Source organism: Aliiroseovarius conchicola (genome assembly GCF_041403445.1).
Taxonomy (GTDB): domain Bacteria; phylum Pseudomonadota; class Alphaproteobacteria; order Rhodobacterales; family Rhodobacteraceae; genus Aliiroseovarius; species Aliiroseovarius conchicola.
The window spans coordinates 170,084-227,004 of sequence record NZ_JBGEHL010000004.1 but is presented as its reverse complement, the minus strand read 5'-3'; the positions used below and the strand labels follow the sequence as shown (position 1 = coordinate 227,004).

54 protein-coding genes (2 of these 54 running past the window's edge) are annotated in these 56,921 nt (G+C 56.5%); 15 read left to right on the top strand and 39 right to left on the bottom strand.

Annotated elements, in window-relative coordinates:
• Together V6N04_RS09225 and V6N04_RS09220 are read right to left on the bottom strand one after the other, a co-directional pair.
• Positions 1–2,393 carry the 5' portion of a ligase-associated DNA damage response DEXH box helicase gene (locus tag V6N04_RS09225; protein WP_371170000.1) on the bottom strand. It extends 22 nt beyond the left edge of the window, so 2,393 of the gene's 2,415 nt are visible here — the first part of the coding sequence; it begins with the start codon at positions 2,391–2,393; the stop codon falls past the left edge of the window.
• Positions 2,394–2,508: 115 nt separating this feature from the next.
• Positions 2,509–3,801: an ATPase gene (locus tag V6N04_RS09220; RefSeq protein WP_371169999.1), complete on the bottom strand. Its 1,293-nt coding sequence runs from the start codon at positions 3,799–3,801 to the stop codon at positions 2,509–2,511.
• 143 nt (positions 3,802–3,944) lie between these two features.
• Here V6N04_RS09220 and V6N04_RS09215 point away from each other — a divergent pair, with 143 nt between their 5' ends.
• Positions 3,945–5,648, top strand: coding sequence for a hypothetical protein (locus V6N04_RS09215; protein ID WP_371169851.1), 1,704 nt, complete (start codon positions 3,945–3,947; stop codon positions 5,646–5,648).
• A 64-nt stretch (positions 5,649–5,712) separates the two neighbouring features.
• Here the strand turns inward: V6N04_RS09215 and V6N04_RS09210 are convergent, their stop codons facing one another.
• The 11 genes from V6N04_RS09210 to V6N04_RS09160 form a co-directional block, all read right to left on the bottom strand.
• On the bottom strand, positions 5,713–6,213 hold the full coding sequence (locus V6N04_RS09210) for a prepilin peptidase (RefSeq protein ID WP_371169850.1): 501 nt from the start codon (positions 6,211–6,213) through the stop codon (positions 5,713–5,715).
• Positions 6,214–6,220: 7 nt separating this feature from the next.
• Positions 6,221–7,087 carry a tetratricopeptide repeat protein gene (locus V6N04_RS09205; RefSeq protein ID WP_371169849.1) on the bottom strand — a complete coding sequence of 289 codons (867 nt, stop codon included), beginning with the start codon at positions 7,085–7,087 and terminating at the stop codon, positions 6,221–6,223.
• A gap of 31 nt (positions 7,088–7,118) precedes the next feature.
• Positions 7,119–7,706 carry a tetratricopeptide repeat protein gene (locus V6N04_RS09200; protein ID WP_371169998.1) on the bottom strand — a complete coding sequence of 196 codons (588 nt, stop codon included), beginning with the start codon at positions 7,704–7,706 and terminating at the stop codon, positions 7,119–7,121.
• 73 nt (positions 7,707–7,779) lie between these two features.
• The gene (locus V6N04_RS09195) at positions 7,780–8,754 is read right to left on the bottom strand and encodes a type II secretion system F family protein (protein WP_371169848.1); all 975 of its coding nucleotides are present in this window, start codon (positions 8,752–8,754) and stop codon (positions 7,780–7,782) included.
• Positions 8,755–8,764: 10 nt separating this feature from the next.
• Positions 8,765–9,733, bottom strand: a complete 969-nt coding sequence (locus tag V6N04_RS09190; RefSeq protein ID WP_371169847.1) for a type II secretion system F family protein — start codon at positions 9,731–9,733, stop codon at positions 8,765–8,767.
• A gap of 2 nt (positions 9,734–9,735) precedes the next feature.
• Positions 9,736–11,205, bottom strand: coding sequence for a TadA family conjugal transfer-associated ATPase (locus V6N04_RS09185; protein ID WP_371169846.1), 1,470 nt, complete (start codon positions 11,203–11,205; stop codon positions 9,736–9,738).
• 13 nt (positions 11,206–11,218) lie between these two features.
• Complete coding sequence (locus V6N04_RS09180; protein WP_371169845.1) at positions 11,219–12,487, bottom strand: CpaE/TadZ family protein; 1,269 nt, start codon at positions 12,485–12,487, stop codon at positions 11,219–11,221.
• Between the two features lie 415 nt (positions 12,488–12,902).
• Positions 12,903–13,577: an OmpA family protein gene (locus V6N04_RS09175; protein WP_371169844.1), complete on the bottom strand. Its 675-nt coding sequence runs from the start codon at positions 13,575–13,577 to the stop codon at positions 12,903–12,905.
• 1 nt (position 13,578) lies between these two features.
• Positions 13,579–14,991: a type II and III secretion system protein family protein gene (locus tag V6N04_RS09170; protein ID WP_371169843.1), complete on the bottom strand. Its 1,413-nt coding sequence runs from the start codon at positions 14,989–14,991 to the stop codon at positions 13,579–13,581.
• Between the two features lie 216 nt (positions 14,992–15,207).
• Positions 15,208–16,044 (bottom strand): Flp pilus assembly protein CpaB, encoded by an 837-nt coding sequence (gene cpaB / locus V6N04_RS09165; protein WP_371169842.1) that lies wholly within the window; start codon positions 16,042–16,044, stop codon positions 15,208–15,210.
• Between the two features lie 225 nt (positions 16,045–16,269).
• Positions 16,270–16,500: a Flp family type IVb pilin gene (locus tag V6N04_RS09160; protein ID WP_371169841.1), complete on the bottom strand. Its 231-nt coding sequence runs from the start codon at positions 16,498–16,500 to the stop codon at positions 16,270–16,272.
• 331 nt (positions 16,501–16,831) lie between these two features.
• On the opposite strand from V6N04_RS09160, the gene V6N04_RS09155 reads away from it, so the two are divergent.
• Complete coding sequence (locus tag V6N04_RS09155) at positions 16,832–17,662, top strand: lytic transglycosylase domain-containing protein (RefSeq protein WP_371169997.1); 831 nt, start codon at positions 16,832–16,834, stop codon at positions 17,660–17,662.
• Positions 17,663–17,666: 4 nt separating this feature from the next.
• Positions 17,667–19,112, top strand: a complete 1,446-nt coding sequence (locus V6N04_RS09150; protein ID WP_371169840.1) for a UbiA family prenyltransferase — start codon at positions 17,667–17,669, stop codon at positions 19,110–19,112.
• Between the two features lie 131 nt (positions 19,113–19,243).
• Here the strand turns inward: V6N04_RS09150 and V6N04_RS09145 are convergent, their stop codons facing one another.
• The 5 genes from V6N04_RS09145 to thrS form a co-directional block, all read right to left on the bottom strand.
• Positions 19,244–19,792, bottom strand: a complete 549-nt coding sequence (locus tag V6N04_RS09145) for a DoxX family protein (protein WP_371169839.1) — start codon at positions 19,790–19,792, stop codon at positions 19,244–19,246.
• A 20-nt stretch (positions 19,793–19,812) separates the two neighbouring features.
• Positions 19,813–20,598, bottom strand: coding sequence for an HvfC/BufC N-terminal domain-containing protein (locus V6N04_RS09140; protein WP_371169838.1), 786 nt, complete (start codon positions 20,596–20,598; stop codon positions 19,813–19,815).
• Positions 20,595–21,464, bottom strand: coding sequence for an MNIO family bufferin maturase (bufB, locus tag V6N04_RS09135; protein WP_371169837.1), 870 nt, complete (start codon positions 21,462–21,464; stop codon positions 20,595–20,597). Before bufB ends, V6N04_RS09140 begins: the two co-directional genes overlap by 4 nt.
• A gap of 119 nt (positions 21,465–21,583) precedes the next feature.
• A complete protein-coding gene (locus V6N04_RS09130; RefSeq protein ID WP_371169836.1) occupies positions 21,584–21,889 on the bottom strand; it encodes a BufA1 family periplasmic bufferin-type metallophore in 306 nt (101 codons plus the stop codon).
• A gap of 418 nt (positions 21,890–22,307) precedes the next feature.
• Positions 22,308–24,263, bottom strand: coding sequence for a threonine--tRNA ligase (thrS, locus tag V6N04_RS09125; RefSeq protein ID WP_371169835.1), 1,956 nt, complete (start codon positions 24,261–24,263; stop codon positions 22,308–22,310).
• Between the two features lie 153 nt (positions 24,264–24,416).
• On the opposite strand from thrS, the gene V6N04_RS09120 reads away from it, so the two are divergent.
• The 4 genes from V6N04_RS09120 to V6N04_RS09105 all read left to right on the top strand — a co-directional run bounded on the left by V6N04_RS09120 (position 24,417) and on the right by V6N04_RS09105 (position 28,210).
• A complete protein-coding gene (locus V6N04_RS09120; RefSeq protein WP_371169834.1) occupies positions 24,417–25,664 on the top strand; it encodes an MFS transporter in 1,248 nt (415 codons plus the stop codon).
• Between the two features lie 51 nt (positions 25,665–25,715).
• Positions 25,716–26,471, top strand: a complete 756-nt coding sequence (locus V6N04_RS09115; RefSeq protein WP_371169833.1) for an alpha/beta fold hydrolase — start codon at positions 25,716–25,718, stop codon at positions 26,469–26,471.
• Entirely contained in the window at positions 26,468–27,436 is a 969-nt protein-coding gene (locus V6N04_RS09110; protein ID WP_371169832.1) for an alpha/beta hydrolase, read from the top strand. The genes V6N04_RS09115 and V6N04_RS09110 overlap by 4 nt, the downstream gene beginning before the upstream one ends.
• Before the next feature lie 63 nt (positions 27,437–27,499).
• Positions 27,500–28,210 (top strand): alpha/beta fold hydrolase, encoded by a 711-nt coding sequence (locus V6N04_RS09105; protein ID WP_371169831.1) that lies wholly within the window; start codon positions 27,500–27,502, stop codon positions 28,208–28,210.
• 66 nt (positions 28,211–28,276) lie between these two features.
• Here the strand turns inward: V6N04_RS09105 and phaZ are convergent, their stop codons facing one another.
• Complete coding sequence (gene phaZ, locus V6N04_RS09100; RefSeq protein ID WP_371169830.1) at positions 28,277–29,584, bottom strand: polyhydroxyalkanoate depolymerase; 1,308 nt, start codon at positions 29,582–29,584, stop codon at positions 28,277–28,279.
• 103 nt (positions 29,585–29,687) lie between these two features.
• Between phaZ and V6N04_RS09095 the strand changes: the two genes are divergently transcribed.
• From V6N04_RS09095 to phaR, 3 genes are all read left to right on the top strand, one after another.
• Entirely contained in the window at positions 29,688–31,481 is a 1,794-nt protein-coding gene (locus V6N04_RS09095) for a PHA/PHB synthase family protein (protein WP_371169829.1), read from the top strand.
• 136 nt (positions 31,482–31,617) lie between these two features.
• Positions 31,618–32,061, top strand: coding sequence for a phasin, PhaP (locus V6N04_RS09090; RefSeq protein WP_371169828.1), 444 nt, complete (start codon positions 31,618–31,620; stop codon positions 32,059–32,061).
• 186 nt (positions 32,062–32,247) lie between these two features.
• Positions 32,248–32,808 (top strand): polyhydroxyalkanoate synthesis repressor PhaR, encoded by a 561-nt coding sequence (gene phaR, locus V6N04_RS09085; RefSeq protein ID WP_371169827.1) that lies wholly within the window; start codon positions 32,248–32,250, stop codon positions 32,806–32,808.
• Between the two features lie 209 nt (positions 32,809–33,017).
• Here phaR and lexA read toward each other — a convergent pair whose 3' ends face one another.
• The 6 genes from lexA to V6N04_RS09055 all read right to left on the bottom strand — a co-directional run bounded on the left by lexA (position 33,018) and on the right by V6N04_RS09055 (position 37,979).
• Positions 33,018–33,716 (bottom strand): transcriptional repressor LexA, encoded by a 699-nt coding sequence (gene lexA, locus V6N04_RS09080; RefSeq protein ID WP_371169826.1) that lies wholly within the window; start codon positions 33,714–33,716, stop codon positions 33,018–33,020.
• A 156-nt stretch (positions 33,717–33,872) separates the two neighbouring features.
• Positions 33,873–35,045 carry a molybdopterin molybdotransferase MoeA gene (locus tag V6N04_RS09075; RefSeq protein WP_371169825.1) on the bottom strand — a complete coding sequence of 391 codons (1,173 nt, stop codon included), beginning with the start codon at positions 35,043–35,045 and terminating at the stop codon, positions 33,873–33,875.
• Positions 35,045–35,530 (bottom strand): cyclic pyranopterin monophosphate synthase MoaC, encoded by a 486-nt coding sequence (gene moaC, locus V6N04_RS09070; RefSeq protein WP_371169824.1) that lies wholly within the window; start codon positions 35,528–35,530, stop codon positions 35,045–35,047. The genes V6N04_RS09075 and moaC overlap by 1 nt, the downstream gene beginning before the upstream one ends.
• The gene (gene trpC, locus V6N04_RS09065) at positions 35,527–36,327 is read right to left on the bottom strand and encodes an indole-3-glycerol phosphate synthase TrpC (RefSeq protein WP_371169823.1); all 801 of its coding nucleotides are present in this window, start codon (positions 36,325–36,327) and stop codon (positions 35,527–35,529) included. Before trpC ends, moaC begins: the two co-directional genes overlap by 4 nt.
• 57 nt (positions 36,328–36,384) lie before the next feature.
• Positions 36,385–37,401, bottom strand: a complete 1,017-nt coding sequence (gene trpD, locus V6N04_RS09060) for an anthranilate phosphoribosyltransferase (protein WP_371169822.1) — start codon at positions 37,399–37,401, stop codon at positions 36,385–36,387.
• Positions 37,398–37,979, bottom strand: coding sequence for an anthranilate synthase component II (locus V6N04_RS09055; protein WP_371169821.1), 582 nt, complete (start codon positions 37,977–37,979; stop codon positions 37,398–37,400). The genes trpD and V6N04_RS09055 overlap by 4 nt, the downstream gene beginning before the upstream one ends.
• Before the next feature lie 131 nt (positions 37,980–38,110).
• Between V6N04_RS09055 and V6N04_RS09050 the strand changes: the two genes are divergently transcribed.
• Entirely contained in the window at positions 38,111–39,463 is a 1,353-nt protein-coding gene (locus tag V6N04_RS09050; RefSeq protein WP_371169820.1) for a divergent polysaccharide deacetylase family protein, read from the top strand.
• Positions 39,464–39,477: 14 nt separating this feature from the next.
• Here the strand turns inward: V6N04_RS09050 and V6N04_RS09045 are convergent, their stop codons facing one another.
• The 5 genes from V6N04_RS09045 to V6N04_RS09025 all read right to left on the bottom strand — a co-directional run bounded on the left by V6N04_RS09045 (position 39,478) and on the right by V6N04_RS09025 (position 43,684).
• Positions 39,478–40,263 carry a hypothetical protein gene (locus V6N04_RS09045; protein ID WP_371169819.1) on the bottom strand — a complete coding sequence of 262 codons (786 nt, stop codon included), beginning with the start codon at positions 40,261–40,263 and terminating at the stop codon, positions 39,478–39,480.
• 99 nt (positions 40,264–40,362) lie between these two features.
• The gene (locus tag V6N04_RS09040; RefSeq protein ID WP_371169818.1) at positions 40,363–40,881 is read right to left on the bottom strand and encodes a GNAT family N-acetyltransferase; all 519 of its coding nucleotides are present in this window, start codon (positions 40,879–40,881) and stop codon (positions 40,363–40,365) included.
• 39 nt (positions 40,882–40,920) lie between these two features.
• The gene (gene eno / locus V6N04_RS09035) at positions 40,921–42,195 is read right to left on the bottom strand and encodes a phosphopyruvate hydratase (protein ID WP_371169817.1); all 1,275 of its coding nucleotides are present in this window, start codon (positions 42,193–42,195) and stop codon (positions 40,921–40,923) included.
• Between the two features lie 83 nt (positions 42,196–42,278).
• Positions 42,279–43,151 carry a DMT family transporter gene (locus V6N04_RS09030; protein ID WP_371169816.1) on the bottom strand — a complete coding sequence of 291 codons (873 nt, stop codon included), beginning with the start codon at positions 43,149–43,151 and terminating at the stop codon, positions 42,279–42,281.
• 113 nt (positions 43,152–43,264) lie between these two features.
• Positions 43,265–43,684, bottom strand: coding sequence for a Fur family transcriptional regulator (locus V6N04_RS09025; RefSeq protein WP_371169815.1), 420 nt, complete (start codon positions 43,682–43,684; stop codon positions 43,265–43,267).
• Positions 43,685–43,955: 271 nt separating this feature from the next.
• Here V6N04_RS09025 and V6N04_RS09020 point away from each other — a divergent pair, with 271 nt between their 5' ends.
• Positions 43,956–44,603, top strand: a complete 648-nt coding sequence (locus V6N04_RS09020) for a TetR/AcrR family transcriptional regulator (RefSeq protein ID WP_371169814.1) — start codon at positions 43,956–43,958, stop codon at positions 44,601–44,603.
• Between the two features lie 12 nt (positions 44,604–44,615).
• Here V6N04_RS09020 and V6N04_RS09015 read toward each other — a convergent pair whose 3' ends face one another.
• The 9 genes from V6N04_RS09015 to V6N04_RS08975 form a co-directional block, all read right to left on the bottom strand.
• Positions 44,616–45,449 (bottom strand): PhzF family phenazine biosynthesis protein, encoded by an 834-nt coding sequence (locus V6N04_RS09015; protein ID WP_371169813.1) that lies wholly within the window; start codon positions 45,447–45,449, stop codon positions 44,616–44,618.
• Positions 45,449–46,705 carry a cation:proton antiporter gene (locus V6N04_RS09010; RefSeq protein ID WP_371169812.1) on the bottom strand — a complete coding sequence of 419 codons (1,257 nt, stop codon included), beginning with the start codon at positions 46,703–46,705 and terminating at the stop codon, positions 45,449–45,451. The genes V6N04_RS09015 and V6N04_RS09010 overlap by 1 nt, the downstream gene beginning before the upstream one ends.
• Before the next feature lie 99 nt (positions 46,706–46,804).
• The gene (locus V6N04_RS09005) at positions 46,805–47,488 is read right to left on the bottom strand and encodes an endonuclease/exonuclease/phosphatase family protein (protein WP_371169811.1); all 684 of its coding nucleotides are present in this window, start codon (positions 47,486–47,488) and stop codon (positions 46,805–46,807) included.
• Positions 47,489–47,538: 50 nt separating this feature from the next.
• Positions 47,539–48,966, bottom strand: coding sequence for a protein adenylyltransferase SelO (locus tag V6N04_RS09000; protein ID WP_476774977.1), 1,428 nt, complete (start codon positions 48,964–48,966; stop codon positions 47,539–47,541).
• A 24-nt stretch (positions 48,967–48,990) separates the two neighbouring features.
• Positions 48,991–49,437, bottom strand: coding sequence for a GNAT family N-acetyltransferase (locus tag V6N04_RS08995; RefSeq protein ID WP_371169809.1), 447 nt, complete (start codon positions 49,435–49,437; stop codon positions 48,991–48,993).
• Positions 49,434–50,372, bottom strand: a complete 939-nt coding sequence (locus V6N04_RS08990) for a nucleoside hydrolase (RefSeq protein ID WP_371169808.1) — start codon at positions 50,370–50,372, stop codon at positions 49,434–49,436. The genes V6N04_RS08995 and V6N04_RS08990 overlap by 4 nt, the downstream gene beginning before the upstream one ends.
• 9 nt (positions 50,373–50,381) lie before the next feature.
• The gene (xth, locus tag V6N04_RS08985) at positions 50,382–51,161 is read right to left on the bottom strand and encodes an exodeoxyribonuclease III (RefSeq protein ID WP_371169807.1); all 780 of its coding nucleotides are present in this window, start codon (positions 51,159–51,161) and stop codon (positions 50,382–50,384) included.
• Between the two features lie 61 nt (positions 51,162–51,222).
• On the bottom strand, positions 51,223–52,416 hold the full coding sequence (locus V6N04_RS08980; RefSeq protein ID WP_371169806.1) for a BaiN/RdsA family NAD(P)/FAD-dependent oxidoreductase: 1,194 nt from the start codon (positions 52,414–52,416) through the stop codon (positions 51,223–51,225).
• 38 nt (positions 52,417–52,454) lie between these two features.
• Complete coding sequence (locus V6N04_RS08975) at positions 52,455–52,778, bottom strand: HesB/IscA family protein (RefSeq protein ID WP_371169996.1); 324 nt, start codon at positions 52,776–52,778, stop codon at positions 52,455–52,457.
• A 145-nt stretch (positions 52,779–52,923) separates the two neighbouring features.
• Here V6N04_RS08975 and V6N04_RS08970 point away from each other — a divergent pair, with 145 nt between their 5' ends.
• The 3 genes from V6N04_RS08970 to V6N04_RS08960 form a co-directional block, all read left to right on the top strand.
• Entirely contained in the window at positions 52,924–54,066 is a 1,143-nt protein-coding gene (locus V6N04_RS08970) for a deoxyguanosinetriphosphate triphosphohydrolase (protein WP_371169805.1), read from the top strand.
• Between the two features lie 147 nt (positions 54,067–54,213).
• The gene (gene argS / locus V6N04_RS08965) at positions 54,214–55,935 is read left to right on the top strand and encodes an arginine--tRNA ligase (protein ID WP_371169804.1); all 1,722 of its coding nucleotides are present in this window, start codon (positions 54,214–54,216) and stop codon (positions 55,933–55,935) included.
• Between the two features lie 104 nt (positions 55,936–56,039).
• Positions 56,040–56,921: the 5' portion of an SPOR domain-containing protein gene (locus tag V6N04_RS08960; RefSeq protein ID WP_371169803.1), read on the top strand. It continues 303 nt past the right edge of the window; only the first 882 of its 1,185 coding nucleotides appear in the window; its start codon is at positions 56,040–56,042; its stop codon lies off the right edge, out of view.

The following is a 56,921-nucleotide window of genomic DNA, read 5'->3' as shown; positions in this document are numbered from 1 at the left end:
ATCAGGCGATCCGCTTCGGCGCGCACTAGCGCCTCTTGTCCGGCACCATCGACGGGTACTTTTCCGACCTCTAGGAACAGCGGGGCAGCGAAGGGCGTCACGCGGCCGGGATGTACATGATCGATTTGCCCACCGGTTCGCTTGAGCATTTCTTCAATGCGCCCAAACCCAATCAGCCCTCGCATTGCTTCTTCCCGAGTGATGGATAAAAGCAGATGATCCGGATCGTATTTACGAAGCGTGTCATAAAGGATGTCAGCCGAGAACGTCGCCTGCCGCCCGGACGACCGTTTGCCCGGCAGATTGCGCGTGATCAGACCGGCGATGGTGGCCGCGCCCTTGAAGCTGCGTTTCATCAACGCGTTTTCGACCAACCAGCCGTCCAGCCCTTCGCGCAGACCAGAGGCATCCAGCGCCTGTGCCGGGTTGTCCAGATGTGAGACCGACCAGATCAAAGTGGCATAATCAGTGGCGACGAAGCCCAACGGGCCAAGCCCCATTTCCTCCATCCTCCGGGTGACCATCAGCCCCAGTGTCTGCTGGGCGTTCTTGCCAGCGAAGCCGTAGATGCAGGTATGGGGGCGATCTTCGTGATCGAAACTTTCGACCAGAATGCGACCCGCGCGCGGAAGCTGGCTGACCTCGCGTTGAAGTTCGATCCAGTCCAGCGTGTGGCGTGGAAGTTCGGGCAGGGGGGATCGGTGCAGCAGATCGAGGATACGCTCTGATAGTTGCGTTGAAGTCGAGAACTTGGTGCCGGAGAACACCGCAAGTTTGGGCTTTCTGCCACGGTCGCGACTGACCTGCACCTCCATCTCGCGCAAGGATTCAAAGCGGACGATCTTGCCGCCCATCAGGAACGTGTCGCCGGGCACCAGCGAGGCGGCGAAGCTTTCCTCAACCTCGCCCAGTGGCTTGCCGCCAGATGCGCCGGACCGCCCCTTCATCCGCACCTTCAGCGTGTCCTTGTCTATGATCGTGCCCACATTCATCCGTACTTGCTGTGTCAAACGCGGATCGCGGAGCTGCCATAATCCGTCAGCACGTTGCATTAGCCGCTGCCACCGATCGTAGGCGCGCAGGGCATAGCCCCCCGTGGCGACAAAATCGAGGCAATCGTCAAATTCCGCGCGGGTCAGGGCCGCATATGGCCCGGCGCTCGTTACTTCTGTGTAAAGTGTGTCCGCCTCAAATGGGGCAGAGCAGGCGGTGATCAGGATGTGTTGGCAAAGCACGTCGCGTGGACCGGGACCGCGCGGATCGCCGTCCAGATCGTGGGCCAATACGGCCTCGATCGCGGCGTGGCATTCGATCACCTCCCAGCGGTTTGCGGGCAGGATTAATGCTTTCGAGGGCGCGTTGTAGCGGTGGTTGGCCCGCCCGATACGCTGCACCAACCGTTTCACGTTTTTGGGTGCGCCGACCTGTATGACCAGATCGACATCGCCCCAATCCAGCCCAAGGTCCAGCGACCCAGTGCAGACTACAGCGCGCAGACTGCCCGCGACCATTGCGGCCTCGACCTTCTTGCGCTGCTCAAGTGACAGCGATCCATGGTGGATGCCAATGGGCAGGGACGTGTCATTGGCCAGCCAAAGATGGTGGAAGAAGATTTCGGCCTGTGCGCGAGTGTTGTGGAAGATCAGAGTGGTCTTATGTTTGGCAACTTCTTCCAGAACTTCGCGGATCGCATAACGTCCACCCCCGCCTGACCAAGGCGGCGGCGTTTCGGTCGTCAGCATGCCGATTTCAGGATCAGGGCCGGGGTCTGCGGTGATGATCTGGCAATCCGTCGGATGTGGGGCCAGAAAGCTCGCAAGCGCGGGCGGGTCTTCGACGGTCGCGGACAGTCCCACACGTTTCAAACCGGGGCAAAGCGCCGCGAGGCGTGACAGGCACAGCATCAATTGATCGCCACGCTTGCTTTCGGCCAGCGCATGCAGTTCGTCCACGACGACACGCTTTAACCCCGCGAACATGCGCGGGGCGTCTTCGTAGCTTAGCAAAAGCGCAAGGCTTTCTGGCGTGGTTAGCAGGATATGCGGAGGGTCGGCGCGTTGCGCTTTCTTGCGGGTCTGGGTGGTGTCGCCCGAACGATCCTCGACCCGGATGGCCAACCCCATATCCTCAATCGGGGCGGTCAGGTTGCGCCGCATATCTGCCGCCAAAGCCTTGAGTGGCGAGATATAGAGCGTGTGCAGACCCGGTACGGGTGTGTTTCCCAATTCGACAAGGCTCGGCAGGAACCCGGCCAAAGTTTTGCCGCCTCCAGTGGGCGCGATCAGCATGGTGGCAGCCTCGTTTGACCGATCAAGCATCGTCTGTTGATGCGGGTGCGGGGTCCAGCCGCGTTGGTCAAACCAGCTTTCAAAAAGGGGGGGCAAGGTGGCCATGGGGGCAGGATAGGAAATGCGGCGCGGCGTGAACATGCCCTATCTGCATCGGATAAGAAAAAGGGCGAACCGATTGGTGTCGGATCGCCCTAAATTGACTGTCGCAAGGCGCGTGCTAGTGTACGATTTCTTCTTCCTTCACGAACATATTTTCCCATGCACGGTCGATCAGTTCTGGGGTCATCTGCGGGGGAATGCCCTCAAAATCGCAGATCGACAGCATCTGGTCGATCAGGAAAACTGGCTGATAGTTCGCATAGATGTTGTCAATCGTTGGGTATTTCTTCTTCAGCAAATGCACCAACGCGTCCTGATCAAGCGGCATCCCCTTTTTCTTCGCGACCATCGCAAAGATTTTCAGGAAGCCTTCCTGATCCGGGCCATCAATCTTGATCTTATAGAAGATCCGGCGCAACGCCGCCTTATCGAAGATCTTGTTCGGGTGGAAGTTGGTCGAGAAGATGACCAGCGTGTCAAACGGCACCTCGAACTTTTCACCCGATTGCAGGGCCAAGATGTCTTTGTTTTCCTCCAAAGGAACAATCCAACGGTTGATCAGCGCCTGGGGCGGATCGGCCTGACGGCCAAGGTCGTCGACGATGAACACACCGCCAGAGGATTTAAGCTGCAACGACGCCGTATAGGTCCGCGCCGTCGGGTTATAGACCAGATCGAGCATACCCAGCGTCAATTCACCACCGGTGATCACCGTGGGGCGTTCACACAAGACATAGCGACGGTCATATTTTTTCACAGCACGGCGCAGCGCACCTGAGTTTTCATCGCCAGTTTCGGCCTTGGTGTGAACAATTGGGTCATAGACCGTGATCACCTGACCCGAGTATTCGATCGCGTGGGGAACATAGATATTGTCGCCCAAAGCGTCACGAATCCCGTTCGAGATCGACGATTTTCCGTTGCCCGGAGGGCCATACATCAGGATCGAGCGGCCCGAACCAACGGCTGGCCCAAGCTGGTCAAGAAGATCAGGCGGCAGGATCAGGTGACCCATCGCGCCTGTTAGCTGGCCGCGCGTCATGGTGATGTTGCGGATTGATTGGCGTTTGACCTGCTGTGCGTACATCTCCATCGGGACTGGCATTGCACCGAAATATTCAGATTGCGACAACGCATCCAACGCCCGCGCCTTGCCCGTGTCCGACAGGCGATACCCCATTTCCGAGGATTGCGAGCCTGCGTGAAGTGTGCCCATCGCCTCGACCAAACCGCCATCGCGGCACATATCGATCAGCTCCTGCACCGCGCGGGCGGGCAAGCAAATCACACGCTCAAGATCGCTGATCTGCTCCAGATTGGTACGGAACATGGTTTTTAGCAGGATGTCCCGCATCATCACCATGGTCAGCCCGGTTTCAGACAAGTTCATTGCCGGGGTAGGGGCGATCATGTCCGCGTTATGTACATTCATTGTCATGCCCGATCTGTTGTTGCGGTTTCAAACAGCTGAGTCAATAAAATGACCAACTGATTACAAAGCTTTGCGTGGCGCCGTATTGACGCTATTTTGGCTACAAAAGAATGAGGGCAGGTATGAGCACAAATAAAGGCAAGTTTTTGGCAGCCTTCATGGCCAGCCTATGGATTTTGTATGCAATCCTGTTCTTTACGAAGGGCGGATTGTTCATCAGCAAGCACGAAGGCGACACGCTTCACTTGCTGCAAATGCTGATCAGGATGGGTGAGGGTGAGTGGCCGCACCTTGATTTTGTTACGCCAATCGGTGTTTTGGCGTTTGCGCCGATCTCGGTTTTTCTTGAGGCTGGAATGGGTGTCGGGCATGCTATTTTGGCTGGCCAACTGCTTGTAGCAGCGGTGTTTTTCCTGCCAACATGGTGGGTGGCACGGACGCGATTTGACGGGATTTGGTCCTATGTGTTTGCAGCAACGATCATAATCTTCTCTGTCGCGCTACTGTATGGCGAGGGCAACGACAGCACGACCATCTCGATGCATTATAATCGCTGGGCTTGGGCGGCGGCCTTCTTGGCTATCACCACGATAGTTTTGCCCGCAAAAAACTCAGCGAATCCAAGCATTGACGGTATGGTAATCGGCCTTGCCATGGCCGTCATGGCGATGATCAAGGTGACTTACTTTGCGGCCTTCCTTCCGGCCGTTTTAGTTGGCCTTGTGGCCCGCCGCGCGGGCCGTGTGTTTTTATGGGCTGTTATCTCGGGATTGGTGGCAGCGGGTTTGGTTACGCTTTGGGTCGGCACACCGGTCATCTGGTTGGCCTATCTGCGTGACTTGCTGAATGTCGCAGGATCAGATGTGCGCCCCCAACCGGGTTACAACTTCTCTTATGTGGTCAGTGCACCGGCCTATCTGGGCGGGTCGTTGGTGGCGATCTTGTCTGTTGTGTTCCTTAGACAGTCCGGGCGCATGACCGAAGGGTTGATCATGCTGCTTTTGCTGCCAGGTTTTTTCTATGTGACTTATCAAAACTTTGGCAACGATCCGCAGTGGTTGTGGCTTCTGGGTCTGCTCTTGGTGGCGCTGCGCCCCGAGGGCCCGGTGTTCAACGGGTTCGGGTGGGATTTGCAAAGGGCGCTAACCTATACTGCGGTTGCTGCTTTGGCCTTTTCCTTTCCGAGTTTTCTAAACCTGACGGCCAGCCCATTCCGGCACTATGCGACCGCTACCGGGAAATATCTGCCGCTCATGCCCAACAGTGGTCTGAACGAAGATTTACAGACGTTCGGACCGCGGGCAGGCCGGGTTGATGTGCGCCGCGCCTATGACGGTGCAGACAGCCTGTTTGCCAGTTTGGTCGAAGAGGGTCAGCGCGATGATACAGATGTGACCTTCAAGGGGCGGGCGCTTGAGTACTGCTCGTTAGAACTTGGTATGGTCGCGTGGTTTCAGGCCGTGGCCAATGATATCGCGAGCTGGCCGGACGCCAAAGGGAAGGCATTGTTCACCGCCGACCTTTTGTCGAGCTACTGGCTCTATGCAGATCTTGCACCTTTGAAAGGTGGGGCGCCGTGGTACTATGGGGCTCTGAGTGGGATTGCAAACGCGGACTATCTTCTGGTGCCCAACTGTCCACTTTCTGCGGATACGCGTAAGAAAATTCTGGACGAGGTGTCGGGCCAGGAATGGAGCGATCGGGTGAAAGAAGTTCGCCGAACACCCTATTATACGCTTTATAGCTTGCCCGGTGAGCATCCAACAAAAGTGGAATCTTCTCGTGTAATAGATGATGGCGGTCAGAACGCCGTATCTAGCGAGTAATTCCAATAAAAACGCCGCAATTCAAACGATTGCGGCGTTTTCCTCTTGTCGGAATAATGTCAGATTACGGTCCGGTTAGCGCCGCGAGCACGAGATATACGATCAGCGTGGCGCCAAGGCTTAACCCCATCGGATAGTCACGCCGCGTCCAGCTTTCCCAGTTTGGGGTCGCGGCGCGCAGCCAGTCGATATTCTTGGCCAAGCGGTGCAAAATAAATCCCGCGACAATCATGACCGCAAGGATCATCATGACCAAAGTGGCATCAGACAGCGCCACAAACGGGGCCATGGCGGCAGCAAATTTGGCATCTCCGGCCCCCAACATCCGCATCACGTTCATGACGAACCCGATCACCAAGACGACGACCAGATGGAGCCAACGCCAAAGATAATCTTCCAGTGGAAGAGCGAACAACCCGACGACGGCGAAAACCGCCGTCAATGCCACAACGGACTTGTTCGGGATCTTCATCCGCGACAGATCGGACCACACGACCCACAGCGCAATTGGTACGACGAAGGGCAGAAACACCAAGGCCGCCCAGCTTGACATAGCCGTGCTCATCCCTGCTTTACCCGTTCGAGACGTTGTTTTCCAACGCCTCCAAGGCGCGTGTTGCTGCCTCGAAATGTTGGGGATGAGTGTCGATGGCTTCGCGCAAAAGGCCTTTTCCGATGGACACATCGCCCTGCTTGATCGCCGAAAGAGCCAGCGTATGCAAAAGCTGCGCGCGCTCGATCTGTGTCATCTGGATAACGGGTAGGTCGTATTTACGTTGCGCACCGCGCGCCAAGACCAGGTTGTTTTTCGCGGTAAACAGTTTGTTGTCGTAAGACAGCGCCTGCGAAAAGAGCTTCTCGGCGCCTTTGTAGTCGGCGCGGGTCAGCTTGGAATACCCCCAGTTGTTCATGACAGAACCCGGGTTCGTGGTCAGTCCGACGGCAGTCTCGTAGAAACTATCGGCCTTTTTCCATTGCTTGTTGCTGTCCGCGATCATCGCCTCTAACCGATAGCGGCGGTAGGTTTCGTGGGTCGGTGGGACTTTGTTCAGAACAGCTTCGGCCTGTTTCCAGTCACCTGCCCGGATAAGGGCGTCGGCCAGATTGACCCGATCGACATTCGTGGCCCCTGCGCTTGCGGTGATGGATTTCCAGACAGGCACCGCTTCTGCCGGGCGTTTGGCGCGGATCAGGGATTGTGCCAGCCCTCGTTTAAGGTCGATCCGATTGGGCTGGGCTTCCGACGCGCGCTTGAAATAAACAACGGCCTCGTTCGGGTCACCAACTGTCAGCATGATGTCGTTGAGATTACTTTCGTCGATGACATTCAGGTCTCCGAGAGCCCGTTCGACGTCTTCTTCGCCCGACTTCGGCTTGTTGCAAGCGGAAAGGGCGAGGGCACTGCCAAGGCAGAGAGTTAACAAAATCGATTGGCGCATTTTTGCGTCCTTTTACTGCTCGTGTCTTCGCTTATATCTGCGACAGAAGCAGGTAATCCCCTGTTCCTCGTCGCACCAGTGCGAATGTATCATTGTGGCCCTGATCATAGTCAGGGTTTTCCATTTTGGCGAGCGCGAGGCGCAAATTCTCGCGAATGCGGGCAGATTGGCCACGATCCAGCCCGAAAGCGATCTCGAAAACCCGTGCGGCCTCGCCGGTTTGACCCGTTTCCATTAAGACAACGCCCAAATTGTTCCAAGCGGGCGCGAAGGTGTCATCCTTTTTGGTAGCTTGCCGCAAGATGCGCTCAGCTTGGCCCAGGCGCCCCAGCTGCAAGTTGGCGGATCCAATAGCAGAGAGCACGTCAACCGTCACACCCTGTTCACCGGCCGCTCGCAGATATGCCTTCAGTGCAAGCTCATGTTCGCCGGCCGCAGTTAGCCGGTGGCCGACCGTCAGCCCGTCTATGGAATCTTCACCGCGTTTCAACGCGGTCGGTGCATAGGGGCCGTTGTCCTTTGCAAAGGGGCTGGTTCCGGGTGCACAGGCTGTCAATGCTACGACGAACAGTCCAGTCGCGGCGCCTTTTGAGGCGCTGCGACACGCCCAAGATTTCAAGATGGTTATTGGTGTTTGTTGGATTGGGCTGCGCGTGCTCAAGTGGTTTCTCCGTCGCGCGGCCCGTTGCTTTTCAGAAGCGGACCGACTTGAGGGTCTCGTAAATTCCGTACACAGATGGTCCAATCAGAATGATCAAAAGCGGCGGCACGGTCAGCATCATTGTGGCAAGTGTCATCTTGGTCGGCAAGGTGTTTGCCTTCTCTTCCGCCCTCATTACGCGTTTGTCCCGCATTTCACTTGCGTAGACACGAAGAGCATCCGCAATTGAGGTACCGAAAGTGGCAGACTGGATCATCACTGTCACGAAGCTCGCGACATCCGGGACGCCGGACCGCTCCGCAAGATCGCGCAGCACCTGGATACGATCCTTACCAGCCTTCATTTCGTTCGACACAATTGAAAACTCATCTGCCAGCGCAGGGTAGGAGGCCCGGATTTCTTTGGCAACGCGCAGGATCGATTGATCAAGCGACTGGCCGGCTTCCACGCAGGTCAACATCATGTCCAACGCGTCTGGAAACCCATTTGTGATTTCCTCTTTGCGTGTTTCAACTCGGCGGGTGACCCAGTACTTCGGAAGCATATAGCCGCACACGCCGGGAATTAAGATCCAAAGCATACGCGCCTGTGTCGACATTTCTTGGCCATTGGCAGTTTTGAGGATGGTCAACAAGATGCCCACGATCAGGAAGCCGATCCCCAAGGCAAACTGGGCAAAGTGGAATGTACGGACGGCGTTTTTACCAGGGTAACCTGCCTGAAGAAGCTTCAGTTGAACGGCCGAATACTCTTCGGCGTCTTGCGGTTCCAGAAAGGCCGAGTACTTTTCCAGCTTGTCAGAGCCAGATGCAACGCGAAGGTCAACTTTCTGTCCAGAATGAGTGCCGTTTTCACGCGTCTTGCGCAACTTTTCCAGCGGGTCGACATTCCGCCTTAGCAGGAACGGAATCGTCACAACAATCAGAACAATCCCCAGTGCTCCGACGGCAAGAAGGGGACCGGCCGGCCCCAATAGGTCAGTTAGAAGCGTGTTTAGCTGTTCCATATCCAGACCCCTACACTTTGATGTTAACCAACATCCGCATGACAAAGACGTTAGCGATTAGGAAGCCAGCAACGATCAGGCAGGCCGGGATGAAGTACGGCGTCTCGCGTACGTCGTCATAATAATTTGGTTGGATCAGGTTGATCATCACCAAAGCCAAAACGGGAAAGCCTGACAGGAAGTTACCGGACCATTTCGCCTCGGCAGTGATTGCACGAACCCGACGAAACAGCTTGAAACGCGACCGGATCACCTTGGCAAGCCCGTCCAGAATCTCGGCCAGATTACCACCTGAAGTTTGCTGAATAATGACCGCGACCGACAAAAACCGCATGTCTTGGTTGTCCAGTCGCTCAGCCATTGCTGCTAGCGCTTCGCCGACTTCACGGCCGTATGACGATTCATCCGCGATCAAGCCCATCTCGGTACCCAGCGGATCAGGGATTTCCTTGGCGACGATCTGGATGGCGGATGAAAACGGATGACCAACGCGCAGACTGCGCACCATAAGTTCGACAGCATCAGGCAATTGTTCCTCGATCATCGCGGTCCGCTTTTTCGCTTTATTGTTAACCCAAATGTAGACGCCACCGAACCCCATAACAACCGCGAGGCCGGCTCGAATTGGCAGGGAAGCCGCAGTGGCGACGCCCAAGCCTACAAAGGCAAACACAGACAATAGCACCATGATCAGGAGCAACTGCGCTGGTGTGAAAGCGATGGCGGCTTTTTGTGCCTTTGTGGCCAGAAGCGAATAGAACGGGATGCCCTGCGCTTTGACGTGTTGGCCCATCTCCTTTCGGAGTTTCTCCAGCACTTCTTCGCGCGCCGCACCTTTTTCGAGCATATCCAGACGGCGGTTGATCCGGTTATTCAGGCTGATAGATTTGCCGAAAACCGTCAGATAGATACCTTCCACCAGCAGCAGAACTGCGAGGAAGATTAGGCCGTAAAGGATAGGTTCAATCGAGATGGTCATGATCAGTCGCTCCAAGGCTCATAGATCGAGGCTGGCAGGTCATAGCCCCACTGACGGAAGCGATCCGAGTAATGTGAGCGTACGCCGGTCGCGTTGAAACGACCGATGATCTTGCCTTCTGGCGTTAAGCCCAATCGTTCGTAGCGGAAAACCTCTTGCATCGAGATAACCTCGCCTTCCATGCCGGTAATCTCGGTGATCGAGACCATGCGACGCGAACCGTCTTGTAGGCGGCTGGCCTGCACAATCAGGTTCACAGCCGAGGCAATCTGACTGCGCACCGCTTTTAGCGGCATTTCGATTCCGGCCATGGCAATCATATTCTCGAGACGTGATACCGCGTCACGGGCGGAGTTGGCGTGGATCGTCGTCATCGATCCATCGTGGCCGGTGTTCATCGCCTGCAACATATCGATAACTTCTTCGCCGCGGGTCTCACCCACGATGATGCGGTCCGGACGCATCCGCAGTGCGTTTTTCAGACAGTCACGCTGGCTGACGGCACCCTTACCTTCGACGTTAGCGGGGCGACTTTCCATCCGACCGACATGGGTTTGCTGAAGCTGTAGTTCGGCGGTGTCTTCGATCGTCAGAATGCGCTCGGAATCGTCGATGAATGAGGAGAGCGCATTTAGCGTAGTCGTTTTACCTGAACCGGTACCACCCGAGACAATTACATTGAGGCGCGTGGCAACAGCAGCCTGCAGAAAGACTGCCATTTCCTCTGAGAAGGCGCCAAAATTGACCAACTCGTCGATGCCAAGCTTGTCTTTCTTAAACTTACGAATTGAAACGAGCGATCCGTCCACCGCAATTGGCGGCACCATTGCGTTGAAACGCGAGCCATCGGCAAGGCGGGCATCCACATGTGGGTTGCTTTCGTCGACGCGACGTCCAACGGCGGACACGATCTTGTCAATGATACGCAGAAGGTGACGCTCATCCTTGAAAGTGACATCCGTCAGTTGCAGTTTACCGGCCCGTTCGACAAAAACCTGCTGCGGCCCGTTGACCAAAATATCGTTGACGGTTTCGTCTTGTAGAAGCGGTTCGAGTGGACCCAGGCCTTTAACCTCGTCATATAGCTCCTGGTTCAACAAAAGCCGCTCATCACGGGTCAAGACAACGTCACGCGTGCTTAGAAATTCTGATGTAATATCAGTAATTTCTGAGCGCAGGTCTTTCTCTGTAGCCGTTTCAAGCGCGCCAAGGTTCAAGTTGTCCAGGAGCTCTTTGTGAAGCTCTGTTTTGATATCTGACAGGCGTTCCTTGCGCTTGCGATCCTTATCGGCAAGGACGGGTTTGGCCGACTGTTCGGTCACCTGTCTACGCGCAACCGGAGCCCGAGCAGAAGATTTCGCATCTGGCGCCGTCTTTGCGGGCGCCGGAGCATCCGCTCGCCCCCCATCCACAGCCTTCAGGTCGGGCGTCGCCTTTGTCGGCTTGGCGGGTTTTTTGTAACGGGAAAACATAGCGCCTCCAGGGTCAGTTTGCGGTCGCTTCGGCTTGGTTTACGGCATGTACCGATTGCGCCAGCTTCTGAAGTTCTTTGCGTAGCGGGTTCTTTGCCGCAGCGGTCGACAAGGGCATCCCATGGTCGCTTGCCTGGGTCACCGGCTTGCCGCCATCTGGCAATTGAAGCTCGATCGAGATATCCAGGCTTTCGGCCAGTCGCTTGACACGCGACTTTCCAGAAATGTCGGTGAACTTTGGCGCGCGGTTCAGCACATAGCGCAGTTTTTCGACCGGCAGTTCTTCCGATTTCATGGCCTTGATTAAGCGGAGCGCGTTTTGGGCGCTGCGAAGGTCAAGCTCCAGAGTTGCGAAGTATACATGCGCAGCGTGCAGGACGGTCTCGGTCCACTGGACCACAGTGTTGGGCATGTCAATTACAACGTAATCGAAATTCCGCCGTGCCATATCAATTATGCGTTCGATGTCTTCGGGCGTAACTAGATCAAGCGGCAGCATGTCGGGCGGCGCGGTCAGGACGTGAAGGTCATCCTCGAAGGGAATCAACGCTTGGGCGAAAATTTCCTGGTCCATTACCTCGGTGTCCGACAGAAGTTCGTACACAGCGTCCCTACGAGGGAGGTCGAGATAGGTGGCGACCGAACCGAACTGCAAGCCGAAATCCAGCAGACAAACACGCGGCGGTGTAGTCACTTCCTTCTTCTTTTTCTTGCGATCCAGTTGGCTCAGTTCCCAAGCCAGATTGACAGCCATCGTCGTCGCCCCGGTGCCGCCCGCCATCGGATGAATCGCCAGCAAAACGCCTTCGCGATCATCACCACTTTTTAGCGTCGTTGACGGCGCTGCTTCTTGCGGGGCAGGGGCTTCGGGCTCCGGCGCGCGCAACCGTTCTATCGCGTCGTGCAGCGCGCCTTCGGGAAGCGGGTAGGGGACAAATTCTTCTGCCCCCATTTTCAAAAGTTGGTGCAGCGCGATCGGGCTGACCTCTTCTGCGATAACTATGACTTTGATGCCCTTTTCACCGGCAGCCTTGATAACGCTGGCAACTTTGGAAAGGTCGCCTTCGTCTTGGTCGTCCATAGCAATGGCAACAAACTCAAGCGCGTCCGCATCTGGCTGCGCGAAGAAGGCGAGGGCGTCCTCAATCGAGAGGTCACCCCAGGCTTCACCCAGTTCTGCTTCCATATCTTCGATCAGCAGATCGAAATTCTGTACATCCCGTGAGACCGTGCAAGCTACGATCGGTTCCGGGTCAGCTTGTAGCGCAACACTGCTACTCATCGTCAAATTCCTTCCAATTGTGCCCGCTCCCAGGCTTTCTGCCGTCGGACCTCTGTCCCAAAGAGGCAGCACGATTCGGATTTCGTGCGCGGACTGCTCCCAATGCTCCACAGGAGTGCCAGTCAATCTGGGCAAGATTGCGGCTTAAACGGCCAAATTATTCGTTCTTTTGGGACGATCACCGGTGAAACTATGCATCTGTTTCCCGTGCATGAACGGCAGGGGTGCTCTATTTAAGCGTGCAAATCGGTGACCGCTCTTAGAAATTCTTCCACAATCATATGACGTTCCGTGGAAGAGTTCACTCGTCTCAATCTCTGGTTTCGGCGCGGATTGCGGCAAAAATGTGGCGGGTGGAGGTGTGTCGTCAAAAAAAGGCGCGAACAAGCCGCGCCTTCTTGAGAAATCAGTTGGGTTAGGAACCTTCCCCGACTGTCGCTGCTGTTCCAGCCGAGATAATCGGAAGAGGCACGGCGCTGGCCAAGTATTGGCGATACACAATCCGTGCATATTTTCCATCTAGTACGGTCGGATGGCGCCCAACAAAGCCAGTAACTTCTGTGACCGCGCGTCGGTTCAAACGTTCGGGCGCGCGCGTTTCGATCAGTGGACGTGTTTCGCCGAAGCTGACAACGGCCTCAAGTCGTGACCGACTGATGCCGCGACTGCCCAGATAGGCGACAACTGCTCGCGCGCGTCGCATGCCAAGACGCTGGTTGTAGGCATTCGACCCCACCAGATCCGTATACCCAAAGACCTTGAACTTCAGTTCGGGGAACTGAGAAATCCAATCCGCCTGACGGTCCAAAATTTGGCGCGCGTTCTGGTCAAGCACGGCGCTGTTGAACGCAAAGTTAACCGTATCCTTGGATTCTTTGTTGAACCGGTGCGCCAGACTGACGACAGCGTTAATGCGACCGGTTTGAACGCCCTCATTATAGGCAGTCGGGTCGCCGAAGCTTCCCTCGTTTACCTGCAAACCTGCTTCTTGGAACCAAGATTTCGAGACCGCGTCCGAACCGGAGCAACCGGCCAAAATCGCGATAATGGATGTGGCGGCGAGTAGGGGTTTGATATGTTTTATAGGCATCTCAGTCCTCCATCACATAGCCGTAGGACCCAGAAAAGTCCTGTTGCGCTACTTCGCCAGCCGCGCCGCTTTTCGGGCGGTTTTGGGCAGTTGTATTGCCAAATAGGAACAGTTCCTGCTCCGAAGGAGGTCGAATGCGATCCGTCGGTACAGCTAGAACGTCACCACGGGTTGGTGACACAAGATGTGCAGTGACGATGATCACAAGCTCAGATTGTGAGCGTTGATACTCTGTTGAGCGAAATAGCGCCCCGAGTACTGGGATGTCGCCGAGCCAAGGTACGGCGCCAATATTGTCGCGGAAGTCGTCTTCAATAAGACCAGCAATTGCAAAACTTTCGCCATCGCGCATTTCGACCGTGGTTGAAGTTTCGCGACGTCGGAAGGCGTTGATACTAAAGCCGCCATTATTATAGCTGATTGACTGGTCCAATCCAGAGACGGCCGCCTTCAGCTGTAGGTTGATCACGTCATCGGCCAATACCGTCGGTGTAAACGTCAACTCGACGCCAAATGGCTTATATGTAACCGTAACTTCGTTATCACCGTTCGAAATCGGGAGTGGGTATTCACCGCCCGCTAGAAACGAAGCCTCCTGCCCGGACAGGGCGGTGAGGTTCGGTTCTGCCAATGTGCGGACGACCCCCTTAGTTTCCAAGGCCTCAAGCAGTACGCCTATAGCCAGCCCGCCGGCCTGGAAGCCAAACCCAAATGCCCCTTGCGTTCCAGCGGCAACATTTATTGGATTGTTGGGTGTACCAGTGCCGTTTCCAATTAGATTTCCCGTTTCGCCAAACGTGCCAACATTTCCGATATCGCCGTTAAATCTGAGTGAACTTGACAATGACTTTCTAACCGAACGCCCCATCTCTGCAAATCGTACTTTCAGCATCACCTGCTGAGTACCGCCCACCGTCATCAGGTTTGAAACGCGTTCCGGCGCGTATCGCTGCGCAAGATCCAATGCTCGATCCAAGCGCTGGATCGAACTGACGACGCCGGACATGACAATTCCATCATTGGCCGTGCGCACTTCGATCTGTTCACCGGGAAGGATTTGGCGTAAGCGCTCCTTGAACTCGGCGATGTCGGGGGCAACTTGTACCTCAACATTGGTAATGAGCTTTCCGTCTGCGCCAAGAAGCGTCAGCGTCGTGCGGCCCGGCGTCTTTCCCAACACATAGATCGTACGATCTGATAGTGTTGAAATATCTGCAATCCCGGGGTTCGCGATGGAGAGTTCCGCAAATGGGGCGTCGCTTTCAACGACGACCGCGCGGTTCATTGGTACCTTAAGAGCACCAGATGGTGCGCCACTCATGACGCTAAGCGTCTCGGCTGATGACACCGTCGGTGCCCCTACGCCAAACGCTAGACCCAATAGGGCCGCCTTAATAAAACGATCAACTTTCATGTGATCCTGCCTCTCTGACCACGTATCGATAGGGTGGGGGTAGTCCCCCATGACTGCTCCGGATCTATCGCCCGGTTTTGGATGTACGCACCCAATTGTGTCGAACCCTGCGTCAGAACTCAAAAAAAAGCAAGAATCAACGGGTTGTTAGAGGCCGCTCATGTGGATAAGTCGCAACAGTCTTGAAGCGATCAGCAATCGCTTTGTGCGTTGCCTTTATTCAGGGCACGCAATTGGCGTCACGATTATCTCCGCGCCGCGACGTGTGCGGATCGTGCAAACTTCCCGCTTTGGCCCTGTTATTTCACCAATAATTTCGCCTTGTCCGACTTGGACTTCCGAGGTCACGTTTTCATCCTGTGCGCCAACGAGAGAAAGCGAAAGGCGGCCGCTGGACTGAGCTTGCGCCAACGCCGCAACCTGCCGCGGTGTGACCTCCACCGTGATGGTGCGTGCGATTGTCGGGCCCGTTCGGTCGGAATCTGCGGTTTGGTCAACAGCGATGATGTGTACGTTTGCCAAAATCAGTTTGGTGACTGCTTCGCCTTCGCCGAGTTCATCAACGCCACGTCCAGTCCAGTAAATATCGATGCGATCGTCCGGCCGCAGAAAGCCTGAAACACCAGAACTGACGTCTACACTGATCGCAAATGCACGCATGCCGTCTCCCAATCGGGATGCAACGCCAGCATCGGCACCTGGCTTGGTTACTTTAACACGAAGGAGGGCTTCGTCCTTCTCCATCGCGCGGAGAACTGTCCGGAATTTCTTCTCTCCGTCGGGGAAGATCTTCTCCAGCGACGAAAAAGTTCCCTCAGGGATTGCATTCTCGGGCCATTTGACCGCTCGGATGTCTTTCTCGGTCAGCTGTTCGCCATAACGAAGTGCCCGATTGACCACATAGATATCGACTGTTGGTACTATTTTTGCCCGGGCGGCACGTTCTGCATCGAGTTGGGCCTGATAGGCGCCGATATAGTCTTTGGCGAGATAGACTGCGAATCCTGCTAGTCCGACACCCACAATCAGTACCAATCCGAAGAGTAACCGCATTGAACGTCCTTTCCCACAACAGGGTGCAAAAGCACCCATACCACTCACCTCATATACATGTCATGCCGAATTGAGGCAATTTGAGGTATTAAGCGTGAATATTGGGTGAACTTTTCAGAGATTTCCGAAGATTACCAGCCCCGTTCTAGAGCTATGTAGCAAAAAGAGAAAACCGCGCCATGGGCGCGGTTTTCATATTAATATGTTGCGTTAACCTTGCGGTTATTAGCTGCCGCTGTCGTCGTCGCCAGCAGGTGCTGCGGGGCTGTGATCCATGATCGACATGTCGCCCAGCTCCGACGAAATCTTGTTAGCCAGCGAAGTTGTGCCGCCGGATACAGAAGTCAGTACGGCAATTCCCAGGCCCACGATGGCTGCGGTCAGAACAACCCAGTCTACGGTTACAGCGCCATCTTCGTCGGCTTTAAAAGTCTTGATCAGGTCAAACAGTTTCATTTTTTCACTCCATAAGTAACTAGTTTGTTTCTTCACCTTGGCGCTAGAACTTTGTGTTCGTTGCGCTGCTTGGCATGACAGCTAATTAGCCCCTTGATTGGGGCGAGAGTTGGGCAGGTTTCGTACCTTTTCTGGCTTAACGTTTTTTTAGTACATAATTATTCTAGTGACCTGTAAATAAAGGGTAAAAAAATCATAAAGTTCTTCTGATGGGGAGGTTAAGGTAAATGAACCGGTCGAAATTGGAAACAATCGAAGGTAAAACTGGCCCTGATCAACGAAATCTGCAACAAGTATGTAAACAATTCGGGGCAGAGCAGTGAACCGCAAAATGCGGCGCTTCGTGAACATAAGCATATTTTTGGCTGCGGGGTTCGCGGTCCAGGCGCAGGCTGAGACAGAGCCCGCGCCATTTCCAGACTTTACCTTTAAGCGTGTTGCTGTGCCGCCGACAGGAGCAAAGCGGTTAATCATTCAGATTGATCCTGCTGAACAGGCCGCGGCATTGGCGCCGCGCGTGTCCGCAAAAACGACACCCTCGGTCGACACTGCTGTCACATCTTCTGTAGCCCCGACAAATGAGTGGGCGTGGTTTTGGGGGGCTGTTTCCCCGGCTTTAGACAAATCTGGACCAATGAATGTACGTACTGCATTGGATGTGCTGGAGACCCAGAAGGATATGCCACAACCCAGGCTCCAACACCTCCAGTCCATTGCAAAGGCCTACGGGACAGACATACTGAAGGCCACGATCGGCACGCCGGTCTCGCCGGCATTGGTCTTGGCCCTCATTTCAGTGGAAAGCAGCGGCAGGATCGATGCCGAGAGTCACGCCGGTGCGACTGGGCTTATGCAATTGATCCCCGATACCGCGGCACGGTTCGGGGTCGAGGACAGCATGGACCCTGCGCAAAACATCAAGGGTGGCGTCGCCTATCTGAGTTGGTTGATCCGCCACTTTGAAGGGGATCCGATCCTCGCCCTCGCGGGGTATAATGCTGGAGAGAACGCAGTGAAAGATAATCAGGGCGTCCCGCCTTATGCGGAAACCCGCGCCTACATCCCCAAAGTCCTAGCCGCGTGGCGCGTTGCTCGCGGTCTGTGCGTCACGCCGCCCGAACTTCTGTCTGACGGTTGTGTGTTTGCGGTGAGCGGATTTTGATCAAATGAGTGACAACGCGGCCAACAAACCGTTTGTTCTGGACGTCGACGGAACGTTTCTGCGCACTGACATGCTTTATGAGTGCTTCTGGGCTGGACTTGGTAGGGACCCAATACAAACGCTGAAAGTCAGCTTTGCTCGTCTGCGCGAACCAGCGCGGCTGAAAGCGGAACTGGCGGAGATTGCGCAGTTGCGGACAGATCTCCTACCTGTCGAACCTGATGTTGTCGATATCGCATTTGCGGCGCAGTCCGAGGGCAGAGAGGTGCTATTCGCATCTGCCTCGGATCAGAGCATTGTTATGAAGCTCGCATCTGACCACGGTTTGTCGACGCGGGTGTTTGCCTCGGACGGGACAACCAATTTGAAAGGATCGGCCAAAGCTACGGCGCTGGTCGATGCGTTCGGCGAGGGTGGGTTCCACTATGCCGGAAACGCGCCGGTTGATCGCTTGATCTGGAACCATGCAGATGCCGCCCTGGTGGTGGGCGATAGTGCATCCGCCAAAGCCATGAAGGCAGCGGGCAAACCGGTTACGTTTATCGAAGGCGGCTGGCGCATGAAAGATGTGCTCAAAAGCTTCCGCCCACATCAGTGGGTGAAAAACGTCCTGTTGTTTGTCCCTATGATCGCGGGCCACGCGTTTGATGTTAATACTCTGTTGTTGACTATCCTTGGAGTGCTCAGCTTTTCGGCGGCGGCGTCTTCTATATATTTGGTCAACGACCTGTTGGATCTCGAAGCAGATCGTCTGCACGTCAAAAAATGCAAACGCCCCTTTGCTTCAGGTGCGGTGCCGATCCACGTGGGAATGATCTCATTCGTTATACTTGCCGCGATTGCCCTTGGCATCGCTGCCTATCTCGGCTGGGCGTTTTTTGGCGTCGTGACGCTGTATATGGCCCTGTCGCTTGCCTACTCACTTAACTTAAAGCGCTTGCGCTGGGTCGATATAGCGGTGTTGGCAACACTCTATACCCTCCGCGTCGTCGCAGGCGCAGCAGCCACCGGTATATATGTGTCAGGTTACCTGCTTGTCTTCATTTTTCCAGTCTTCCTGGCATTGGGATGCGTCAAACGACTCACGGAGCTCACCCTGGCTACGTCCGACGATAGGTTGCCTGGCCGAGGGTATGGACGCCCCGACCGCCCAGATTTGCTGAACGTCGCCTCACTGGGTGTTGTTGCAGCTCTTCTTGCATTTTTTCTTTATTCGTTCACCGAACAAGCGATTTTGTTATACAAAACTCGGTGGCTTGTGTGGGCCGCAGAGCTGCCTCTGGCATGGTGGCTTATCCGGATGGTACGTCTGGGCTGGTATGGCAAGCAGGACTATGATCCGATTGTCTTTGCGATGAAGGACAAACGCGGCATCGGCCTGATGCTGATCACAATGGCGATTATGTTTTATGCTGCAGGCCTGTGGCAGGAATGGTTCCGCATCGGCTGAGGTTGCCCGGGATAGCCGCTTAATTCCACGCTCCTCCGGAAGGGCATGATGTCGATGGAGTATTGAAGTGTTCCACAGCGTGCCGTTGATACCGGTCCACAGCGGAACACTTCGAGCATCGTTTCGTCGTGTCAGCGGATTTTCAGAAGCCGATCCAACGACAGCGGCCCGCCGCCTTTTAGGACGAGTGTGATCAGCACTGCCATCCAGAACAGACGTTGATCCATGATCAGACTGTCAGGGATGCGGTCAAACCACGCTCCAACCGTCTCCGGATGGTCGATGGCACCGTGGCCGTAGAGGTCGGTCAGGGTTTGGACAATGATGAACCCGATCATTCCGATGGATGACAGGCGGGTCAAAAGCCCAACGACGATCAGGAACGGCAAAATATACTCGGCCAGCGTCCCCGCAACAGCGATCAGATAATAGATAGAACCCAGTTTGCTTGCGTCGTAGGACACTGCCTCCATCATCTTGGGAAACATCTGGGCATAGGCCCCAAGCGTTGGTTGAAACACGCCAAGCAGGCCTGGACCGGTCTTGGTCAGAGCCGAAGCCCAAAAATACCCAACGAGTGTTGCGGCAAACGTAAAGCGGGCAAGCGTGGTTATCGTTGCCGGGGCCATCCGCTCGGCCAGATTGACCAGCGAGTTGTACATATTTGCCAGGGCATGCATGGCGAAATCCTTCCGAAATCTTAGTCTGGTTTGTCGATGCCGGTTATGGCTTGTGTTGCGATCAACACGCCAAGCGTAGCGGTCAGATCGAAATCAGGAAAGTCCGCTGTTGCGAGCCCTAACGCAGTGCCAAAGCTGCGCCCTTTGATCAGCGATGTCACAAAAAGGGCGCCGCCTTCGGGCAAAAGCTCAGCAACGGGGTCAAAGCCCACACGGCAGATCAGGATATTTTCAGCACCCCCTCCGGGCTGAGGACCATCGTTCATATTGAAATCCCAGATAGCTTTTGCGGGCCACTTGGCCGTCAGCACTTCGCAAGCGGGAGACATGCGAAGATGTGTTTCCATCAGCGCGTGTTGATCCAACTTGGTTAACTCGTTGGGGTCGATCGCGGGCTCGTCACCCGCATGATAAGCGCGCCGCAAAGCAAGTTCCAACCGGGCCACGTCGGGTAGATATTTCAGATGAAGCGTACCGGGGAAGCTTTCCAGAAAGCCGGGCAGGGCGGCGCCGTAATGCATCATCAGGGGTGAAGCCGGCGGATGGATGCGCAAATAGACCTTCGCCATCTCGCGAAAGAATTCGTCGCCCACAAGTTTTGCAAGAACCGGAAACCCGGTTAGCATAGCCTCCGACAGGCTGTGAACGACGTTGTTGCGATAGACCGAAAACCGTTTGCTGGCATGTTCGCCGTCAGGATTAATCAATCCCTCGGGTACATCTTGTTGCGGGTCCAGAATGGCCCGGCGAAAATCTGTTTGGGAAACGGTTGTATCGGCTGTGCTGGGCAAGGTTTCAGTGGTCATGCTGGTATCTTTTGTGCTTGGGCGGCATCCATATGCTGGGTCGCACGGGCACCTTCAGCCTCTAGCACATCCCATTCGGGGACATCGTTGTCCCATTCCACAAGGGCTGGGCGGGCGCCTGCCTTTGCGACAACGTAGTCAAACAGAGCCCAGACAGGCTCATCCACCGGCTTGCCGTGACTGTCAATCAGCAGCTTGCGCCCCAATTCGTCGGCATCTTCGTCATGACCGGCAAGGTGAAACTCCTCAACCAGTTCCAGCGGGTAGGCGTCGATGTAGTCGTGCGGCGCGAACTCTAGATTGGTGGCCGATATAAAGACATTGTTCACGTCCAATAGCAGGCCACATCCGGTGCGACGGGCCACTTCGCGCAGGAAATCAGGCTCGGACCATGTGCTTTCTGCGAAGGCCAGGTATGAGGACGGATTTTCGAGCAGCATCTTGCGCCCGATCACATCCTGTAACTCGTTAATGTGAGTGGTAATGCGGTTCAGAGTGTCTTTGGTATAGGGCAAAGGCAGCAGATCGTTCAGGAAAGATCCGTCATGGGTAGACCATGCAAGATGTTCAGAGAACATCGCAGGGTTCAGCCAATCAACCAGTTTTTTCAGGCGCGCAAGGTGTTCTGGATCCAGGCGGGTTTCGCCGCCGATCGACAAGCCAACACCGTGGGCAGAGATGGGAAAACGTTCGGCGAGGTGACGCAGTTGCGCCATCGGGCGTCCGCCGTCGCCCATATAGTTTTCGGCATGGATTTCCAGCCAAGTGACCGATCCGGGGTCCTTCATGAGGTCTGCAAAATGCTGCGGTTTATACCCGACACCTGCGCCATTAGGCAGGATGTTGTCGTGCGCGATATCAAGCATTGCTGGCTCCATCGGTGACTGGATCGAACTGATATTAGCAGAAAGTTAATAAACTGTGCAGAGGTCACAGTATGTGCTCTGGCCAGTTGACCGGCCAGAGCGAATTCTTTTGTCAGCGCTTAGCTTGCTGGCAGGTTCATCTCAGTCGCAGCCAGCGAACCTTTGTGCATTTTGCCGTCAGCGTCTGTGACTTCCATGGTTTCGCACGAACCGGCTGGAACCAGTTTCCAGGCGTTACCTTGATAGTCAACTGTCGACGAACCAGCGCATGTGGTGCCGGGGCCTGCGGCGCAGTCATTTTGACCGGCGAGCGACACGCCGAAGCACTTTTCTTGGTCGCCATCAGCGAAAGCTGGAACAGCGTTGGCAGCTACAGCAGCGGATACAGCGCCCAGGACGGCAATGGTTTTTACATTTTTCGACATCGAGTTTCCTTTCGGGTTACAAATTCGCACCGCGTCGAGGCGGTGATAGAAAGGTAGTGCGGATCAGGCCCTTCGTTCCACTCACGAAACCGTAATTCACAGCCCCGTTAGAACGATGTGAGATAACCGGGGGGGACACGTGGTTCAGACACTCCGCCGTTGACGCAAGCAATGCCTTTGTTTTCAAGGCGAATTCCGGGTTTCTTCTACGGCGTTCCGAAATATCCGGTCGGTATACGCGGGAAAATGCTGTCAGACATTTCAGAAAAATCCGTGAAGAAATGCCGATTGTTACAACATATAATGGGTGACCGAGGCCGTTCTCACATGCGAAGTGAGCGGTTGTTACAGTCGAACCGACCAAAAAACCCCGACCGACGGGCCGGGGTTTCTTGCAGTTCTTGGGGTTATCAGCCGCTCAGGTGCGACTTGCCAGATCAGGGGGTGTCGCCTCGACGGCCAACATATCTGCAACCTCGACTAAGGGCAGCACTTTGGAGTGCTTCTCACCAAGACGACGCATCGACACGGTGCCCTCTTCAACTTCTTTCATACCACACGCCAAGATCACCGGTACTTTGCCAACCGAATGTTCGCGGACCTTGTAGTTGATCTTTTCGTTGCGGATGTCGGCCTCGGCGCGGATGCCTTTGGCTTTCAACGCATCAACCACCTGATGCACATAGTCATCGGCGTCCGACACGATGGCAGCAACCACGACCTGACGTGGCGCGATCCAGAAGGGCAGTTTGCCCGCATGGCTTTCGATCAGAATGCCGATGAAACGCTCAAACGATCCCAGCGTCGCACGGTGCAACATAACTGGGCGGTGCTTGCCGCCATCCTCGCCCACATAGGTGGCGTCCAGACGTTCTGGCAGAACGAAATCCACCTGATGCGTGCCACATTGCCAGTCACGGCCAATGGCATCGGTCAGAACGAACTCAAGCTTTGGACCATAGAAAGCGCCTTCGCCGGGATTTAGCTCTGGCTCGATCCCTGCGGCACGGGTGGCCGCCAAAAGCGCTGCCTCAGCTTTGTCCCAGACCTCGTCTGATCCGGAACGCTTCTCGGGCCGGTCGGAAAACTTGACCGAGAAACTTTCAAACCCAAGGTCCTTATAGACGTTCGACAGGAACGAGATGAACTCGGCCGTCTCTGCTTCGATCTGATCTTCGCGACAGAAGATATGTCCGTCATCCTGCGTAAACCCGCGCACTCGCATGATCCCATGCAAAGCGCCTGACGGTTCATACCGGTTGCACGACCCAAATTCGGCCATGCGCAGGGGCAGGTCGCGATAGGATTTCATACCTTGGTTATAGACCTGAACGTGGCAGGGGCAGTTCATGGGCTTGAGCGCATTCACTGACTTTTCGCGTGCGTGTTCCTCGTCCACTTCGACGATGAACATATGCTCTTGGTACTTTTCCCAGTGACCTGAGGCTTCCCACAGTTTGCGATCCATAACCTGAGGCGTGTTCACCTCGACATAGCCGCCGCGTTTTTGCTGCCGACGCATGTAGTCCTGAAGCTCGGTGTAGATCGTCCAGCCGTTCGGGTGCCAGAAGATCTGGCCGGGGGCCTCTTCTTGCATATGGAACAGGTCCATCTCGCGGCCCAGCTTGCGGTGGTCACGTTTGGCGGCCTCTTCCAGCATCAGCAGGTGCTTCTTCAGACCGTCCTTGTTCTGGAACGCCACACCATAGATACGCTGAAGCATGGCGCGGTCACTATCGCCACGCCAATAAGCGCCGGCCACGCTCATCAGTTTGAACGCGTCACCGGGCAGTTGACCCGTGTGCTGAAGGTGCGGACCACGGCAGAGGTCCTGCCAATGGCCGTGCCAATACATGCGCAGGGGCTCGTTGCCCGGAATGGCTTCGATCAGCTCGACCTTATAAGGCTCGTTGTTGGCTTCATAGAATTTCACCGCGCGATCACGTTCCCAAATCTCGGTCGTCACAGGCTCGCGCTTGTTGATGATCTCTTTCATCTTCGCTTCGATCGTGCCGAGGTCTTCGGGCGAAAACGGCTCTTCGCGATCAAAGTCGTAATACCAACCATCTTTGATGACCGGACCGATGGTGACCTTAACGTCCGGCCAAATCTCTTGCACCGCACGCGCCATCACATGGGCGAAGTCGTGACGGATCAGCTCAAGCGCCTGCACGTCGTCTTTCATTGTATGAATGGCAATCGAGGCGCTATCGTTGATCGGCCACTGCATGTCCCAATGAGCGCCGTCGACAGTCGCGGAGATCGCCTTCTTGGCCAGCGAATTAGAAATGCCAGCGGCGACTTCAGCAGGGGTTATGCCTGCGTCATAGTCATGCGAATTGCCGTCAGGAAATGTAAGGGATATCTGGCTCATTGGCCTAGCTCCTCGTCGTTTTGGCGCCCACGGAACGCCCGGTTGCGGGTTATGTGTGGCTGCGTTTTGCCGCGTGTGCATCAAAGTGTCAAGCCAGAGCGGGTTTCGCAATCAAGGATGGGCTGCAACCCTGAATTGCGCCATATACCGGGCATGTTTGATAAGCTTTATGCCCGAGTTGCGGGCACCCCGGATCACGATAACGAAGCCCATAACGGTATGATGCAAGCCTTTGCCTTGGCTTGTACGAGGTTCGCGGATGGGCTGACGAGCCCGCAACTGGTTCTGGCTTGGTTGATGAGTTTACTGGGTGTCCCGGTTGGAATGATTGGGGCGCTGGCGCCGATCCGCGAAGCGGGGGCGTTGTTGCCACAGGCCTTTGTCGCAGCAGAGCTGGAAAAGCGTGCGCGGCGAGGGCACATTTGGGTCGCGGCGACCGTCGTGCTGGGTGTAATGGTTTTTGCGGTGGCTATTACAGCGTCGACTGCAGCGGGTCAGACGGCTGGTTGGATTATCTTGGGATGCGTCGTGGCGTTCGCGCTGGCCCGGTCTGTATTCTCTGTCGCCAGTAGCGATATGCTAGGTAAAACACTCGGCCGACATCGTGGCGTTGTCTCAGGTATCGCAGGGACACTCGGGTCGCTCGGCGTCCTGGGCTTCGCGCTAACGCTGATATTCGGGATCGTTCAGGGTCGTAGCGGATTGATCTATTGTCTGATCCTGTCAGGCCTTCTGTTTTTGATCGCTGCCTTCTTCATGTCGCGGGTGATCGAACCGGCAAGCCCGTCACCAAGCCGACCTAAAATATCCGAGATACTCAACCTCTTACGGCAGGACGCCGTCTTGCGTCGTTTCGTGATTGCGCGGGGATTGTTGGCTTCGGCAACGCTTGCGCCTCCATATTTTGTCCTGTTGGGGAGTGAAGGCCGCGCGTTGTCCGGTTTGGGGGCCCTTATGCTGGCGTCTTCCTTGGCGTCATTCCTTTCGGCTTATGCGTGGGGCAAGGCTGCGGACCGATCTGCGCGGGGGGTGTTGATTGTCTCGGGCGTGCTGGGCGCTGGGGCAACGGCTGGCGCGGTGGTTGCCGCCAGTATTGGTGCGCTTTGGGCGCTGCCTTTTATCTTGTTCGTTCTGATGGTCTCGTCGCATGGGCGGTTTCTGGGACGGATCGTATTTATCGTGGCGCTGGCCCCTGCGGACCGTCGAGCGTCTTACATTGCTGCTGCGAATACCGCGATGGGCGCGTTGTTGATCCTTCTCGGCACAGCCGTCGCGATGCTTGCAAACTTGGGGGTTGGGGTAGCGCTCATAGCGCTTGCGGCCATGGCTCTGATTGGCGCGGTGATGTCGTCGCGTCTGCCGGATGTTAAGGCCGCGCAACCATCTGGCCTTCGCGCGTAAAATCAGGCAGGCTTTGCGCGAAGTAAGCAACCTGCTGACAAGAGGAACCGCATGAGCATCGTCCAACACCTCGACACCACCCAGGGCCGCAAAATCGGCTATGTCAAAACCGAAGGGCAGGGGCCGACCATCCTGTTTTTGTCAGGGCTTAAGTCAGACATGGAAGGCACAAAGGCGGTCGCGCTCGAAGCATGGGCCAAAGACCAAGGGCTGGCCTTTGTGCGGTTCGACTATTCCGGTCACGGCGTCAGTTCTGGCCGGTTTGAAGAGGGGTCTATCGGAGACTGGCATGAGGACACGCTGGCGGTTGTCGATACGTTGATCGAGGGTCCAATCATCGCGGTCGGAAGCTCAATGGGTGGTTGGCAATCTTTGCTTCTGGCGCGCGCGCGCCCCGAACGTATTGCGGGCCTTGTCACCATCGCCGCGGCCCCTGATTTCACTGAAGACGGCTATTGGGCCGGATTTTCAGAAGATCAGAAAACCGCATTGGACCGCGACGGGTTTGTGACCCTTCCTTCGGATTATGACGAGGACTACATCATCACCAGACGGTTGATCGAGGATGGGCGCGATCAGTTGGTCCTGCGCACGCCGCTCAAGCTGGATATGCCGGTTCGACTCCTGCAAGGGACCGAAGATACCGCAGTGCCGACAGCCCAAGCCGTTAAGTTGTTAGAGCACGCAGAAGGAGATGATATCCGCCTGACGCTTGTGAAGGGGGCGGATCACCGGTTTTCGGACGATGAATGTCTGCGCACCATCCAAAAGATGGTCAAAGTCGTATTGGCGCGGGTGGTGTCATGAAACGCGTTCTTCGCGTCGCTATGGGAGTTGCGGCAATCGCCGCAGCCGCCTTTGTCATTGGGCCGTATGAGCCTGTGGATCTGGCTGCCAGTTTTGACGACAGCGCAGTTACACTTGATCCCGACACCTATCTGAAAACCCGCGAGGCGGTATTCGATGACCTTGTCCCCACGGCCGAGAAACGCATCGTTTGGGCACGCGCATCTGGTGCAAAGACACCCGTTTCGATTGTCTACATGCATGGATTTTCGGCAAATGCCGAGGAAATCCGACCAGTTCCAGATCAAGTCGCGGAAGGGTTGGGGGCGAACCTCTATTTCGCGCGACTGGCCGGGCACGGGCGCTCGCCCGAGGCGATGGCTGGCCCGACCGTGAACGATTGGATGATCGACATGGCTGAGGCTATGGCTGTGGGGCGCGCAATCGGGGATCAGGTGATCCTGATCTCGACCTCGACCGGGGGGACGATAGCCGCCTTGGGTGCGCTGGATGCGGACATATCGCGGGGCCTGAAAGGGGTCACATTTATCTCTCCGAATTTTGCGATAAAGAACCCGGCCTCGGTCCTGCTGACCTTCCCAGCCGCGCGCCATTGGGTGCCTTTGCTCACGGGGGCCACCCGTGGGTTCGAACCGTTGAACGATGCGCAGGCCGCCAACTGGACCGAAAACTATCCGACCGCTGCGCTGTTTCCGATGGCGGCAATTGTAAAGGCGGCGCGGCAGGCGGATTATTCGTCGCTGACGGTGCCCGCCTTATTCATATATTCGCCTCAGGACCAAGTGGTTGATGCGGCCAAAACCACCGAGGTCGCCGCCCGCTGGGGTGGTCCGGTCACAACGTCCCAATTTCAGGCCAGTGATGCGGTCGAGCCGTCGGCCCATGTGATCGCTGGCGATATTGTCAGCCCAGCAGGGACCGCGCCAACAGTGGCCACAATTTTGGACTGGGCACGCGGGTTGTGACTTGAAAGCAGCCTGAAGCCGCTCCAAAGTCATCGCAATAAGAAAAAGCAAAGCGAGCAGATAATGACCGAACCCGTGGTTTTGATCCCCGGCATGATGTGTGATGCGCGTGTTTTCGGGCCGCAGATTGATGATCTGTCACGCGACCATATTGTCCAAGTTGCTCCGCCAGTCTTTGGCGATACGATCCGCGACATGGCGGGCCACATCCTTGATCATTTGCCACCGCGTTTTGCGCTGGCTGGGATCAGCATGGGAGGTATCGTCGCGATGGAGATCGCCCGGCGTGCCCCGGATCGTGTGAACCGGCTTGCCCTGATCTCGACCTCGCCTTTGCCCGATACGCCTGCGCAGGCGGCGTGGCGCGAGCCGCAGATTGTGCGCGCCAGTGCAGGACGGCTGGACGAGGCGATGGCCGACGCGCTGGACCCGGCCAATATCGGCCCCGGACCAAGGCGTGACGCCGTTCTGGCGCTGGTGCGTACCATGGGACAGGGGCAGGGGGCTGATATGTTTGTGCGCCAATCGCGTGCATTGCAAAGACGGCCCGATGCGCAACGCGCGCTGCAAAAGCTTCGTATTCCAACCATGGTCATGTGTGGGGCGCATGATGGTTTGACGCCGCCCAAGCGGCACGAGACCATGGCGGCCTTGATCCCCGGCGCTGAACTGGTGATATTGCAAGAGGCGGGTCATCTGCCAACGATCGAAGTGCCCGAACAGGTCAATATCGGCATGCGGGCATGGTTGGATATGCCTCTGGAGCTTCGATAATCCATCCTTACAAATGAAAAGAGCACACCGATTGGTGTGCTCTGTCACGTTTCTAGATGAGCAGGATTATTTGCCCGCGGCTTTGACGACCTTTAGCTTGCCACCCTTGGCGGCACGTTTCTTTGCGGCCTGAGCTGCATGCCGACCAGCGTTCTGATCAATGAATTCCAGAACCAGCGGGCGAATGTTGTTGCGCCAGCTTTTGCCAGCAAAAATGCCATAGTGACCCGCACCTTCTTCGACATGGCTGGCCTTTTTGTCGTCCGACAGACCGGTCAGAAGATCCAATGCTGCGATGCACTGACCGGGGGCGGTAATGTCGTCTTTTGTGCCCTCGACTGTTTTGACCGCCACGTCCGTGATCGCGCCGATGTCGATCTTATGGCCATCAACCACAAACGCGTTTTTGGCGATTTCGCTGTGTTTGAACACACGTTCCACTGTGGACAGATAGAATTCTGCTGTCATATCCATGACGGCCAGATACTCGTCATAAAAACGGTTGTGCTTGTCGTGGTCACCGGCCTCGCCTTTAGCGACACGCATGATCTGGTCCGAGAAAGCCTTGGAGTGGTTTTCCATGTTCATCGACATGAATCCGGCCAATTGCAGAAGGCCCGGATAGACCATCCGCCCTGCGCCTTTGTATTTGAACCCAACGCGTTGGATTGCCATCTCTTCAAGCTGGCCCATTGTGACGCGGCGGCCAAAATCGGTTACGTCTGTCGCAGCTGCGTCCGGATCAATTGGTCCGCCGATTAAGGTTAGTGTTTGCGGCTGCGCCTCTGGATCAAGTTCTGCCAGATAGGCCGTGGCGGCAAGCGTCAATGGCGCCGGCTGGCAGACAGCGACCACGTTGATATCGGGTCCAAGATGCCGCATGAAATCAACAAGATAGAGGGTATAATCCTCGATATCAAACTTGCCTTCGCTGACCGGAATATCCCGCGCATTGTGCCAATCGGTAATATAAACCTCGGCGTCTGGCAGCAGGCTGGCGACGGTTGATCTGAGCAACGTGGCATAGTGCCCAGACAGCGGTGCCACCAACATGATGCGGCGTGACTTTTCGGGGCGTCCCAAGACTTTGAACTGGATCAGGTCGCCAAAGGGTCGTTCCACCAATTTTTCGACTTCCACGACATGATCGCGACCATCTTGTCCGACCACGCTGTCAATGGCCCAATCCGGCTTCATCACCATGCGGTGGAAACTACGTTCTGTGACCTCGCCCCATGCGGCCATCATCTGAAAGGCTGGATTCACCATCAATGACGTCGCTGGGTAAGAGCCCATCGCCGCGGCCGTCGCACCCAACCACTGATTCGTAGTGCGGATCGTCTCCATCAAGTCGTAGGTGGCCATATAGCGCATATGAATTAGCCTTTGATTTTTGCTCGCTGCATTCGCATAGTTGTTATCATATGCAGGTATTTCGATGCTGCACGTGCGAAAACCATAAGGGGGAAATTGTTCCATGACAACTGACCAAGGAAAAACTGGCCAGGAGTTGAACGAACTTCAGGACAATCTCTCCAAGATCGAAGAACTGTCCACGCGCCTTGCTACAATCATGACGCATCGAAAGACGGTGCGGCCCAGCTTGCAGGGACCGGGGCAGGATTTCTATATGAAAGCCGCCGGAACATTGTGGGCCGACATGATGGCAAACCCCGCCAAATTGTTCGAACATCAAGCTGCATACTGGGGCAAGACGTTGGAGCACGCGGTCGAGGCACAGGCGGCCCTAGCTGGTGGGGAATTCAAGGCCCCCGAAGACCCGACCCCGAAGGATCGCCGGTTCTCTAACCCCTTGTGGGACAACCATCCCTATTACAACTACCTCAAACAGCAATACATGATCACGTCGCAGAGCATCGAAGCAGCGCTCAGCGATGTTGAGGGGCTGGACGAAGAAGACAGCAAACGCATGGCCTTCTTCTCGCAACAGATGATTGACATGCTCAGTCCGACAAACTTTTTGGCCACGAACCCTGACGCGATGGAGCGTGCGGTCGAGACCAATGGTCAATCGCTGGTCAAAGGTCTTGAAAACCTTGTTGCCGATCTTGAGGCCAATGATGGAGAGCTATTGGTCAAACTGGTTGACGACAGCGCGTTTGAGGTTGGCAAGAACATCGCCACCACGCCGGGGCAGGTGGTTTACCGCAACCGGATGATCGAGCTGATCCAATACGAACCAACCACGGAAAAAGTACATGCAAAACCGCTGATCATCTTCCCGCCCTGGATCAACAAATTCTACATACTGGACCTGAAAGAACAAAACAGCCTGATCAAGTGGATCGTGGATCAGGGCTATACCTTGTTCGTTGTAAGCTGGGTCAATCCAGACGCTTCCTATGCGACGACGGGCTTGGGCGACTACATCGAAGACGGTTATATGGCTGCCATCCGCGAGACGAAGGCGATCACCAAGCAGAAAAGTGTGAACGTGGTGGGGTATTGCATCGCCGGGACCACATTGTCGCTGACATTGTCATTGATGAAAAAGCGTGGGGATACGTCGATCAACTCTGCCACCTTCTTCACCACCCTTACGGATTTTGCGGATCAAGGCGAAGTGGGCGTGTTTCTGGACGATGATTTCGTCGATGGTATTCAGGAAGAAGTGTTAGAGAACGGGTATCTCGATAGCTTTTTCATGTCGCGCACTTTCTCGTATTTGCGGCCCAACGATCTGATCTACGCACCGGCGATCAACAGCTACATGTTGGGCAAAACACCCCCCGCTTTCGACCTGCTCTATTGGAATGGCGACAGCACCAATCTGCCCGCGCGTATGACGGTCGAGTATCTGCGTGGCCTCTGCCAAGGCAATTTGTTTGCCAAAGGGGATTTCCCGGTGCTCGACGAGCATCTATCGATCGAGGATGTGGATGTGCCGCTTTGCGCCATCGCCTGCGAGACAGATCATATCGCAGCGTGGAAGGCATCCTATGATGGCATCCGCAAGATGGGATCGACCGACAAGACATTCATCGTGTCTCAAAGCGGGCACATCGCAGGTATTGTGAACCCGCCCTCGAAAAAGAAGTATGGCCATTACACCAACGACGATTGGCCTGCGGCGGCAGATGATTGGATGGATGGGGCAAGCTTCAACGAAGGATCTTGGTGGGGTCGTTGGGACAAATGGCTCAGCAAACGGTCCGGGAAGAAGGTCGAAGCGCGTGTCGTAGGCGATTCGACCCATAAACCATTGGCCCCTGCGCCCGGAACCTATGTTGTGGCTAAGCCAAACACCTGAATTTCAACAACTTAAAATTGTTACATGCTGCAGTGCAGAAAAAACTTGATTTGCTGCACTGCAGCATCCATATTGTTGTCAGTTACAAATTTCTGCGCCGCACTCCTCCCCGGCGCTATTCATGGAGAATACGACGATGACTAAGACACAAGACTTCACCAAGATGTTCCAAGACATGCTGGGCAACTTCCCAGTTGACATGTCAGTTGCACAAGACGCTTTCAAAAACCAAGCTGCTCTGGCAGAGAAAATGTCGAAAGTTGCTCTGCAAGCTGCAGACAAATCGGCAGAGATCTCGACCAAATGGACCAAAGAAACTCTGGCCAAAATGGGCGACGTTTCTGCAGCCAAAGAAGAAGCTGCTGACTACGGCAAAGCCATGACCGACTTCGCATCTGCTCAAGCCGAGCTGGCTGCTGAAAACATGGCTGCTTTCGCTGAAGTTGCTAAAAAAGTTCAAGCTGAAACAGTTGAGCTGATGATGGCTGCCGGCAAAGAGCTGGGCGACGAAGCGCAAGCCGCTGTTAAAAAAGCGTCAGACGACGTTCAGAAAGCCGCGAAAAAAGCGACTGCTAAGTAAGCGGAGCTTGCCGGATACCCTCCTCCCGTCCGGTGACTTCCGAAGGGCGAGCTAAGTGCTCGCCCTTTTTCTGTTTTGGCTCTTCATGCCGCCATAACGTGAATTTTGATCAAAAAGCTTGCCTTTGTCTTTGGCACTGTTAGGCTTTTGCAGTGCAGCAACAAGGAATTGCTGCAGGGAGGAACCATGGCTCAGAAACAAGAACCACTGCTGATCAAGCGCTATGCAAGTCGGCGTTTGTATAATACTGAAACGTCGGATTACGTGACGCTGGACGATATCGCCGGCTTCATTCGAGGTGGGCGTGAAGTTCAGATCATCGACCTGAAATCTGGTGATGACCTGACACGCCAATATCTACTGCAGATCATTGCAGAGCATGAAAGTCGCGGTGAGAACGTGTTGCCGGTGGACGTGTTGACCGATCTGGTCCGTTCTTACAGCACACAGGCGCAAAGCGTCGTGCCGCAATTCCTTGCCGCGAGTTTTGAAATGCTGCGTGATGGGCAATCCAAAATGATGGAGAACTTTGGCGGCTTGGGGAATCCGATGGCGAAAATGCCCGGATTTGAGGCCATGCAAGCGCAGCAAGAGGCGTTTATGAAGGCAATGATGGGTGGCTTTTCCGCAGGCTCAGCCCCTTCCAATGACGGCGAAGAAGAGAAGTCTGATACGGCTTCTAGCGAGGAGCTGGACGCGATCAAGAAGCAGCTTGCAGAGTTACAGAAGAAGCTGTCGGGTCTCTGACACGGCGCAGATTTTATGCCTCCGGCGGGGGTATTTCAGGAAAGAAAATGAGCCGCGTGGCTTGGCACTTTGGAACGCATTAGCGTTCGGTCGCGCGCAACTCCGCAGTCTGACGTCTGGGATTGTGATAAGCCACAAAGTACTGGGTGTCTTTCAATGCAATAAGGGACGCGCAGAAGCGTCCCTTACCAACTGGTTCAGAAAATAGCCTAGTATGTGCGGATCAGCCCAACAAGCTTGCCTTGCACCTTTACCTGACCTTCTGGCAAGAGGCGCGTTTCATAGGCCGGGTTGGCGGCTTCCAGTGCGATCATCCCATCGGTCTTGCGGAAGCGCTTAAGTGTCGCTTCATACCCATCCACCTGTGCCACAACGATGTCACCATTATCCGCGTGGCTGGTTTCGCGAATGACCACGACATCGCCACTGTTGATCCCTGCGTCGATCATGGAATCGCCCTTGACCTCAAGTGCATAGTGCCGCCCGCCGGTGCCCAGCATCGTTTCAGGCACTGATACATGTTGCGCGCCATCGGTGATTGCCTCGATCGGTTCTCCGGCTGCAATCCGACCCATCAGAGGCAGGTCGCTGACCCCTAGACCCTCTAGCGGGATTGCAGATGAAGGCGTGCTTTCAGGGCGGTCACCTTTGATGACACGCGGTTCGAACCCGGCGCGGCCTGCGTTCTCTAATGGCTCTGGCAGTTTCACAATCTCGATTGCACGGGCGCGGTGGGCAAGGCGGCGAATGAAGCCGCGCTCTTCCAATGCGGTGATCAGGCGGTGGATACCGGACTTGGACCGAAGGTTGAGCGCCTCTTTCATCTCATCAAAGGATGGGGGGACCCCGTCGCGTTGAATACGTTTGTTGATAAATTCAAGAAGTTCCAACTGCTTGCGCGTCAACATGCTTTCGCACCTCCGTCTATCCTCGTACCGAAATGCGGGGTTTAGCGTTGCATTTCAGCGGCCCTCGTTGCTGGGGCGTTCAATCTATGTTCTACCCATGTTCCCTTTTTGTGTCAACTGCACACGCGATAAGAGATCGCGGGGGTCAGATTATGTTTAGATTGACAGGAATTCGATATCGTCGCCGACAGTCCTAGCTGGGTCATTCGGGGCACGGACCGCCAACGCATTCGCTTGGGCCAACACGCTAAGCAGGGCGCTGTCCTGACTGTCAAAAATTGTTACTTCGCCATTCTCAACTCGGGCGCGCATATAGTGCTCGCGCGGGCCATTCGGGCCAACAGGGGCGGCCAGTTTGGCCGATTGCCGAGCAGCTGCAGCTTTGCCCAATCCAAGCATTGCCCGCAGCGCAGGCACCACGAAAACATGGCCACACACCATAGAAGACACAGGGTTTCCGGGAAGGCCGATCATGATCGCATCGCCCATGCGCCCCGCCATGAGCGGTTTTCCGGGACGCATCAGCACTTTGTAGAAACTCTGGTTCATCCCCAATTCGGCGGCCACATCACCGACAAGGTCATGATCGCCAACTGAGGCGCCGCCGATGGTGACAATCAGGTCTGCATCTGCCGCCAGATCGAATGCCGTGCGTAAGCTGTCAGCGTTGTCGCGCGCGATGGGCAACATGCGCGCGTGGCTGCCGTTTGCTTCGACAAGTGCCTTCAAACCGAAGGCGTTGGAGGCGATGATTTGGTCTGGCCCCGGTTCTTCGCCGGGCATAACAAGTTCATCCCCGGTCGCTAAAAGAGCCACAACCGGTTTCCGGGTCACAGTTACGGTTGGCACATTCATTGCGGCCACCAGTGCCAGATCGGCCGGGGTTAACACGCGCGGGGCAGGGATCATGTCGCCGGGTGTGAAATCTGCACCAGCAGGCCGCACATGAGGACCCTTATCAAGCTTACGAACAAGCGTGATTAGGTTGCCTTTGCGCTCCACATCCTCCTGAATGATGACGCGATTGGCACCTTCTGGCATCGGCGCGCCAGTGAAGATGCGCACGCATTCGCCCGGGCCAACCCGGCCGTCATACCCGTGGCCCGCCGCACTTTCGCCGATGACGCGGAACATGGCTTCGGGGTCTGCTTCGACACCATTCAGCGCGTAGCCATCCATGGCTGAGGCCGCAAAGGGCGGTTGAGATCGTGTCGCTGTGATTGGGGTGGCGAGAGCGCGGCCCGATGCCTGTGCAAGCGGCACCTCTTCGGTGCCGACGGGAGTGACAAGGTCAAAGATTGCGTCCAGCGCCTCGTTCACTGTGATCATCAGTCTGCCTCGTACGTTCCTGATTTTCCGCCCTCTTTTTTCAGCAGGCGAATGCCAGTGATCTCCATGCCTTTCTCGGCGGCCTTGAGCATATCATAGACGGTCAGGCAGGCGACCGAGACGGCGGTCAGGGCCTCCATCTCGACCCCGGTTTGGCCTCCGGTCTTGACGGTTGCTGTGATTCGCACGCCCGGCAAACCCGGTTGTGGGGTTAGTTCCAAAGCGACCTTGGTGATGGGCAGGGGATGGCAAAGCGGGATCAAGTCCGCTGTTTTCTTTGCCCCCATGATCCCGGCCAGTCGCGCGACGCCAAGGACGTCACCTTTCTTGGCAGAACCAGACGTGATCAGCGCCAGCGTCTCTGGCGTCATTTTTATAAAGCCTTCGGCCAACGCCACGCGGGCGGTGACCGCTTTCCCCGACACGTCGACCATATGGGCTTGGCCATCGTCGTCGAAATGAGTCAGGGGGCTTTTGTCGCTCATGCTGGAACCGGATCGGCAAGGATGGCGCGGGTGGCAGCCTCGACATCATCCTGGCGCATCAGGCTTTCGCCGATCAAGAAAGAGCGCGCCCGATGCCCTGCCATATCGGCCAGATCCTGCGGCGTGAACAGCCCACTTTCGCAGACCAGATGGCGGTCGGCCGGGGCAAGCTTTGACAAGCGGCGCGTAGTGTCGAGCGTCGTTTCAAAAGTCTTTAGATTGCGGTTGTTGACACCGAGAAGGGGCGATTTCAACGCCAATGCGCGTTCCAACTCGTCTTCGTCATGAACCTCGATCAAGACGTCCATGCCCCATGAAAAGGCAGCGTCTTCAAGCTCTTGCGCTTGGCTGTCTTCCACAGAGGCCATGATGATCAGGATGCAGTCCGCACCCAAAGCGCGGGCTTCGGCCACCTGATAGGTGTCATACATGAAGTCCTTGCGGAGCGCGGGAAGGCTGACCGCAGACCTTGCCGCGACTAGAAACTCGTCTGCACCTTGAAACGACGGCGTATCGGTCAGAACGGATAGGCATGTCGCACCGCCGGCCTCATATGCTTTCGCGATGGCAGGTGGATTAAAGTCCGCGCGGATCAGACCTTTGGACGGGCTGGCCTTCTTGACCTCGGCAATCAGACCATAGCCTGCTTCGGCAGCCTTCATAAGAGAGGATGCAAAACCCCGGACAGGGGACGCGTCGCGGGCGGCGGCCTCGACTTCGGACAGCGGGCGTGCGGTTTTGCACGCGGCCACATGTTCGAGTTTGTAGGCTTTAATCTTGTCTAAAACGGTGCTCATGGGCTTGGTCTATGCCTTCATCGTCAAAGGGGCAAGGCGAAGTCGCCTTGCGAATTGTCACGCAGCTGACGTCAGCGCGGCCAGTGCTTCGATCTTTGCTTTCGCAGCGCCGCTGTCGATGCTTTCAGCGGCGATTTCCACGCCCGCCTTCAGATCGCCGGCCTTGTCGGCCACGACCAGCGCGGCGGCCGAATTCAACAACACCGCATCGCGATAAGCCGACGCCTCGCCATCCAACAACGCACGGAATGCGACCGCGTTTTCTGCTGGTTCCCCGCCAAGGATCGAGGCCAGCTTGTGAACAGGTAGCCCTGCATCTTCTGGGTGGATTTCACGGGCGTGGATTTTGCCGTCTTCAAGGGCTGCAACAGATGTTGCGCCGGTGATCGAAATCTCGTCCATTCCGTCGGCTCCGTGAACCAACCATGCTTTTTCGGACCCAAGTGCCTGCAGCGTTTCGGCCATCGGAAAGATCAGGTCTGCTGCAAACGCGCCGGTCAATTGGCGTTTTGCGCCGGCCGGGTTGGTCAAAGGCCCAAGGATGTTAAAGATGGTCTTGCACCCAAGTTCTTGTCGAACAGGCATGACGTGTTTCATCGCGGGGTGGTGCATTGGGGCCATCATGAAGCCGATGCCGACTTCGTTGATCGCGCGTTCGGCCACATCTGCGCCGACCATCACGTTCACGCCCATCTCGGTCAGCGCATCCGCCGCGCCGGACTTAGATGACAGGTTGCGATTGCCGTGTTTGGCCACGGTCACACCGGCCCCAGCCACGACAAAAGCCGTCGCGGTTGAGATGTTGAGCGTGCCCATCCCGTCCCCACCTGTGCCAACGATATCCATTGCATCCACAGGCGCATTCACTTTGGCGCATTTGGCGCGCATGACGGCAGCGGCAGCAGAATACTCTGAAACGCTTTCACCTCGCGCCCGCATGGCGGCCAGCAAAGCACCAATTTGGGCCGGCGTAGCGCGGCCTTCGAACAGCTCTTCAAACGCCGCTTCGGCTTGCGCGCGCGACAGAGGTCCTTCGGTGGCGGCATAAATCAGGGGTTTCATCGCGTCACTCATGCTGGAACTTTCGTCTTGTTCAAGAAGTTTTGAAGCATTGCATGGCCGTGTTCAGACCGAATGCTTTCTGGGTGGAACTGGACGCCTTCGACCTCAAGCTCTTTGTGGCGCAGGCCCATGATCAGGCCGTTATCCAGTTCTGCGGTGATCTCAAGGCTGTCTGGTAACGTATCGCGATCAACGACCAAGGAATGATAGCGCGTGGCTTGCAGGGGTGAGGGCAGGCCCGAAAACACTCCTTTGCCCTGGTGAATCACTTCCCCCATTTTTCCATGCACGATCTCTGGGGCACGGACAACTTTACCGCCGAAAGCCTCGCCGATGGCTTGATGTCCAAGGCATACGCCAAAAAGCGGCACTTTGGCCTCGGCTGCGGCCATGGTTAGGGCCAGACAAATACCGGCTTGGGCTGGGTCGCAGGGGCCGGGGGACAGAACAATACCATCCGCACCCATGCCCATGGCTTCCTGCACATTCAGCGCGTCATTGCGTTTGACCACCACCTCGGCTCCCAACTCACCAAAGTAGTGAACAAGGTTGTAGGTGAAGCTGTCATAATTATCGATCAGCAGGATCATATCGCGGCCTTTCGCCAAAGTTGTATCAGCAGGGGTTACGTCCTGCGTTTGTCGGGCTATACATGATCCACGCAAGTGCCGAGGGTCAAGAGCGGCGCGCGTAAAGGATGAGGTTTCGAGGAGAGAAAGCCATGGCAAGAGGCTTCCTGTCAGGAGTTTTATGGGGATCGGTCGTTTCGGTCGTCGGATTAGGTGTGGTTTCGTTGCAGATCGCGCCGGTTAAACCAAGTTGGGAAACGCGTGCGGCACCCGCCGAAAATGCGGCAGAGGAAGCGCCATCAGACGATGCTGCCCCAAATGATGACCAGACTGCCGGTCAGGCCGACAGCGGGACGGACACAGCAGGCCAAGCTGCCGCAAGCGAAACATCGGATGCGACCCCTGATACAGCACCGCAGGCAGATCAGACGCCTCCAGATGCTATCAGCGCCCCGGATGCACCCGATGCTGTCCCGAGTGTTGATGCCGAAGCCGATGCAGCCGTTGCCACCCCGCAAGCACCCGAGGCCCCAGCTCAGTCAGAGGGGGCAGCCCCAGTTGAGCCCGACACGCCGCCTGCAGCCGCCCCGTCAGAAGCGACTGACAACAATTCAGATGGCAGCGCAAGTGCGGCTGAAGAACCGGAGGCTTCAGTCCCACAGACCATCCCAGACCTTGCAAATTCCCCTCAGATCAAAAGCGATCCGGTGGCACCAATCGGTGATTTGGCAGATGGTGTGAAAACCAACCGCCTGCCCACAATCGACGACAACGTCACCGAGGAAGCAGGCGCCGCCGATGCTGACGCACCTGTGCTGGTGACAGACGGGCAATCTCTGGCCATTGATCGCAACGCTGCCCCATTTGAAAATCCGGAAGGACGCCCCTTGATGTCGATCGTTCTGGCCGATCAGGGTCCGGCGCGGGCGTCACTTGGAGACCTGCGTGGCTTACCTTTTCCGATCAGTGTGATTGTTGACGCCTCGGCCTCGGATGCCGAAGAGGCGATGGCGTTCTATCGCGATGTGGGGGCCGAGGTCATCATCAAGCCGACATTACCTACAGGCGCCACTCCGAAAGACGCGGAAGAGAATTTTCAGGCCCAAGCCGCTCTGACCGATCAGGCGGTGGCAGTTTTCATGGATCAGGAAAGTGGATTTCAGGGCGACAGCGCTTTGGCTGCCCAGATATCCGAGATTTTGGTCGCTAGCGGCCATGGGCTGGTGTCCGAGGCGCAAGGATTGAACACCGGCCACAAGACTGCGTTGAAAACCGGCGTTGCCTCTGGCGTGGTGTTTCGCGAGCTTGATGGGGACGGACAGGATGGAAAGGTCATCCGCCGGTTTCTGGACAATGCGGCCTTTAAGGCCGGGCAGGAAAACGGTGTGATTCTGGTGGGACAGGCAAAGTCAGATACATTGCAGGCGCTGATCGAATGGAGCCTTGGGAACCGCGTGAAATCTGTTGCCATGGCGCCGGTTTCAGCGCTTCTTTTGGGCGGATGATGCCATTTACGACGCTACGATCCTATTAGGCTCGCACGCAATTCTACGACAGACTTGCCCAGTCGAAACGGTGCGGCAAAGCTAACAAGGCACAGAGCGAGTATCTGTAAAATCAAAATGTTGGAGTGGGACTGCAAATATTCCCATTCATCCTTCAACTTGCCGACTTGCTCGATCAGATCATCATAGCTGTTGGCGATGATCTGGTAATCCGCTGCAATTGAGGGGGCCGATTGTCTGGCCGCCTCTAGTGCGGCGCGCGTTTCATCGTCAACGGATGTAAACACCAAAAAACGCTCCACTTCGAATGCCTCGACACGTTCCACCATCTGATGCATGTCGTTCATACTAGCTTGATCTGGGATATCTGGGCCTCCGAACAGAAAGCTCAGGCCGGACAAGGGGGCGACCTCGTCCGTGACGGCGATGAACAGCGGCAAATCGGCGTTGGTTGCGGTTGATGCGGACAGAAACTCAACCTTTTCACAAAGGGTTTTTGTCGCGGGCGTCTCGGCCTGTTCACAAAAGCGCAATCGAAACCTGGCAGCGTCTCGGTCGAAGGCAGCCGTCGCCGCATAGGCGAGGTCAATCTGGCGGTCCAGTCGGGAACTGTCGGCAGTGTAAAGCCCAGCGACAATCGCCACCAACGCACCAATCCCGCCCAGCACAACCCAGACCAAATCGGCCAGTTTCCAAGCCCGGTGTGCGGCGGGTTTTCGGAACAACAACAAGGTACCAATGGTGCCAAGCGCGAACAGGCTCAGCAGAAGGTGAAGCTGATAGGTGGTGATAAAGCTCATGTTTGCGATACTAGAGTGCGAACCGGATCACGCAACAGAGACGATCGTCACCCGCAGGAATGTGAACCGAATTACAAGCTACGTCGCCCGACAAGATCGTCAGGCTGTACCCTGCAAATCCATTTCGAAGAACAACAAGTGGTCTTTCGCGATCTCAGGGATTTCCTGATAGGGCGCGCGCGTGTTGAAACCCAAGGACAGGTAAAGCTTTTGTGCAGCCTTCAGAGGTTTCGAAGTGTCCATCAAAATACGTTTGTAGCCCGCGCGTTTGGCCTGATCGATCAGCGCACGCATGATGGCGAAACCTGCACCCGTGCCCCGCGCAGCGTCGGCAACAAAGACGCGTTTGATCTCGGCGATATCTGGGGCAAGTTGGTGATACATTCCGCAGCCCACAGGCTGTCCGTCCACCAAGGCCAATCGTATGGCTCCCGCGGGGCGCGCATGTTCCTGTTCAAGGCGGTCAACAATGCCCTGGTATTTTGCTACAGGATAAACGCTATCGACGATCTTTGCATCAAAAGGGCTGAGTGCGCTCAGGAAGTCGCGGTATTCCCAACAAAGACGCCGGACCGCGTCTAGCTGGTCCGGCGTGTTCGGTTCTATAATCTCCAGCATGTCAGGCTCCCTTTTATCAGAGCCTTAACACACCTGCCGTCACTTCAGAATGCTGCGCCCTGCATATTCGGCGGTAACACCCAACATTTCTTCAATACGGATCAATTGGTTGTATTTGGCCAGCCGGTCGGACCGCGCCAGCGAGCCGGTTTTGATCTGGCCACAATTGGTGGCCACGGCGAGGTCTGCGATGGTGGCATCCTCGGTCTCGCCGGAACGGTGGGACATCACATTGGTCATGCCTGCACGGTGTGCCATGTCGACGGCGCGCAGGGTCTCGGACAAGGTGCCGATCTGATTGACCTTCACCAGCATCGAGTTCGCCGCGCGCTTCTCAATACCGTCTGCCAGTCGGGTGGGGTTGGTGACGAACAGATCGTCGCCCACAAGCTGGACTTGGTCTCCCAACAGCGCAGTCAGGGCGACCCAGCCGTCCCAGTCATCCTCGGCCATGCCGTCTTCGACCGAGATAATGGGATAGTCGTCGCAAAGCGCTTTCAGATACTGCGCGTTTTCTTCCGAGGTCAGAGATTTGCCTTCACCGACCATCTCGTATTTGCCGTCTTTGTAATATTCCGTCGATGCACAATCGAGCGCCAGATAGATGTCCTTGCCGGGCGTGTAGCCCGCCTTTTTTATCGACTGCATGATGAAATCCAGTGCCGCGCGGGTTGACGCGATGTTGGGTGCAAAGCCGCCTTCGTCGCCGATACCGGTGTTCAGCCCGGCTGCGGTCAGTTCCTTTTTTAGGGTGTGAAACACCTCGGACCCCATGCGCACAGCTTCGCGGATGTTTTCGGCCGCGACTGGCATGATCATGAATTCCTGAATGTCGATCGGGTTGTCGGCATGTTCACCGCCATTGATGATATTCATCATCGGTACTGGCAAAACCCGCGCCGAAGCGCCCCCTACATAACGATAAAGCGGTAGGGCAGAGGCATCGGCTGCGGCCTTGGCGACAGCAAGCGAGACGCCCAGGATTGCATTGGCGCCCAAGCGGGACTTGTTGGGGGTGCCGTCCAGTTCGCACATGGCTGCGTCGATGGCTTCTTGTTCCGTCGCATCATATCCAACCAGAGCGTCTGCAATCTCGCCATTTACGGCTTCGACGGCTTCCAGAACGCCCTTGCCCATATAGCGCGCCTTGTCGCCATCGCGTTTTTCAACCGCTTCATGGGCGCCGGTCGACGCACCCGAGGGCACAGCCGCACGGCCCAGTGTGCCGTCATCCAAGATCACATCCACCTCGACAGTTGGGTTGCCCCGGCTGTCCAGAATCTCACGGGCAAAAATATCGACGATGGTGGTCATGTTAGCGCTCCCAATAAGAAGAAAACTTCAGTTAGGGCGTCTTTAGCGCGTTGTGGACGCTACGACAACAGGGCAAGGGGCAGTTAGCGTGACCGGAGCCTTTGTTCGCGCCAGAATGTGTAGATACCGGTTCCAATCACGATAGCCGCGCCGAAATAGGTCCAGAAATCCGGGCGCTCGCTGAAAATGATGAAACCAAGGATCATCGAAAAAATCAGCCTGAGGTAGCGAAAAGGCATAATGATCGAGGTTTCGGCAATCCGCATCGCCTGCACGATGGCATAGTATCCAGAAACACCAGCGATCATGGCGCAAAGGATGTAAATCCACTCAACCCCGTGTGGAACCACAAACGGATCGTTGAACGGTGTCATCAATAGGCCCGCCGGCACCACAGCGGCAAACCCATAAAAGGCCACACTGACGGATGGGATGCTCGGGTCCATTTGTCGGGTGATTAGGTCGCGAACCGCAATCCCAAATACTGCGGCCAAGGGCAATAGAGCGGCGATCTGAAAGCTGTCACTGCCCGGTCGGATGATGATCAGGACACCAATAAAACCGATGATCACCGCGCTCCAACGTCGCCACCCGACCTTTTCGCCCAGAAAAAGCGCGGCCCCCGCGGTGATCGCCAGCGGTGTGGCCTGAAACACCGCAGCGACGGTCGAGATTGGGACAAGAGACAGGGCCGTGACAAAGAACATGGCGGCTAGCCCCTCAGACGCGTCGCGCCACAGCATCATCGGGCTGCGCATGTCTCGATGAACCAACGGGGCCAGCGTGCCGCGCTGCCAGTACGTGATGGCCCCGAAGGCCAGCATGCCACCAATCCCAAGGATGACCAGAACTTCGGACACCGGGATGCCACGGGCCATCGACTTGATAAAGGCGTCTTCGGTCGAAAACGCCGCCATAGAGAAGGTGATCAGGATGATGCCGCGAATGTTTTGCATAGGGTACTGCGCATGTTCAGAAATTCAATCAGGCGACAGGACCCGATTTAGCACGATAGAGCAAGGCGTTATCGCTGATATTTCCAATCACGAAATGCGATTTGACGATCCGATCAACTATCTTTCCTACGCACGCCATAAAGCTCTAGCCGATGGCCCTTGAGTTCATAGCCAAGCTTTGTCGCAATTTTTTCCTGCAACGCTTCGATTTCGGGATCCAGAAACTCGATCACCTGACCGGTGGTCAAATCGATCAGGTGGTCATGGTGATCCCGGTCAGCACTTTCATAGCGCGCGCGCCCGTCTCCGAATTCGTTTTTGACAAGGATCCCTGCTTCTTCAAACAGCTTCACCGTGCGGTAAACAGTTGCCAAAGAAATGCGATGGTCCTGACCGGCCACGCGGGCATGCAGTTCCTCGACATCTGGGTGATCACGATGGGCATCGTCCAAGATTGCCGCAATAACACGGCGTTGCTCGGTCATGCGCAGGCCTAAATCCTCGCATCGTTCTACAATGGATCGCTTGGACATTGTGCCCCCGGATGTCGAAATTGCGTGACCTCTTATGCCGTTAATTCGGGATGGGGGGAATGCCCTTTCCGCGAATTTTGGCGAATGATCCCGAATGCCCAATTGAACCTGGTAGCCTGAAGCCAGGGTAAAACTCTTCCAAAGTGTAGGCATGTTAACGCTGCGAAACCCTCTATGGTCCTTGCAATGAGTCGAAGAAACAAAAGATAGTGCAAGGACCAACGCGCGGTTGAACGCGCTGTAATGCACAAGGAAGGCGCGCCTCTTGGCCATGCGAACATCTACCAGGGCTCGGTCTGATGACCAAAAGCACGAACGGCACGCCGCGATCTTATCCGCCGCCCGAGAGATGATCGAGGAATTGGGCTTTGAAGGCGTGAAGATGAGCGCTCTGGCCAACCGGGCGGGGCTCGCTAAGGGAACGCTGTATCTTTATGTGCGCTCCAAGGAAGAGCTTTTCCTGCATTTGTTCTTGGAGGCGTTTGAGGCGCTTGTCATGCGGTTTGAGCGTGAAGCTCATGCAGATATGAGCGCAGAGGCACTTGCGGAGTACCTAACGGCCCTGACCGTCGAAACGCCGCTGTTTCTACCGCTATACGCACGGCTTATCGCAGTAATCGAAGCGAATGTCGCGGACGAGCCGTTGTTTGATGCGAAGCGTAATCTGATCGCAAAATTTGAACGTTTCAAAACACATTTCGGGGCGATCTTGGGTTTGGATGTCATGCAGACCGAGCTGGTGGCGGGGACAATGATGAACACGCTGCTCGGGACGGCGCAATTTGATTTGACGGCCGGGCGCGACCCAGCGGGACTGCCCGAAGACATGCGCGAAGCCTTTGCGAATAACGCGTTCGAACGCAATTTCCCACCGGCAGCGGCATTCATCCTGACAGCGGCCAAAGCACTAGCTGACTGACGCGAACTACCCCTAGACCAGCAACTGCCCTTTCATGATCTGAACCGCGTGACCAGAAACTGTAACCCGGCCCGGTTCGGCTTTTAGGTGGATGCGCGACGGACGCCCCATGTCATCACCTTGATGGATGATCAATGATTGATCACATCCACGGTCTTGGCACAGCAGCGCGGCCAAGGGTGCCGCAGCGGAACCAGTTGCCGGGTCTTCGGGAATGCCATCCAGTGGGGCGAACATCCGGGCATGAATGGCGCCTTCATGCTCGACCCAGGCATAGATCGCGAAATCGTGGTTACCGGGAAACAGGGCAACGCCCTCGCGCATCGCGTCGGCATTTGCTTGAAGCGTCGATAGAACCTGACGATTGCGCAGCTGCGCATAGACGAAATCCCCACCCAGCGATGCGATCTCGGGCGGTTGAACGATATCATCGACAGAACAGCCGATAGCGCGGGCCACAAGATCGGGCGCGGGGTGGCCCTTACGCTCCAGCGCATGATCGGTGACGAACGACGCTTCGCCTTCGCTTGCATGGGCAGGCAGTGGCCCGACCTCAAGTTCCAGCACCATGTCGGGATCATAGCCGATATCGGCCAGCATGACGGCCGTACCGACAATCGGGTGCCCCGCGAAGGGAAGCTCCCGTTCCGGGGTGAAGATACGCACACGAGCCGTGTGGGCGGCGTTCTCGGGCGGCAAGACAAACGTGGTTTCCGAGAAGTTGAATTCCCGCGCGATCTTTTGAATGTCCTCAATGCCAAGGCCGCTGGCATCTGGAAGAACGGCAAGTTGATTGCCACCGAATGGTGTTTCGGTGAACACGTCATAGACGAAGAAATCTCGCATTACATAAGCTCCGGTTCACGGCCAAGACGATTGGCAAGTGGGGCAACGGTCAGCCCCTGAATGATGATCGAGAATATCACGATGATATAGGTCGCGGTCAGAATAAGGGGTTTCCATTCGCCGTCGGGCAGGGACAGCGCCAGCGCGACCGAAATCCCACCTTTCAAGCCGCCCCATGTCATGATCGGGATCACCCCTTTTGAGAAGCTGCGAAACGGGCGCAAGAGCAGAACCGGCACAGCCACAGCCGCAAGGCGCGCCACAAGCGCAAGTGCGATGGACAGGACGCCAGCCTGTACCGCATCCATCGTGAAGGCGACGGCGAAGACCTCGAACCCGATCATCAGAAACAGGACTGCGTTCAGAATTTCGTCGATCAATTTCCAGAACGCGTCGACATATTTGCGTGTCTCCTCGCTCATCCCATGTTTTGTGCCAACATCGCCAATCAAAAGCCCCGCACAGACCGCCATGATGGGCGCTGACACATGCAAAGCCACAGCAAGTTCATAGCCGCCGAACGCAAGGCCCAGCGTCAAGAGAACTTCCAGCGAATAGTCGTCAATCCGGCGCATCACGCGGAAGGTCAGCCAGCCAAGGGCAAGGCCCAAAACCGCACCCCCTACGGCTTCTTGAAAGAACAGCTGAATTGCGGCCTGCGCGCTGGGCTCGGCCGCGTGTTCGCCATGGCCTGTTGGGAAGGCGATGCCCACCAAGACCAGGAAAACCACGTAGCCGACCCCATCATTGAACAGGCTTTCCCCGGCGATCTTGGTTTCTAGAGACTTTTGTAGATTGGCTTCGCGCAACACACCCAGCACCGCCACAGGGTCTGTGGGGGAGATCAGCGATCCAAAGACCAGTGCGATCAGCAGCGGCATCCCGGTAATCCAGCTGAACCCGACCCCGACGATCACGGTGGACAGTGCCACACCCATTGTGGCCATAAGGAACACGACGCGCCACTGCTCTCGCAGGTCCGAAATCTTGACATGCAGCGCACCGGCGAAAAGCAATAGCCCCAACATGCCCTCAAGAAGAGCATCCGAGAAATCAATGCTTGTGACCGTCGCCCGCACCTGATCGGCCACTCCCAATCCTGGCGCGATGAAATCAAGCATCATCACCGCGAGCGACGCCATAAGCGACACCGCAAGAATGCCGATGGCCGAAGGTAGCTTTAAAAACAAATAGTTCACGGCGCCAAATACGCCTGCCAACACAATCAGAAGCGAGGCAATTTGCAAAAATGTCATTGGGGTTCCTTTACGCGTCCAAGCGCAGTCATAGCATGCGGACTGAGCATGACAAACGCACAGTTCTCGCCTGCCTGTCTGGCAACGACACGTTTAGGCTCACCCGCCTACGCGAATATTCACCCAGACCGGCAAATGGTCCGAGGCGATCTTGGCAAGGCCAGTCTGATCGACGCCGCTGTCTCGAATTTCGATACCTGGGCTGATCGCGATCCGGTCCAATTCCGCAACCGGACGCGAGGCGTGGAAAGATTTGCCGGGGGCGTGAACGTCAAATTCGACTTCAAGCGGCTCAAACCCGCGTTTGGGTGACCATTCGTTGAAGTCGCCCAATACCGCCGTCGGAAGGGGCGAGGCAGACAACTTGTCGGCCAACACCCGCATTTGCTGGTGGCGATACCGGCGCATCAACCCCAGATGTGTCCCAACCAAAGTGAGCTTGCCTGCGATGTCGACGGAGACAGCGCCGCGCGGCTCCAGCCCCGGTAGCTCGATCCGTGTTGGATTGCCAAATGCCACATCTTTGCGCACCAGTATGGCGTTGCCGTGGCTGCCCAGCGAGACGCTGTTGGCGGCCAGTGGAACCGGAACCAAATCGGTTTCACTGGCCAATAAGCCCCGCGGCAGTGCCGAGGGGCGTTGCCCCAAACGGCGGTCAGCCTCTTGCAAGATCACCACGTCGGCGTCCAACCGGCTGATCACATCCAGTATCCGGCGCGGATCCCGCCTGCGATCCAGCCCGATGGCCTTGCGAATGTTATAGGTGACGAGTTTCAGATCCATCGGCGCGCTTTAGTTCGTTGGTGTTACTGACAATGTCATACAGGTCGTTGTCACGTCCCGCAAAATGTTCTGATCACGCGTTCATCATGCGCGGGTGGCTGGACAAGGTCCAGAGTGTCAGGGGAAGGATCGAAGGGATTTGCCAGTGCGTCCACCAGGCGATGGAACGGGGCAAAGTCGCCATCAAGCCCTGCTTGAATGGCCTGTTCAACCCGGTGATTGCGTGGGATCAGGATCGGGTTAACAGCGCGCATGGTGACTTGTGGGTCTCCATCTTCACGCGCCAAACGCGCGTGCCAGTCAGGCGCCCAGCTGGCCCAAGCACCATCGTCGGTGATGTGCAGTGCCGTAGCCTCGTCCGGTGCGTCAGTCGCCAGCGCTGCAAAAGTATTCGTGAAATCGGCCTGAGAGCTGGACATCCGCGCGAGCAACCCGGTGATCAGTGCTTCATCACCCTCTTCTTTTGAGGTGATCCCAATCTTTGCCCGAAATAGCCGCATCCATTCGGCCCGGAACAGTTCACCGAAGTTCGACAAGACATCGGTTGCCTGTTCGGCGGCTTCCTCGGCCTCGCCATCAACCAGCGGCAGGAGCGATGTTGCCAACTGCGCGAGGTCCCAAACGGCCATGTTGGGTTGTTCCTGATAGGCATACCGCCCCTGTTGGTCGATAGAAGAGAATACCATACGCGGGTGAAATGCGTCCATGAAGGCGCAGGGGCCGTAATCGATCGTCTCGCCAGAGATGGTCATATTGTCGGTGTTCATGACGCCGTGGATAAAGCCCACGCTCATCCATTGGGCAATCAGCTTGGCCTGTGCTTCAATCACCTGCGCCAGAAATGTCAGCGGGCCATCTGCACTTGGATAATGCCGCGCGATACTGTGATCCAGAAGCAGCCGCAGGGCAGGGGTATCGCCCCGGGCTGCGAAATATTGGAACGTTCCGACACGGATATGGCTGTCCGCAACGCGCGTCAGGACAGCACCGGGATATCGGCGTTCCCGTTGGATGCTTTCTCCGGTCATGGCGGCACCCAACGCGCGGGTGGTTGGGATGCCAAGAGCATGCATCGCCTCGGACACGATATATTCGCGCATCACCGGGCCTAACCAAGCGCGTCCATCGCCATTCCGGCTGAACGGCGTAAGACCCGCGCCTTTAAGCTGAATGTCGCGCCGACCAAATGTGCCGGTGACTTCGCCCAGCAAAATCGCGCGCCCGTCGCCCAAGCGCGGCACCCAGCCGCCAAATTGGTGTCCGGCATAGACCTGCGCCAAAGGTTCTGAACCGGGCAAAAGAGTGTTGCCGGTCAGGACATCGGCGGTCAGGCTATCCGGGTCCAGGCCCAGTTCCATCGCCAACGCGTCGTTCACCCGCAATATCGAGGGTTGTGTCACAGGCGTCGGCGCGATCCGGGCGTAAAACTGATCGGGCAATCGGGCGTAAGAATTGTCAAACTGGTTGTTCATACTCACGTCCCTATCATCCAAACACACGTCTTACAGCATACGCGACATCACATGATAGCGATCCCGAATGCCAAATCCCAATCGCGAATAGAGCGCCCGCGCCCGGTCGTTGTCGCTACCGACCTCCAGATGCATCGCTTTGATGCCTTGCTCAGACAGCGCACGCACCAAAGTGGCCAGCGCCTCGCTTCCCATACCGCGACCGCGCACGCGTTCGCGGACATAGACCTCGTCCAAAAACGCATCCAGTCCGCCAAATTCGATGGACCAGCCAAAGCTGACGGCGATGTAGCCGACGGGCGCAGAGCGTGGTCCAATCATCCAGATGGCCCCGTGCGGTGACCCCTCAAGCAATGGGGCGAGTGCTGCCCTGCGCGTTTCGTCATCCTGTTCGATCCCGGATTGGGCATGCAGCCCCGCCACCAACGGCATAAGCCGGTCGAGGTCGTCCATCGTGGCAAGGCGCAAACTGCTCATAACCGGGCAATCCTTTCGGTCAGGAGACCAAAGAAACCGTCCGCATCAAGGTCTCCGATGAAGGTTGCGTTGGCTGGTTGATCGGTGACGCCCCACCAGTCGGCAACCGTCATGCCCATGGTCAGCTCAGACTGCGTCTCAACCTGTACGTTCACATTGCGACCAGAGAAGAGTTCAGGGCGGATTAGATAGGCGATGACAGTTGGATCATGCAGGGGTGCGCCTTCCGAGCCATATTTCTCGATATCAAATCGTTCAAAAAAATCTGTCATCTCAGCCACGGCATGACCAACGTCGCCGGGGAGCGCTCGGAACGCGTCGTTGCGTTCGCGAGTGACCAGCGCTTTGTGGGTGACATCCAACGGCATCGCAACAATTGGTACGTTTGATTTAAACACGATATCAGCGGCTTGCGGGTCGACGTAGATGTTGAATTCAGCTGTAGGGGTCACATTGCCCACTTCGAAATATGCCCCGCCCATCAGCACAATCTCTTGCACGCGCTCGACGATATCAGGTGCTTTCTCAAACGCTGTGGCGATGTTCGTCAGGGGGCCAAGCGGGCACAGCGTGACCGTCCCGGCAGGCTCAGCACGCAGCGTTTCAATGATGAAGTCCACCCCATGCTGATCTTGAAGTGGCATGGTTGGATCGGGCAGGTCGGGGCCGTCCAACCCTGTTTTCCCATGCACGTACTCTGCCGTTACAAGCTCGCGTCGTAGCGGACGGTCGCAGCCGGAAAACACTTTGGTTTCGGTCTTGCCTGCAAGTTCACATACGATACGGGCGTTCTTTTGCGTCAGGGCCAAGGGCACATTGCCCGCAACCGCGGTGATGCCCAAAACATCGATATCCTCGGGGCTGGCAAGGGCCAACAAAATGGCGACGGCATCGTCCTGTCCGGGGTCTGTATCGATGATGATTTTTCTTGTCATTATATATCCTTAAGCGGCGAGTTTGACCCAGATCGGTACGTGATCCGAGGGCTTCTCGCGTCCGCGTATTTCTTTGTCGATCTGGCAGTCTTCCAACAGGTCAGCACATTCAGGTGACAGTAGGAAATGATCGATCCGAATGCCGTCATTGCGCTGCCAGGCGCCGCGCTGGAAATCCCAAAACGTGTATTGCTCAGGGGCTGGGTTGCCGGCCCGGAATGCCTCGGTCAGGCCGAGGTTCAGGATGTTGCGCCATGCCTCGCGGCTTTCTGGACGGTAGAGCGCATCTTCAGTCCAATCCTGCGGTCGGGCGGCGTCCTCGGGCTGGGGGATGATGTTGTAATCTCCAGCCATCAGAAATGGAATTTCTTCGGCCAACAGGGCTTCAGCCCGCGCTTGTAACCGCTTCATCCAAGCCAGTTTGTAGTCGTATTTCGGACCCGGCACCGGGTTGCCATTGGGCAAGTACAGGCCGCAGATGCGAACTGCGTGTTCACCGACCACAGTCGCCTCGATATAACGCGCCTGTTCGTCTTCGTCGTCGCCGGGCAGGCCGCGGGTTACGTCCTCTAGCGGGATTTTTGACAACAGCGCCACACCGTTAAAGCTTTTCTGCCCATGGGTTTCGACATTATACCCTTTGTCTTCAAAGGCTTCACGCGGGAAGTTCTCGTCAATAGACTTGATTTCCTGCAAGATCGCTACGTCTGGTTGGGCCTCGTCCAGCCAATCCATAAGGGCGGGCAAACGCGCTTTGATGCCGTTGATATTGTAGCTGGCGATTTTCATTTGGCCCCTCCTGTTTCCCGCCAATGTGGGCGCAAACAGACAGGGGTGCAAGCGCGTGTTCTTAATTCTCGGCGATATGCCGCCCGGCGGCGTGTGCGCTGGCCCAAGCCCACTGGAAATTAAACCCGCCAAGCCAACCAGTGACGTCCACGCATTCCCCGATGAAGTACAGACCGGGCACGGTTTTTGACATCATGGATTTGCTGTCGATCCCATTTGTGTCGACGCCTCCGAGCGTGACTTCGGCGGTGCGATAACCTTCGGACCCTGATGGTGTCAGGGCCCAATTTGATAGTTGATCGGTGAGCGCCCTGAGCTTCGCGTCCGACTGATCGGCCAGCCTTTGGGTCAGGTCAAATTGATCTGCCCATTCGGAGGTCAGGAAATCAACCAAGCGGGACGGGAGGTGCCGTGCCAGTTCCGTCGACACTTGTCGCCGACCTTCGGCTTGCCGTTGATCGCGCAACGCCGCGAACAAGTCTTGCCCGCCGGTTAGGTCCACATGGAGGTCCTCGCCCTCGCGCCAGAAGGACGAGATTTGCAGGATCGCAGGGCCAGAGAGACCGCGATGGGTGAAAAGTAGAGCTTCTTCAAAACGGGCGCGCTTAGTCCAGACTGAGACCGGAAGGGACACGCCTGACAAGGCTGAGAACCGACCGTCTGGAAAGGTCAGCGGCACAAGGGCGGGGCGGGGTTCGACCAGTGTTTGGCCGAACTGGCGGGCGATGTCATATGCAAAGCCGGTGGCGCCCATCTTGGGGATCGACTTGCCGCCGGTTGCCAGAACGAGTTGGTCGCAGCTGAGCTTGCCATCGGTCGTTTCTAGCTCAAACCGACCGTTCGTTCGCGTGATAATATCTACCGAGGTCTTCAAGCGAAGCTCCACACCCGATTTCCGCATCCGTTCCAACAGTAGGTCGACAATCTGCGTCGCCTTCTCATCGCAAAAAAGCTGTCCCAGTGTTTTCTCGTGCCACGCAATGCCCGCGGCGTCGACAAGCTCGATGAAATCCCACTGGGTGAAACGGGACAGGGCGGATTTGTGAAAATGCGGGTTTTGGCCAGTAAAATTACCGGGTTCTGTGTGCATATTGGTGAAATTACAGCGCCCACCGCCCGCAATGCGGATTTTTTCGCCGGGTTTGGCTGCGTGATCAAGAACCAGCGCGCGCTTGCCCTGAGCGGCAGCAAACGGCCCGCAAAACAGCCCCGCCGCACCCGCACCAATGATGATCGTATCCCAGTTGCTTTGCATGGGCAGGCCTTAGCGGGTTTGTCGGTGGCCGAAAAGGGTTACATCGAAAAGGATGTGCCGCAGCCACACGATGACGTAGCATTCGGGTTTTCTACCACGAAGCGCGCGCCGATAAGTTCTTCGGTGAAATCAATTGTCGCGTTGGCCAGGAACGGCAAAGACACTTCATCGACGACCACTTGTTGGCCAGCACCTTTCAGGATCAGATCGCCCTCGGCGGGATCATCCAGCGTGATGTCATACTGAAATCCCGAACATCCGCCGCCATCAACGGCTACGCGCAAGGCTTTGCCTTGATCGCCCGCGCCGATTTCGGCCAGACGGGCAAAGGCCCGTTGGGTGACAGTGGGGGGCAGGGTCAGGTCCATTGGAATTCCATTTTATGTTCCGCGTAAAGAGAATATAGGGGGAGCATGTGGGCGCGACAAGACGCCCTTGAAGCAGGGCGCTGATTTGGACGGGACATCCAGATGCGCCTGCGCAGTGACAGGCAGAAGGGGGCAGCGCATGCTCGCCATTTATGCAACCCATCCCGAGGCCAGCCGTGGCCGGCTTCACGACGAGGGCGAAAGCGCGTTTCGTGAGCCGTTTCAGCGGGATCGCGACAGGATCATCCACAGCTCGGCCTTTCGTCGTCTGAAGCATAAGACGCAGGTGTTTGTGGAACATGAAGGCGACTATTTCCGCACGCGCCTCACGCATTCGATCGAAGTGGCGCAAGTGGCGCGCACGATTGCCGGCGCGTTGGGGTTAAACTCGCATCTGACCGAGGCTGTGGCGCTGGCGCATGATCTAGGACACACGCCGTTTGGTCATACCGGAGAAGACGCGCTGAATGCACTAATGGCCCCCTATGGCGGGTTTGATCACAATGCGCAGGCGCTGAAAATTGTGACCTCACTGGAACGTCACTATGCCGAATGGGACGGGTTGAACCTGACATGGGAAACCCTTGAAGGGATTGCGAAACACAATGGGCCTGTCACAGGCGATTTGCCGTTTGCCTTGTCCGATTACAACGCGCGGCACGATCTGGAGCTGGGCACTCATGCGGGCGCTGAGGCGCAGGCGGCGGCATTGGCCGATGATATCGCCTATAACAATCATGATCTGCATGACGGTTTGCGGGCTGGGTTGTTCACATTGGACGAGATTGCGACCCTGCCCATCGTAGGACCGGCTGTTGCAGCGGTGGACGCGCGCTATCCTTGTCTTGATCCCGGACGTCGGCGCCATGAAGCACTGCGCCGGGTGTTTGGTGTGATGGTTGAGGATGTTTTGACGACGTCTCAGGCATTGCTGGCAGAAGCGAACCCGCAATCTGTCGAGGATATCCGGGCGTTGGATCACGCGGTGATCCAGTTCACGCCATCGCTTTGGAGCGATCTGAGAGAGATTCGAGAGTTCCTATTCACCCGCATGTACCGCGCACCCGCGGTGGTCGAGATGCGAACGCGCGTGACCCGTGTGGTCGAGGATTTGTTTGCGCATTTCCAGGCGACGCCGGCCGATTTGCCCGAGGAATGGCGCAGCGAGATTGAAGCGGCAAATAGTGACACGCGGTTGGCACGTCTGGTGGCGGATTACATTGCGGGGATGACGGACCGGTTTGCGTTACAAGAACATAAGCGCTTGGGGCTGGGGGCGTAGGGGGCGCTGCCCCCTCGGGACTTTGTCCCTCACCCCCGGGATATTTCTGGAAAGAAAATAAGTGGGTCTGTGGCATTTAAGGGTTGCGTTCTTGACCTTTGGGGCGTGGCTGATAGGAGTGCGCCTGAGAGAAAAAGGACCAAACCCATGAACCTGTTTGCTGATATTCGCAACCTTGTGATCGACGCACTGGAAGCCATGACCGCCGAGGGCGTACTGCCCGCGGGGCTTAGCTTTGATAATGTAGCTGTCGAGCCACCACGAGATGCGGCGCATGGGGATATGGCAACCAATGCGGCGATGGTGCTGGCGAAACCCGCCAAGATGAAGCCGCGCGACATTGCGGAGGCGTTGGCGGACAAGCTGTCGGCGGACGCGCGGATTGATGTGGCTGAGGTGGCTGGCCCCGGGTTTTTGAACCTGCGGCTTGATCCCATTGTTTGGACGGGCTTGGTCGAAGGTATCTTGGGGGACCCGGACTATGGTCGGTCGGCCATGGGGACAGGCCAGCGGGTTAATGTCGAATACGTATCGGCAAATCCGACGGGTCCGCTTCATGTCGGTCATGCGCGGGGCGCTGTTTTTGGCGATGCTTTGGCCAGCCTGCTCGATTACGCGGGTCTTGATGTGACACGGGAGTATTATGTCAACGATGGGGGCGCACAGGTCGATGTGTTGGCCCGGTCCGTTTACCTGCGGTATTTGGAGGCTCACGGGCAGGAGGTCGCGTTTGAAGATGGCACCTATCCCGGCGATTATCTGGTCCCAATTGGGCAAGCGCTGAAGGACAAGGTGGGCGACGCCTATGTCGACAAGGGCGAGCAGTTCTGGCTGGCTGAGATCCGGGAATATGCAACCGAAGCCATGATGGATTTGATCCGTGAGGATCTGGCGATGCTGGGTGTGAAGATGGATATCTTCTACTCTGAAAAGTCGCTTTATGGCACCGGGCGGATCGAAGCCGCTATTGAAACGCTTGAAGGCAAAGGGCTGATTTACGAAGGCGTGCTTGAGCCACCCAAGGGCAAAAAACCCGAGGACTGGGAGCCGCGTGAACAGACGCTGTTCAAGTCCACGGAGCATGGCGATGACGTTGATCGGCCGGTGAAGAAATCTGACGGAAGCTGGACGTATTTTGCGCCCGACATTGCATACCATTTCGACAAAATCGAACGTGGTTATGATGCTTTGATCGACGTTTTTGGCGCCGATCACGGTGGTTATGTCAAGCGGATGAAAGCGGCTGTTTCGGCGCTGTCTGATGGTAAAGTGCCGTTGGATATCAAGCTGACGCAGCTGGTGAAGCTTTATAAGAATGGTGAGCCGTTCAAAATGTCCAAGCGGGCAGGGACCTTTGTGATGCTGCGTGATGTGGTCGAGCAGGTGGGGTCTGACGTGACCCGGTTCGTGATGCTGACTCGCAAGAACGACGCGCCCTTGGACTTTGATTTCGATAAAGTGCTGGAGCAGAGCAGGGACAACCCGGTGTTCTATGTGCAATACGCGCATGCTCGGGTAAAATCGGTGTTGCGTAAGGCGGCTGAGCAAGGCGTGACCCTGACGGATACCCCTGCCATCACGGACGAAGCCGAGGTGACTTTGGCCAAGAAATTGGCCGAGTGGCCGCGGCTTGTTGAGATTGCCGCACGGACCCACGAACCGCACAGAATTGCCTTTTACTTGTATGAACTTGCGTCGGATTTCCACGCCCTGTGGACGCGTGGCAATGACAAGCCTGAACTGCGCTTCTTGCAGGATGGCAAGAATGACTCATCGGCGGCAAAAATTGCCCTACCGCGTGCTGTTGCCGTTGTCATTTCGTCAGGTTTGGGTATCTTAGGCGTCACTCCGGCTGAGGAAATGCGCTGATACAAGTGCAGCCTGGTCCGGGGCAGAGGTTGACGCAGTAACTGGACCGGGACGCAAGAAGGGCCATAAGAGCCTCGGGCGTTCGTATCCGGAGGTGAGGCATTATGGCAGATACAAATTGGGGTCCCGGGACCCAACAGGCGGCATATCAGGACGAATTTGATCACCCTCAGAACGGTGGTTATGGCGGAACGCATCGAGCGGAGCCGCCCGTGATGGCACCTTCCCATGGCGCGGGGCAATACGTGCATCCAGCGCATGGTGGCCCTGCACCTCAGCCGGTATCTCAACCCAACGCGCAAATGTATGCAGCCCCAATGGCTGATCTGACCGAGGATCAAACCGGAGCGGGTGGATCGTCTGGCGGCGCGGGCGTCGTGGTAAATTATGCAGGTGCGGCCGTATCGCTGGCCTTGATCATTGGTCTGGGCGTCTGGGGCTATCAGCTTGCCATGCGTGACGTGAATGGCATTCCAGTCGTGCGCGCGCTTGAGGGGCCCATGCGTATCCAGCCAGACAATCCCGGCGGGCAGTCTGCCGCCCATCAGGGCTTCGCTGTGAACGATGTGCAATCCGTGGGGCAGGCGACTGCGCCAGCCGACCGCTTGGTATTGGCCCCCGCACCCGAGGAACTGGCCGAGGAGGACATGGTGGCCGAAGTGTCCGCACGGGCCGATACGTCACCCGGCGCGGCCTTGCCGCTGCATGAGGCGTCGGCGATCGTACCGGCAACGAACCCCGAGATCGTTGATCCGGTGGCCGCCGCATTGGCCATTGCCGCGCAGATCGCTGAAAATGCCCAACCACTCTCTGGTGAATCATTGAACGAAGCCGTTGTCGCTTCGGTCGCGCAGATACCGGTGCCAAAGCTGCCCGAAGACAGTGCGGTCGCGAAAATCATCCCCGCCTCTGTTCCCGGTGTGCGGACATCGCCGCGCCCCTTTGGTCGCCCAACTGATCTGAACACCAAAGTGGCCGCCGCGCCC

Excerpts from the sequence above, each read along its gene's own strand:
- V6N04_RS09220 (WP_371169999.1), bottom strand. The coding sequence starts at position 3,801 with ATGATCGCCCCTACCCCGGCAATGAACTTGTCTGAAACCGGGCTGACC.
- V6N04_RS09215 (WP_371169851.1), top strand. The coding sequence starts at position 3,945 with ATGAGCACAAATAAAGGCAAGTTTTTGGCAGCCTTCATGGCCAGCCTA.
- V6N04_RS09210 (WP_371169850.1), bottom strand. The coding sequence starts at position 6,213 with ATGAGCACGGCTATGTCAAGCTGGGCGGCCTTGGTGTTTCTGCCCTTC.
- V6N04_RS09205 (WP_371169849.1), bottom strand. The coding sequence starts at position 7,087 with ATGCGCCAATCGATTTTGTTAACTCTCTGCCTTGGCAGTGCCCTCGCC.
- V6N04_RS09195 (WP_371169848.1), bottom strand. The coding sequence starts at position 8,754 with ATGGAACAGCTAAACACGCTTCTAACTGACCTATTGGGGCCGGCCGGT.
- V6N04_RS09190 (WP_371169847.1), bottom strand. The coding sequence starts at position 9,733 with ATGACCATCTCGATTGAACCTATCCTTTACGGCCTAATCTTCCTCGCA.
- V6N04_RS09185 (WP_371169846.1), bottom strand. The coding sequence starts at position 11,205 with ATGTTTTCCCGTTACAAAAAACCCGCCAAGCCGACAAAGGCGACGCCC.
- V6N04_RS09180 (WP_371169845.1), bottom strand. The coding sequence starts at position 12,487 with ATGAGTAGCAGTGTTGCGCTACAAGCTGACCCGGAACCGATCGTAGCT.
- V6N04_RS09175 (WP_371169844.1), bottom strand. The coding sequence starts at position 13,577 with ATGCCTATAAAACATATCAAACCCCTACTCGCCGCCACATCCATTATC.
- V6N04_RS09170 (WP_371169843.1), bottom strand. The coding sequence starts at position 14,991 with ATGAAAGTTGATCGTTTTATTAAGGCGGCCCTATTGGGTCTAGCGTTT.
- cpaB (WP_371169842.1), bottom strand. The coding sequence starts at position 16,044 with ATGCGGTTACTCTTCGGATTGGTACTGATTGTGGGTGTCGGACTAGCA.
- V6N04_RS09160 (WP_371169841.1), bottom strand. The coding sequence starts at position 16,500 with ATGAAACTGTTTGACCTGATCAAGACTTTTAAAGCCGACGAAGATGGC.
- V6N04_RS09155 (WP_371169997.1), top strand. The coding sequence starts at position 16,832 with ATGCGGCGCTTCGTGAACATAAGCATATTTTTGGCTGCGGGGTTCGCG.
- V6N04_RS09150 (WP_371169840.1), top strand. The coding sequence starts at position 17,667 with ATGAGTGACAACGCGGCCAACAAACCGTTTGTTCTGGACGTCGACGGA.
- V6N04_RS09145 (WP_371169839.1), bottom strand. The coding sequence starts at position 19,792 with ATGCATGCCCTGGCAAATATGTACAACTCGCTGGTCAATCTGGCCGAG.
- V6N04_RS09140 (WP_371169838.1), bottom strand. The coding sequence starts at position 20,598 with ATGACCACTGAAACCTTGCCCAGCACAGCCGATACAACCGTTTCCCAA.
- bufB (WP_371169837.1), bottom strand. The coding sequence starts at position 21,464 with ATGCTTGATATCGCGCACGACAACATCCTGCCTAATGGCGCAGGTGTC.
- V6N04_RS09130 (WP_371169836.1), bottom strand. The coding sequence starts at position 21,889 with ATGTCGAAAAATGTAAAAACCATTGCCGTCCTGGGCGCTGTATCCGCT.
- thrS (WP_371169835.1), bottom strand. The coding sequence starts at position 24,263 with ATGAGCCAGATATCCCTTACATTTCCTGACGGCAATTCGCATGACTAT.
- V6N04_RS09120 (WP_371169834.1), top strand. The coding sequence starts at position 24,417 with ATGTTTGATAAGCTTTATGCCCGAGTTGCGGGCACCCCGGATCACGAT.
- V6N04_RS09115 (WP_371169833.1), top strand. The coding sequence starts at position 25,716 with ATGAGCATCGTCCAACACCTCGACACCACCCAGGGCCGCAAAATCGGC.
- V6N04_RS09110 (WP_371169832.1), top strand. The coding sequence starts at position 26,468 with ATGAAACGCGTTCTTCGCGTCGCTATGGGAGTTGCGGCAATCGCCGCA.
- V6N04_RS09105 (WP_371169831.1), top strand. The coding sequence starts at position 27,500 with ATGACCGAACCCGTGGTTTTGATCCCCGGCATGATGTGTGATGCGCGT.
- phaZ (WP_371169830.1), bottom strand. The coding sequence starts at position 29,584 with ATGCGCTATATGGCCACCTACGACTTGATGGAGACGATCCGCACTACG.
- V6N04_RS09095 (WP_371169829.1), top strand. The coding sequence starts at position 29,688 with ATGACAACTGACCAAGGAAAAACTGGCCAGGAGTTGAACGAACTTCAG.
- V6N04_RS09090 (WP_371169828.1), top strand. The coding sequence starts at position 31,618 with ATGACTAAGACACAAGACTTCACCAAGATGTTCCAAGACATGCTGGGC.
- phaR (WP_371169827.1), top strand. The coding sequence starts at position 32,248 with ATGGCTCAGAAACAAGAACCACTGCTGATCAAGCGCTATGCAAGTCGG.
- lexA (WP_371169826.1), bottom strand. The coding sequence starts at position 33,716 with ATGTTGACGCGCAAGCAGTTGGAACTTCTTGAATTTATCAACAAACGT.
- V6N04_RS09075 (WP_371169825.1), bottom strand. The coding sequence starts at position 35,045 with ATGATCACAGTGAACGAGGCGCTGGACGCAATCTTTGACCTTGTCACT.
- moaC (WP_371169824.1), bottom strand. The coding sequence starts at position 35,530 with ATGAGCGACAAAAGCCCCCTGACTCATTTCGACGACGATGGCCAAGCC.
- trpC (WP_371169823.1), bottom strand. The coding sequence starts at position 36,327 with ATGAGCACCGTTTTAGACAAGATTAAAGCCTACAAACTCGAACATGTG.
- trpD (WP_371169822.1), bottom strand. The coding sequence starts at position 37,401 with ATGAGTGACGCGATGAAACCCCTGATTTATGCCGCCACCGAAGGACCT.
- V6N04_RS09055 (WP_371169821.1), bottom strand. The coding sequence starts at position 37,979 with ATGATCCTGCTGATCGATAATTATGACAGCTTCACCTACAACCTTGTT.
- V6N04_RS09050 (WP_371169820.1), top strand. The coding sequence starts at position 38,111 with ATGGCAAGAGGCTTCCTGTCAGGAGTTTTATGGGGATCGGTCGTTTCG.
- V6N04_RS09045 (WP_371169819.1), bottom strand. The coding sequence starts at position 40,263 with ATGAGCTTTATCACCACCTATCAGCTTCACCTTCTGCTGAGCCTGTTC.
- V6N04_RS09040 (WP_371169818.1), bottom strand. The coding sequence starts at position 40,881 with ATGCTGGAGATTATAGAACCGAACACGCCGGACCAGCTAGACGCGGTC.
- eno (WP_371169817.1), bottom strand. The coding sequence starts at position 42,195 with ATGACCACCATCGTCGATATTTTTGCCCGTGAGATTCTGGACAGCCGG.
- V6N04_RS09030 (WP_371169816.1), bottom strand. The coding sequence starts at position 43,151 with ATGCAAAACATTCGCGGCATCATCCTGATCACCTTCTCTATGGCGGCG.
- V6N04_RS09025 (WP_371169815.1), bottom strand. The coding sequence starts at position 43,684 with ATGTCCAAGCGATCCATTGTAGAACGATGCGAGGATTTAGGCCTGCGC.
- V6N04_RS09020 (WP_371169814.1), top strand. The coding sequence starts at position 43,956 with ATGCGAACATCTACCAGGGCTCGGTCTGATGACCAAAAGCACGAACGG.
- V6N04_RS09015 (WP_371169813.1), bottom strand. The coding sequence starts at position 45,449 with ATGCGAGATTTCTTCGTCTATGACGTGTTCACCGAAACACCATTCGGT.
- V6N04_RS09010 (WP_371169812.1), bottom strand. The coding sequence starts at position 46,705 with ATGACATTTTTGCAAATTGCCTCGCTTCTGATTGTGTTGGCAGGCGTA.
- V6N04_RS09005 (WP_371169811.1), bottom strand. The coding sequence starts at position 47,488 with ATGGATCTGAAACTCGTCACCTATAACATTCGCAAGGCCATCGGGCTG.
- V6N04_RS08995 (WP_371169809.1), bottom strand. The coding sequence starts at position 49,437 with ATGAGCAGTTTGCGCCTTGCCACGATGGACGACCTCGACCGGCTTATG.
- V6N04_RS08990 (WP_371169808.1), bottom strand. The coding sequence starts at position 50,372 with ATGACAAGAAAAATCATCATCGATACAGACCCCGGACAGGACGATGCC.
- xth (WP_371169807.1), bottom strand. The coding sequence starts at position 51,161 with ATGAAAATCGCCAGCTACAATATCAACGGCATCAAAGCGCGTTTGCCC.
- V6N04_RS08980 (WP_371169806.1), bottom strand. The coding sequence starts at position 52,416 with ATGCAAAGCAACTGGGATACGATCATCATTGGTGCGGGTGCGGCGGGG.
- V6N04_RS08970 (WP_371169805.1), top strand. The coding sequence starts at position 52,924 with ATGCTCGCCATTTATGCAACCCATCCCGAGGCCAGCCGTGGCCGGCTT.
- argS (WP_371169804.1), top strand. The coding sequence starts at position 54,214 with ATGAACCTGTTTGCTGATATTCGCAACCTTGTGATCGACGCACTGGAA.